This is a genomic window from Streptomyces sp. NPDC087844, assembly GCF_044742785.1.
Taxonomy (GTDB): Bacteria; Actinomycetota; Actinomycetes; order Streptomycetales; family Streptomycetaceae; genus Streptomyces.
Map to the genome: position 1 here is coordinate 571,963 of NZ_JBIUVD010000002.1, position 57,671 is coordinate 629,633.

The window sequence follows — 57,671 nt, forward strand, 5'->3', positions numbered from 1 at the left end:
GCAGGCGGACGTCGATCGGAATCGAACCCAGCACCGGCACGGTCGCCCCGGTGGTGCGGGTCAGCCCGTCGGCCACCGACTGCCCGCCACCCGTACCGAAGATGTCGACCATCTCGTCGCAGTGGGGGCACGGCATGCCCGCCATGTTCTCGACCACACCGACGATCTTCTGGTGGGTCTGCACGGCGATCGACCCGGCCCGCTCGGCGACCTCGGCCGCGGCCTGCTGAGGAGTCGTCACGACCAGGATCTCCGCGTTCGGGACGAGCTGCGCGACCGAGATCGCGATGTCGCCCGTACCCGGCGGGAGGTCCAGGAGCAGGACGTCCAGGTCGCCCCAGTACACGTCCGCGAGGAACTGCTGCAGGGCGCGGTGGAGCATCGGGCCGCGCCACACGACCGGCGCGTTGCCGGGGGTGAACATGCCGATCGAGATGACCTTCACACCGTGCGCCGACGGCGGCATGATCATGTTCTCGACCTGGGTCGGACTGCCCTCGGCGCCGAGCATGCGCGGCACGGAGTGGCCGTAGATGTCGGCGTCCACGACACCGACCTTCAGCCCGTCCGCGGCCATCGCCGCCGCGAGGTTGACCGTCACGGACGACTTGCCGACGCCCCCCTTGCCGGAGGCGACCGCGTACACGCGCGTGAGGGAGCCCGGCTGGGCGAAGGGGACCTCGCGCTCGGCCTTGCCGCCGCGCAGCGCGGACGCCAGGTCCTTGCGCTGCTCGTCGCTCATCACGTCCAGCGTGACGTCGACCCGCGTGACCCCCTCGACCCGCGCGACCGCCTCCTTCACGTTGTTCGTGATGGTCTCGCGCATCGGGCACCCGGAGACAGTCAGGTACACCGCGACCGCGACCGAACCGTCCGCGCCGATCTCCACGGATTTGACCATCCCCAGCTCGGTGATGGGTCGGTGGATCTCGGGGTCGTTCACCGTCGACAGTGCTTCACGCACCGCGTCTTCCGTAGCCATGGGGTCGATGGTACGGCGCCCGGCCCGGGGGCCGGAAAGCCCCGTCACCGGTCGTCTACGTCACGTGCCCGAGGGTGTTCCGCCGGGAATACGCCACGCCGGTCGCCCGGCCCGCCCCCGCTGCCGTCGCGGCGCCGCTCCTCCAGCTCCTTGACCAGGTCCTCCAGCTCGGAGCGGATCCAGTCCCGGGTGGCGACCTCGCCGAGGCCGATGCGCAGCGCGGCGATCTCCCGGGTCAGGTACTCGGTGTCCGCGATCGACCGCTCGTTCTGCTTGCGGTCCTGTTCGAGGTTGACCTTGTCGCGGTCGTCCTGCCGGTTCTGCGCGAGAAGGATCAGGGGCGCGGCGTACGAGGCCTGCAGCGAGAGCATCAGGGTGAGGAAGATGAACGGGTAGTTGTCGAAGCGCAGATCACGCGGCGCGGACACGTTCCACACCACCCACAGGATGATGACGAACGTCATCCAGACGATGAACCGGCCCGTGCCCAGGAACCGCGCGATCCGCTCGGAGAGCCGTCCGAAGGCCTCCGGGTCGTACTCGGGCAGGAATCTGCGCCGCGGCGGCTGCGGCTGGTCGAGCCGCAGCCGGGGCCGCGCGGTGGTGCCCGTCCCGCCGGCGGCCCGCTCGCGGGCCTCACGCTCAGGAGCCATCAGCGGCCTCCTCGGGGGCATCGCGGTCGACGGCACCGCGATCCGCGTCGTGCTCGGTGTCGTGCTCGCTGTCATGGCCGCTGTCATGGCCGGTCTCGTGCTCGCCGACGGCTTCCTCGTCCAGGTGGAACTCCTTCTCCCGCCAGTCCTCGGGCAGCATGTGGTCGAGGACGTCGTCCACGGTGACCGCGCCGAGCAGCGAACCGCTCTCGTCGACGACCGGCGCCGCGACCATGTCGTACGTGGCGAAGAAGCCGGCCACGACGGGCAGCACCGCCTCCGGGTCCAGCGGCCGCAGGTCGTCGTCGATGATCGAGCCCACCAGCGTGTACGGCGGATCGCGAAGGAGCCGCTGGAAGTGCACGGTACCCAGGTACTTGCCGGTCGGGGTCTCGTCCGGGGGACGGCACACGTACACCTGGGCGGCCAGCGCGGGGGAGAGGTCGGCGTTGCGCACCCGGGCGAGCGCGTCCGCGACGGTCGCGTCGGGCCGCAGCACGATCGGCTCGGTCGTCATCAGACCGCCCGCCGTGCGTTCCTCGTACGCCATCAGCCGCCGTACGTCCGCCGCGTCGGCCGGGCGCATCAGCGCGAGCAGCCGCTCCTTGTCCTCTTCCGGCAGCTCACCGAGCAGGTCGGCCGCGTCGTCGGGGTCCATGGCCTCCAGGACGTCCGCGGCGCGCTCCTCCTTGAGCTTGCCGAGGATCTCGATCTGGTCGTCCTCCGGGAGTTCCTCCAGGACGTCGGCGAGCCGGTCGTCGTCCAAGGCCGCGGCGACCTCGGCGCGCCGCTTCGCGGACAGATGGTGCAGGACGTTCGCGAGGTCGGCGGGGCGCAGCTGCTCGAAGGTGGCGAGCAGGTTCTCGGCGCCCTGCCCGTGCTCCTCCAGCGAGAACCCGGTGACGGCCGACCACTCGACGGTCAGGGTCTCGCCCCTGGCCCGCCGGAACGTGCCGCCGGCCCGACCCTTCCGTACGAAGACCCGGTCGATCTCCCAGTCGCGGCGGGCCGGCAGCTGCTGGATGGCGATGTCCAGGACGGTGACCGTCTCGGGTGGTTCGCCGGTCTCCGCGAGGGTGACGCGCCGGTCGAGAAGCTCGCCGAGGACGAGCCGCTCGGTGGGGCGCTGCTCGAAACGGCGGACGTTCAGTACGCCGGTCGTGATGACCTGGCCCGACTCGATGCCCGTCACCCGGGTCATGGGCAGGAAGATGCGGCGCCGGGTGGACAGTTCGACGACGAGGCCGAGCAGTCGTGGGGGCCGTCGTCCGACGCGCAGCATGGCGACGAGGTCGCGTACGCGTCCCACCTGGTCGCCGTTGGGGTCGAAGACGGCGATGCCGGAGAGGTGCGAGACGAAGATCCTGGGGGCGCCTGCCGCCATCCGGGCGCCTCCTTCTTCCTACGGGCTTCGGGTTCGGGCGTTATGGAGTGTCATGTCCGCTCGGGTGGGCTTCAGGCTAGCCCGTCCCGGTCGGATACGCCCTGGTGAGCGGTGCGGACGGACTGACTCCGAGCGGCGTGGCGGGCCCCGGTACGCTGCGGTACGCCGTTGAGGACGACCGCACGAGAGGCAGCGCCACCTGTGACTGCGATTCGCCGGGGACGAACCCGTAAGGCCGCGTTGGCGAGGGCCGTGTGCGCGCTCTTCGTGGCGGGGGCAGGGGTGACGGGGTGCGGCGGCGGTGAGGATCCGGACGCGGGGACGAACGGGGTCGGGAAACTTCCCCCCGCCAAGATCCAGAGCAGAACCCAGTCGGCCGCGGAGGCCGCCGCGACGGTACGGCTGTCCGGGGCCGTGGTCAGCAACAAACGCACCTACAAGCTGGACATGCAGCTCAAGAAGGACGGCGGTACGGGGTCGGTCACCTCGGACGGTGTGACGTTCCGCCTGCTGCGGGTCGACGAGCACCTCTTCATCAAGGCAGACGCGGACTTCTGGAACCACCAGGACGGCAAGAGCGACGACAGTACGTCGGACACGGCCGCGGCGGGCAAGCTGGAGGGTATGTACGTGAAGGTTCCCAAGGGTGACCCCGCGTACCAGCAGCTCAGTGTCTTCACCGACAAGGACGTGCTGCTCGACGGGCTCCTGTCCCTGCAGGGTGGACTGGCCACCGACGGTCACCGTGAGCTGAACGGCGTGCGCACGATCCGCCTCACCGGCGACAAGGGCTCCGGCGGTCGGATCGACGTCTCCCTGGAGGGCAAGCCGTACCCTCTGCTCCTGGTCCGGGCCGGGGACGCGGGCACGATCCGTCTCACGGACTGGGGCCGGGACTTCACTCTGCAGGCCCCGGACAAGGACGACACGGTCGACTACGGCCAACAACTCCCGTCGTCCTGACCCCGCGTCACCCAAGACTCAAAGACAGAAAGAGTGCGCCGTTCCCCGCGCCCCTGGGGGTTGGAAGACCGGGGCGCAGGCCCGTCTTTCAGGGGCGCGTGGAACCGCGCGGCTCACCCCCACCGGCCCGCACCCCGCATCCGGCCGGCAGCCGACCCGCCCCGGCAGCCGACCCGCGAAGGCTTCAGGGACGGCGGCGGCGTTTGAAAAGCAGGCGCGGCAGAGCAGCCGGCACCGGCAACCGCGTAGTCGCCGGCGTAGGCACCGGCGGCGCCGCCAACGACCCCTCCGGCAAGGACGCGGTCACCCCCGTCGGCGCCAGCCGAACAACCCGGCACTCGCGAGCCCACCGCTCCGTCATCGCCTCACCGTCGGGAGCGTTCAACCGCTTCCCCTTCAGCTCGCCGACGGCAACCCCCCACTCCTCGGACCCGGGAGCCAGCTCCACGACGGTCGCGGTCCAGGACACCAACCGCCCGCCCTTGTCCTTGCTGCGGACTGTGACGACCGCCTCGCGGCCGTCCACGAGCCCGGGCAGCGGCTGCTCCCCGGGCCCGTCCCCGACCAGGCACACCGCCCCGTCGTGCCACACGTGCCACAGCGCGCGAGCCGGAGCCCCCTGGTCCGGATCCGCGTCCTGGTCCCGGTCCCGGCCCTGGTCCCGGCCCCGGTCCTGGGGATCCAGCGACGGAACACCGCTTCCCCGCACCCAGATGAGCCCGGACTTCTTCGTGGCCTCCTCGACGAGGGCCTGTTCGGCAAGAGCCTGATCCGTCATGCGGGCCAGCCTAGCGGTGGCCCCGTACGGCTCCTCGGAGCGTTCTCAGAGCCAGCCGTTGCGCTTGAGCGTCCGGTGGATCCCCAGGCAGAGCACCACCGTGATGCCCATGATCGTGGGGTACCCGTACCGCCAGTGCAGCTCCGGCATGTGCTCGAAGTTCATGCCGTACACCCCGCACACCATCGTCGGCACGGCGATGATCGCCGCCCAGGACGTGATCTTGCGCATGTCCTCGTTCTGCGCGACGGACGCCTGTGCGAGGTTGGCCTGGAGGATGGAGTTGAGCAGCTCGTCGAAGGCGACGACCTGCTCGTGCACCCGCGCCAAGTGGTCGGCGACATCCCGGAAGTACTTCTGGATGTCGGGGTCGACCAGCCGCATCGGCCGCTCGCTCAGCAGTTGCATGGGCCGCAGCAGCGGCGACACCGCACGCTTGAACTCCAGTACCTCACGCTTGAGTTGGTAGATCCGGGCCGAGTCGACACCGCGCGACACCCCGCCCCTGCGGCCGGGCGAGAACACCTCGGTCTCGACGTCGTCGATGTCGTCCTGCATGGCGTCCGCGACCGCGATGTAACCGTCCACGACATGGTCGGCGATGGAGTGCAGTACGGCGGAGGGGCCTTTGGCGAGCAGCTCCGGGTCGTCCTGCAGCCGGTGCCGCAGCGCCCGCAGCGAGCCCTGTCCGCCGTGCCGCACGGTGATGAAGAAGTCCCGCCCGGTGAAGCACATCACCTCGCCGGTCTCCACGACCTCGCTGGTGGCGGTGAGTTCGTCGTGCTCGACGTAGTGGATGGTCTTGAAGACGGCGAACAGGGTGTCGTCGTACCGCTCCAGCTTGGGCCGCTGATGGGCGTGGACGGCGTCCTCGACGGCGAGCGGGTGCAGCCCGAACTCCGCGGCCACGCCCGAGAACTCGTCCTCGGTGGGCTCGTGCAGGCCGATCCACGCGAACCCTCCGTCGCGCCGCACCTGACGGATCGCCGTACGCGGCGTGAGGCTGTCGTCGGAGGGGAGGCGGACGCCGTCGCGGTAGACCGCGCAGTCCACGACGGCCGAACTCTCCGCGGCCGACCGGGTGGTGTCGTACGCCCCGCCGTCCTTGCGGAGCGAGGGGCGGACCGCGGCACGCAGGTTGTGGATCATCGACATGGGTGGCTCCTTCGCGAACGAAGGCCGCCGACGACGGTTGGAACTGCCCGGAATGGGGACGTCCTGACTGCGGATGTTTGGCACGTCCACAAAGCGGGGAGCACCGCACCGTCACGGTGGCGGCTTCGCTACTGATACAGATCAGAAAAATTCAGACAGATCAGGGAAAACGAAGTGCTCTTCCGTTGTGTACCGGACCGCCCATGACACGAGCGCGGGAAACGACGCGAGCGCGAGAGGTGGCAGCCGGCAGAGCGTGAGCTCGGGAAGCTGAGAGGAACTCAGCAGCCGGAAGAGCGGGTGGTACTGCCTGGTCGACTTCGATCCATGGAGCCCCACCTCCTCCGGCCGGTCCCCCGTGGGGGAGGTCCATCCCCCGTAGGGGAGTCTCATGCGTCGAGACGTGGGCCGGGACTTGAGAGCGACGCTTCTGCGTGCTGCCCCGGCCAGCGGCCCAGACTATCAGCCGACCGAAGTGTCAAGCCGTCGCTTTGCCCGCTACTGACGAGTTCTATGCTCGGCGCATGGTTGATGTTCTTGCTCTGGTGGAAGCCCGTTTGCGTACCGCGCTGGGCGAACCGGACGCGCGCGCCGCGGTGACCTTCCTCGGTACCGACCGCATCGAGGTGCTGCGTTTCACGGACCCGGACACCTCCGGTACCGCCCCCACCGCCCCCACCGGCATCGTCCGCTACGCGACGCTCGGCATGTCGGCCCGGCCGATGGCGGACCCCACGGCGGTCGTCGCCGACCCGGTCGCGGGCCCGCGCGCCGAGCTGGTCCTGTCGGTACGGGCCGGTGCCGCCGACACCGACAAGGTGCTCCGCCCCCTCGCCGTACTGGCCGCGTCCCCGCAGGTCGAGGGCCTGGTCGTGGCCCCGGGTGCCTCGCTCGACGTGGGAGATCCCCTGTGGCCGGGCGCCCCCTTCACCTCCGTCCTGGTCGCCGAGCCGGGCGGCCTGGTCGAGGATCTGGAACTCGACGCACCCCTGGACCCCGTACGTTTCCTGCCGCTGCTGCCCATGACACCGAACGAGGCCGCGTGGAAGCGGGTCCATGGCGCGGGGGCGCTCCAGGAGCGCTGGCTGGCAGGCGGAACGGACCTGCGCGATCCCGCACGCAAGTCCGTGTCCCTGGACTGACCCTCAGCAGTCGGCCGGGAGCGTCGAGTTGGGAAAGTCACACGCAGGCGGGCCCGTCCTCAGTTCGTGAAGACGGTGACCCCGTCCTCCGCCGCGTGCCGCTCCTCCAGCTCCTCCGCCTCGTGCGTGAGGGCGTCGCGGCGTACGAGGACCACGAGCGCGCCCAGCGCCGCCGTGACCGCCGCGACCACGAACGGGATGTGGATATCGGTCCACTCCTCGATCCTCGGCGCGAAGAAGGGGGCCGCCGCGGCCGCGAACCAGCGGACGAAGTTGTAGCCGGCGCTCGCCACCGGGCGCGGCGCGTCCGACACGCCGAGGGCGAGCTCCGTGTAGACGGTGTTGTTCACGCCGATGAAGGCACCGGAGAGGATCGTGCAGACGACGGCCGTGGTGTGGCTGCCGTAGCCGAGGACGAGCACGTCGGCCGCGAGCAGCACCAGTGAGCCGCCGAGCACCTTCAGCGAGCCGAACCGGGCCTGCATGCGCGGTGCCACGAGCACCGAGAACACCGCGAGCAGCACACCCCAGGCGAAGAAGACCGCGCCCGATGCGTACGGGGTCATGTCCAGTACGAACGGCGTGAAGGCCAGCACGGTGAAGAACGTGTAGTTGTAGAAGAACGCCGAGGCCGCCACCGAGGCGAGGCCGCCGTGGCCGAGGGCCCTGACCGGGTCGAGCAGGCCCGTCCTGCGCGCGGGCTTCGGCTGCTCCTTCAGGAACGCCGTGATGCACAGGAACCCGATCGCCATCAGGAACGCGGTGCCGAAGAACGGGTAGCGCCAGCTGGCGTCACCGAGCAGCGCGCCCAGCAGGGGTCCGCAGGCCATGCCGAGGCCCAGGGCGGACTCGTACAGAAGGATCGCCGCCGCGCTTCCGCCGGCCGCCGCGCCGACGATGACGGCGAGGGCGGTGGAGACGAAGAGGGCGTTGCCGAGGCCCCAGCCGGCCCGGAAGCCGACGAGTTCGCCGACCGAGCCGGAGGTGCCGGAGAGTCCGGCGAAGACCACGACCAGCGCGAGGCCAAGCAGCAGGGTCCTGCGGCCGCCGATACGGCTGGAGACGAAGCCCGTGACCAGCATCGCGAGGGCGGTGATCAGGAAGTACGAGGTGAAGAGCAGGGAGACCTGGCCGGCGGTGGCGTCCAGGCCCTTGGCGATGGACGGCAGGATCGGGTCGACGAGGCCGATGCCCATGAAGGCGACGACGGATGCCCCGGCGGTGGCCCAGACCGCCTTCGGCTGACGCAGGAGGCTCGTGGCCCCCGCGTCGAAGGTGTCCCCTTCGGCGGGGCCTCCCGTGCTGCTGTTCATGCCCGCTCCTTCACGCTGCTCGCGGAGATGGTGGTAGGTGGTTGGCGTATACACATAATAAGTTAGACCGGCTAATAAATGCAAGATACATCTAGTTCCCCGTGGTGGCGGACCGTGGCGAGGAGGTGACAGGCGCGCGGCGGACGGGTGATCGTCCTTGACGCGACGAAGGACGGGGAGGACCGTTGTGCCTCATGAGGGGCGAACCCAGTTGCCCGAAGTGTGGTGGCCGGGTCAGGGCTCCCGGTCTCTTTGCCGACTCCTGGCAGTGCGATGTGCACGGCATCGTGCATCCGCTGCAGCCCGTGATCCCGCCCAGTGTCGAAGCCCTCGATGTGGTCGTGCACCGTGCGCGCGTACCGGTGTGGATGCCGTGGCCGCTGCCCGTCGGCTGGCTCTTCACGGGTGCGGCGTTCGCCGGTGACGACCGCAGCGGTGGTCGCGCGACGGCTGTCGCCTGCTCGGGGCCCGGGCCGCTCGGCGGATTCGGGGAGCTGATGCTCGTCGCCGAGGAGCTGGGCGTGGGTCTGGGCGCGCGGTACGCGGGCATCGAGGGGCTCGACCCGGGCCCGTACATGAACGTCGACAAGCCGCCCCAGGTGAAGGTGCTGGCCGCGGGGCGGCCGACGCCGCTCTGGCACGTCCCGGGGGCGCCCGGCGACCGGGCCGTCTTCGCCGGTGAGGCGCTCGGGCTGTGGCTGTGGGCGGTCGTGTGGCCCGAGCAGTCGGGGATGATGATGTACGACGAGCTGGTACTGACGGATCTGCGGGACGCGGGCGCGGAGGCGGATCTGTTGCCTTGCGGGGCGCTGTCACCGCGGATCCTGGAGCCGTGAGCCGTGAGCCGTGAGCCGTGAGCCGTGAGCCGTGAGCCGTGAGCCGTGAGCCGTGCCGTAGCTCGGCCGGTTCGCGCGGCTGAGGGCTGGGTGTAGGGGGCGACCCCGGGTGGTGGGTGTGACAGGAGCTGTTCCTGATCCCGTTATCCTTGGACGGTCCCCCTTGTCCTGGCCCTGTCTGGAGTCCGTTCGTGCGCATTGACCTGCACTGTCACTCCAAGGCCTCCGACGGTACGGACACCCCCGCCGAGCTGGTACGGAACGCCGCCGCGGCCGGTCTCGACGTCGTCGCGCTGACCGACCACGACACCACCCGCGGATACGCCGAGGCCATCGCGGCCGTGCCCGCCGGGCTGACGCTGGTGACCGGCGCCGAGCTGTCCTGCCGCCTCGACGGTGTCGGCCTGCACATGCTGGCGTACCTCTTCGACCCCGAGGAGCCGGACCTGCTGCGCGAGCGCGAGCTCGTACGCGACGACCGGGTGCCCCGGGCCCAGGCGATGATCGGCAGCCTGCGGGAGTTGGGCGTTCCCATCACCTGGGAGCACGTGGAGCGGATCGCGTCCGGGGGGTCGGTGGGCCGGCCGCACATCGCCACCGCGCTCGTCGAACTGGGCGTGGTGCCGACCGTCTCGGACGCGTTCACGAGCGAGTGGCTCGCCGACGGCGGCCGGGCGCACATCCAGAAGCACGAGTCCGACCCCTTCGAGATGATCCGGCTGGTCAAGGCCGCGGGCGGCGTGACCGTCTTCGCCCATCCCGCCGCCGCCAAGCGGGGCAGGACCGTACCGGAGTCCGTGATCGCCGAGCTGGCCGCGGCCGGGCTCGACGGCATCGAGGTCGACCACATGGACCACGACACGGCCACCCGGGCCAGGCTGCGCGGACTCGCGGGCGAACTGGGGCTCCTGACCACCGGTTCGAGCGACTACCACGGCCACCGCAAGGCGTGCGAACTCGGCGAGTACACGACGGACCCCGAGATCTACGCCGAGATCACCCGCCGAGCGACGGGCGCGTTCCCCGTCCCGGGCACGGGCGGCCCGACAACCGCGTAACACCAACGCCCGCAAGGGGCGCGGGGACTTCGGGGGCGCGGGGAACGGCGCAGTCCTTCGCCCCTGAGGGGCGCGGGGAACGGCGCAATCCTGTGTCTTTCAGGGGCGCGGGGAACGGCGCAATCCTGTGTCTTTCGGGGGCGCGGGGAACGGCGCGACCAGCCACGACGCACCCGCAGCGACCCCACACGCACACCCCACCCCACCCCACCCCACCCCACCCACCTTCAACACCCCAGCAAGGCTCACCTGCTCATGTTCGACCTCGCCATCTTCGGCTCCCTCTTCCTTACGCTCTTCGTCATCATGGATCCCCCCGGGATCACCCCGATCTTCCTGGCGCTGACCTCCGGACGCCCGGCCAAGGTGCAGAAGCGCATGGCCTTCCAGGCCGTCTGCGTCGCCGGCGGCGTCATCACCGTCTTCGGCCTGCTCGGGCACCAGATCCTGAACTACCTGCACGTGTCGGTCCCCGCCCTGATGATCGCCGGCGGCCTGCTGCTCCTGCTCATCGCGCTCGACCTGCTCACGGGCAAGACCGACGAGCCCAAGCAGACCAAGGACGTCAACGTCGCCCTCGTACCCCTGGGCATGCCGCTGCTCGCCGGCCCCGGCGCGATCGTGTCCGTCATCCTCGCCGTGCAGAAGGCCGACAGCGTGGCGACCCAGGTGTCGGTGTGGGCCGCGATCCTCGCCATCCACGTCGTGCTGTGGATCGTGATGCGGTACTCGCTGCTGATCATCCGGGTCATCAAGGACGGCGGAGTCGTGCTCGTGACGCGCCTCGCGGGCATGATGCTCTCCGCGATCGCCGTGCAGCAGATCATCAACGGCGTCACCCAGGTCGTCCGGAGCAGCTGAACGCGGACCCGCTGAACGTGATCCCGCTGAACGCGAAACCCCCGCCCGGCATCGTGCCGGACGGGGGTTTCGAAGACTGTCTCTGAAGACTGTCGGACAACCGCTGTTATGAGGCCGAGGTGTCGGCCGGGCGGATCCACAGGCGCTGCCCGATGGCGGCGGCCTGCTGCACGATCCGGTTGACGGAGGCGGCGTCCACGACGGTGCTGTCCACGGGCGTGCCGTCGACGTCGTCGAGTCGCATGATTTCGAAGCGCAAGGGCTTCTCCCTTCGTCTGGTCATCCTCCTGAAGGAGAACTACTGGTGGGGTGGGTGAGCGGGTCATCTGTGTCCCGCGTTCCCATAGGAGTCAACGGGATGTTTGTTACGAACATTCCCTACGCTAAAGAAAACTTTCGAACGTCTAATTACTTGTGAGTATCGGGACCACCTGTGTACACACAGTAACGTCCTGCGACAATGAGGCGCATATGAATGACGACATCGCGGCAGCCGACGACCCCGACGACTTCTCCGCCCTCGCGGCGCGCATCGACCGCTCGAACGAGCTGCTCCAGCGCATGCTGGCCGAGGTGGCGAAGACGCCGTCGACCCACGCGATCTTCGTCGACGCCGGGTATCTCTACGCCGCCGCGGGCCGGCTCGTGGCGGGCACGGAGGACCGCCGGGCCTTCGAGCTGGACGCCGAAGGGCTCATCGACGCGCTCATCGACCGGGCGCGCACGATCTTCGCGGACAGCAGGCTGCTGCGCGTCTACTGGTACGACGGGGCGCGGCGCCGTATCCACACCGCGGAGCAGCAGTCCATCGCCGAGCTGCCCGACGTCAAGGTCCGGCTCGGCAACCTCAACGCCAACAACCAGCAGAAGGGCGTCGACTCCCTGATCCGTTCCGATCTGGAGTCACTGGCCCGGCACCGGGCCATCAGCGACGCGGCGCTCATCGGCGGCGACGAGGACCTGGTCTCGGCCGTCGAGGCGGCACAGGGGTACGGGGCCCGGGTCCACCTCTGGGGCATCGAGGCCCCGGAGGGCCGCAACCAGGCGGAGCCGCTGCTCTGGGAGGTCGACAGTCAGCGCACCTTCGACCTGGACTTCTTCAAGCCGTACGTGGCCCGGCGCATCACCGCCTCGTACGAGACGTCGGCGGTGGCCCGGCCGAGCCGGGAGGACGTGCGGTTCGTGGGGGCGCAGATCGCCGCGAAGTGGCTGGCCGCCCGGGGGCGGGAAGCGCTGGCGGAGCTGCTTCCCGGGCACCCGTATCTGCCCGGTCCGGTCGACCAGGAGTTGCTCGTGGAGTCCGAGGGACTGTTGCAGTACTCGCTGCGCGGGCAGGCCGATCTGCGGCGGGCGCTGCGGGATGGCTTTTGGGAGCACTTGCAGGGGCAGTACTGAGCGATTCGCTCCGGCGCTCGGCCTTAACGGTCCGTTGTGCGTGCCTGCTGGTGACCTGCGGGCCTGGTGGGGGCCGCCGATGGGGGCTGGACGCGCAGTTCCCCGCGCCCTTTCGGGGCGCCGGATCTAGCCCAGGCCGTCCCAGAACGCGGCCAGCGCCTGCGCCGTTTCCAGGGGGCGGTCCGCGTTGGGGGAGTGCTCGGCTCCGTGGATGATCGTGCGGTGCGCCTCCAGGCGTACGGCCATGTCGTCGAGGAGCGGGACCGGCCAGGTGTCGTCGCTCTCGCCCGACAGGACGTGCACGGGCAGGCGCAGGGCCGCCAGCTCGGCCACGCGGTCGGACTCCTCGCACAGCTGCCGCCCCGCGGCGCCGAGCTGAGCCGGACTGTTGCCGAGCCAGCGCCGTCTGAGGTCCTGCTGGTCGTCCAGGCCGGCGTCCAGCTCGCCCTCGGCGTCCTCCGGCGGGTCCAGCGCCCGGATCGCCTCCCACACCTGCGCCATGTCCATCACGGTCAGCGCGTCCCGCAGCAGCTTCACCCGCTGCTGCTGGCTGGGGGAGATCTCCGCGGGTCCGGAGGACACCAGGGTGAGGGACCGGAAGCGGGCCGGTGCCAGCAGGACGGCCGCGCGGGCGACCTGTCCGCCGAACGAATGACCCAGCAGGTGAAAGCGTTCCACGGAGCGGTCGGAGCGGTTGGAGCCGTCGGAGCCGTCGGAGCCGTCGGAGCCGTCCGAACCGTCGTGGCCGTCGGCGAGCGCGTCGAGCTGCGCGAGCACGTCCAGCGCCAACTCGCCCTGCGCGTAGGGCGTTTCGTCGTCGCGTGGGCCCGGTGACTCGTACTGGCCCCGGCCGTCCACCGCGACGGTCCGGTAGCCGGCCGCCGCCAGTGGCTCGTGCAGCGAGATGAAGTCCTCCTTGCTGCCGGTGAACCCGGGCAGCAGCAGCACCGTTCCCTTCGCGGGACTGCCCGCGTCGATCACGGCGAACTCCCCGCGCGCGGTGCCGAGGTGATACGCGCGGGCCCCGGAGGGCGGGACGAAGGTGAAGGGCCTGCTCATGAGAGTGAGGCTATCCGGGCAACCTGACAGGCGGCATACCGGGCGGTGGCCCCGCGCCTCCGTGGCCGTGTCGGGGAACGCCGACGGCCCGGCCCCCGCGAGGGGAACCGGGCCGTCGGGTGCGGAACTCAGCCCTCTGTGGGCTCGGCGGTCGCGGCGGCCTTGCGCGTACGGCGACGCGGCTTGGCCTCGGGCGCGGCCTCGGCGGACTCCGTGTCCGCGTCAGTGCCCGCGTCAGTGCCCGCGTCCGTGACCGCATCCGTGGCGGTCGCCTTGGCGGCCGTTTTGCGGGTGCGACGCGGCTTGACCGGAGCCTCGGCGGTGTCCGCCGCGGCCTCGGTGGCCTGGGCCGGGATGTCGGCCTCGGCGACCGCGGCCTTACGGGTGCGGCGGCGGGGCTTCGTCTCGGTCGCCTCGGCCGTGTCCACGGCGCTCTCCGCGCCTTCCGCGGGTGCGGCGGCCTTGCGGGTGCGGCGCGGCTTCGTCACCGTGGCCGCCGGTGCCTCGACCGTCGCGCCCTCGGCGGTGTCCACCGCGGTCTCGGCGGCGACAGCGGCCTTGCGCGTACGCCGACGCGGCTTGGCCTCCTCGACGGGCGCCTCCTCCACCGATGCCACCGCAGCCACCGGAGCGGCCGGGGCGACGGGAGCCGCCTCGGCGGTCGCGGCGGCCTTGCGGGTGCGGCGACGCGGCTTGGCCTCGGGCTCCTCGGTCGCCTGCGCCGGGATACCGGCCTCGGCGACGGCGGTGACCTCGGCGGTCTCGGTGTCCACGGCGGCCTTACGGGTCCGAGGACGCGGCTTGGCCTCAGCGGCCTCGGCGGTGTCCAGGGCCGTCTCGGCGGCGGCCGTGGTCGTGGCCTTGCGGGTGCGGCGCGGCTTCGCCTCGACGGCCTCGACCGGGTCGGCGACCGCTTCCACCGCGGTCACGGCTGCCTCGGCTACCGCGGCCTTACGGGTGCGGCGGCGGGGCTTGGTCACCACGGCTTCGGCTGCCTCGGTCACGACGGTCGGCTCGGCCTCGGGGGCCTCCTCGACGACAGCGACCTCGGGCTGTCCGGCCTCCGCCGTACGACGCGGGCGACGGCGGCGCGGCTTGGCCTCGGCGTCCGCCACCGGCTCGGCGACGGGCGCGACGGCCGGTACGGCGAGCGGTGCGACGGCCGGCTCGGGGACCTCGACGGCCGTGCCCTCAGCAGTGCCCTCAGCAGTGCCCTCAGCCGTGGCCACCGCGGTCGCGGCTGCTTCCGACCCGCCTGCGGCACGCGTACGACGACGCCGACGCGCGCTGCGCGACTCCGTCGCCTGGCCGCCCGGCTCGACGCTCTCCGCCACGGTCTCCGGTGCGGACTGTGCTGCCGTCTGCGACGTGCTCTGCGACGTGCTCTGCGGCTCCGCGGCGTCGAGCGCCGTGCCGTTGCGCGTACGACGGCGGCGGCGCGGGGTGCGCTCCGAACGGTCACGATCACGATCACGGTCGCGGTCTCGGTCGCGACCGCGGTCTCGGTCGCGCTCGGCGACCGGGGCCGGACCTGCCACGGGACGGCCACCGCGGCCACCACGTGCGCCACGCCCGCCGGTCTCGCCGAGGTCCTCGACGACCTCGGCCGACAGACCGGCACGAGTGCGCTCGGCACGCGGCAGGACACCCTTGGTGCCCACCGGGATGCTGAGCTCCTCGAACAGGTGCGGGGACGTGGAGTACGTCTCCGGCGGGTTCGGGAAGCCGAGGTCCAGCGCCTTGTTGATCAGCTGCCAGCGCGGGATGTCGTCCCAGTCGACGAGAGTGATCGCGATGCCCTTGGCACCCGCGCGGCCCGTACGGCCGATGCGGTGCAGGTACGTCTTCTCCTCTTCGGGGGACTGGTAGTTGATGACGTGCGTCACGCCCTCGACGTCGATGCCGCGTGCGGCCACGTCGGTACAGACGAGCACGTCCACCTTGCCGTTGCGGAACGCGCGCAGCGCCTGCTCGCGGGCGCCCTGGCCGAGGTCGCCGTGGACCGCGCCGGAGGCGAAGCCGCGCTGCTGCAGCTGGTCGGCGAGGTCGGCCGCCGTGCGCTTCGTACGGCAGAAGACCATCGCGAGACCGCGGCCGTCGGCCTGCAGTATGCGCGAGACCAGCTCGGGCTTGTCCATGTTGTGGGCGCGGTAGATGAACTGCGCGGTGTTCGCGACCGTCGCGCCGACGTCGTCCGGCTCCGAGGCGCGGATATGTGTGGGCTGCGACATGTAGCGGCGGGCGAGGCCGATGACCGCGCCCGGCATGGTCGCCGAGAACAGCATCGTCTGGCGGCGGGCCGGCAGCATGTTCATGATCTTCTCGACGTCGGGCAGGAAGCCCAGGTCGAGCATCTCGTCGGCCTCGTCCAGGACGAGCGCGCGCACGTGGCCCAGGTTCAGCTTCTTCTGGCCCGCGAGGTCCAGCAGCCGGCCCGGGGTGCCGACGACGACGTCGATGCCCTTCTTGAGGGCCTCGACCTGCGGCTCGTACGCCCGGCCGCCGTAAATGGCGAGAACGCGGACGTTACGCACCTTGCCGGCCGTCAGCAGGTCGTTCGTGACCTGGGTGCACAGCTCGCGCGTCGGGACGACGACGAGGGCCTGCGGGGCGTCGGTGAGCTGCTCGGGCTGCGCCCGGCCCGCCTCGACGTCCGCGGGGACGGTCACTCGCTCAAGGAGCGGGAGGCCGAAGCCCAGCGTCTTGCCGGTGCCGGTCTTGGCCTGGCCGATGACGTCGTTGCCCGCGAGGGCGACGGGGAGCGTCATCTCCTGGATGGGAAAGGGACTCGTGATGCCGACGGCCTCAAGGGCCTCGGCAGTCTCGGGAAGAATCCCGAGGTCTCGGAAGGTAGTCAGGGTGCTGCCTCTTCTGTGTACGCGGTGCGAGGCGAGCGCGGGGGTCGTGTCGGGGACCGTGCCGGGGACGTCGGCCGCTATTGACCAGCGGCCGGGGTGGCACGGGACCACTGCCGACGCTCAAGCGTTCGTACCGCTGAGGGTTCCCCCCGGGTGCCGTACGCACTGTGCCGTACAAGCTGAGAGGGCTGTCGGGTCGGAGCCGATCGGGCCACCGACCGGGCATCCTCATTCGTGCGGATCCGCCGGGTTACGTAGATCAACTCAGCGAGCGCATTACCACCATACCCCGGATCCGCGCATATGCGATGGCCGATTTGGTCACGTAGTCGTCGTCACACTGATTGACCAGGGCCTTACGCCGTGCGGTGAGCGGGCTATTGTGCGCTTCATGACGACGCCTGCCAAACCTTCCGACGCCCCCGCCGAACCCACCGGAGTCGCCGCCCAGGGCTGGGCCAAGGCCTCGGTGGACCCCCAGTACCGTGCCGCTGTCGTGGATCTGATCGGGGCGCTCGCCTACGGGGAGCTGGCGGCGTTCGAGCGGCTCGCGGAGGACGCCAAACTGGCGCCGACGCTCGGGGACAAGGCGGAGCTGGCGAAGATGGCCTCGGCCGAATTTCACCACTTCGAGCAGTTGCGGGCCCGGCTGACCGAGATCGGGGCGGAGCCGACGCAGGCGATGGAGCCGTTCGTCGCCGCGCTCGACGGGTTCCACAAGCAGACCGCGCCGTCCGACTGGCTGGAAGGGCTCGTGAAGGCGTACGTCGGCGACTCGATCGCCAGTGACTTCTACCGGGAGGTCGCGGCACGGCTCGACGCCGATACGCGGCAGCTCGTGCTGGCCGTTCTGGACGACACGGGGCACGCGTCGTTCGCCATCGAGAAGGTGCGGGCCGCCATCGACGCGGATCCGCGCGTGGGCGGGCGGCTCGCTCTGTGGGCGCGGCGGTTGATGGGGGAGGCGTTGTCGCAGTCCCAACGGGTGGTCGCCGACCGGGACGCGCTGTCGACGATGCTCGTCGGCGGGGTCGCGGACGGGTTCGATCTCGCGGAGGTGGGGCGGATGTTCTCGCGGATCACCGAGGCGCACACGAAGAGGATGGCTGCGCTGGGGCTGGCCGCCTGAGCCTTTGCCCCCGGGCAGCAGCGGTTGTCGGCAGTCTGCGGGCCGGTGGGGCTTGTTCGTGCAGTTCCCCGCGCCCCGTGGAGCCCCGTGGAAGCCCTGGGGCCTCCTGGTGTTCGTCTGCGGGTTCGGTGGGGGCTTGCCGCGCAGTTCCCGGCGCCCCTTGGCGGGGCCGCTCAGACCGTTGCCGAGTGGTGGTGGCGGAGTCTTCCCGCGGGGCGTAGGAGCAGGGAGACGGAGGCTGCGGCTACGGCTGCCGCGCCGAGCATCACCGGCAGGAAGCCGGCGGATCCCAGTGCGGTGTGGGTCAGAAAGGCTCCGAAGAGGCCGCCCGCGGCGCCCGTCGGGAGGACCAGCCTGCGGACCGGCAGGCGGTGCGGCAGGCGGTGTGCCGCCGCCCAGGCCAGTGCCAGACCGAGGACGGCCGAGCCGAGCGCTTCCAAGAACATGAGAGGGGGTCCCTTCCGCACGGCTGTGTGCACTTCGGTCGTAGCCCGTCATACCCGTGACCTGCGGAATGCAACCCTCCCGTGTGGATGAGTTGTGCTCCGTCTGTGAAACGCGGACACGGAAGCGGACACGGAGCGGAAGCGGACATGGAGCGGAAGCGGACACGCAATTGGAAGGGACACGGAAGCGGACATGGGACCGGCATGGAAAAGGGGCCCGATGGCCAACGGCCTCCGGGCCCCTCTCCCGCGCTCTGCGGCGCCCTGCGTCCTACAGCGCGCTGAAGCCCACCTTGCGGGTCGTGGGCTCGCCGAGCTCCACGTAAGCGAGGCGGTCCGCCGGAACCAGGACCTTGCGGCCGTGGTCGTCCACGAGGCTGAGCAGCTGCGACTTGCCTGCCAGCGCCTCGGACACCGCGCGCTCGACCTCTTCCGGGGTCTGACCGCTCTCCAGAACGATCTCGCGGGGCGCGTGCTGCACGCCGATCTTGACCTCCACGGCTATGTCCCTCCGACGGTCACTGATGTGCGCGTATCTCCGCGCCGTACGCAGCACACATTAGCCCGGTGAGGGGACGTACATGCTCCGCCCGAGAACGCCAGGAGCGAACACCTTGTGGGAACAAAGTGGCGGTCGGCGTCGATGCGCCGAGGCGGGCCGCGGTCAGTGCTGCTCGCTGCCGTGCAGGGGGAAACCCGCGATGCCCCGCCACGCCAGCGACGTCAGCAACTGCACCGCCTGCTCGCGCGGCACGCTGCGGTCGCTGTGCAGCCAGGAGCGGGCCACCACCTGGGCGAGTCCGCCCAGGCCAGAGGCGAGCAGCATGGACTCGGCCTTCGACAGACCGGTGTCCTCCGCGATCACCTCGCAGATCGCCTCAGCGCACTCGAACGTGACCTTGTCGACCCGCTCGCGCACCGCGGGCTCGTTCGTCAGGTCCGACTCGAAGACCAGCCGGAAGGCGCCGCCCTCGTCCTCCACGTACGCGAAGTAGGCGTCCATGGTGGCCCGTACGCGCAGGCTGTTGTCCGAGGTGGACGCCAGCGCGGTCCGTACGGACAGCAGCAGTGACTCGCAGTGCTGGTCGAGCAGTGCCAGGTATAGATCCAGTTTGCCGGGGAAGTGCTGGTAGAGCACCGGCTTGCTGACGCCCGCGCGTTCGGCGATGTCGTCCATCGCGGCCGAGTGATATCCCTGAGCAACGAACACTTCCTGGGCGGCGCCGAGGAGCTGGTTGCGTCGGGCACGGCGCGGCAGGCGTGTGCCCCGCGGGCGTGCCGCCTCTGTCTGCTCGATGGCTGTCACGCCGCCTCCCAAAGTTGTCCACATGCGGTGAGCGCCGCGCGGCCATCGTACTTTTCGGTAACCGTGGTGTGCGCGGTGCGAGCGGAGAATTTCACGGACCGGACGTCGGTGGAACCGCGCAGATCGCGCCATAGGTGGTCATGGCGGGCTCGTGGGGTTCCCGGTGTCGTGCCCGGGAACGGATGCTCGGGTGTCCGGGCACGGCGGTCCGGGCGGTCGTCGGGACCGCCCGGGGCCGGTTCACCGATAGTCGTCCTCGTCGAGTTCCACGACTCTCGCCTGTTCGGCGAGGTCTCCCTCGCTGGCGTTGTCCGGGTCCGCGTCGGTCAGCCGGTCGTCCCGCCGGGGTGCGAGATCCGTCCGCTGCTCGGCGGCGTCGGCCTCGGGTGCCTCCGCGCCGATCTCGGTCGCGCCGGCGTCGTCCGTGTCCTCAAATGCCTCGGGGTCGGTGTGGTCGACAGTCATGAGTCCTCTTCCGAGCGGTGCGAGTGCGCTCTTGCGCTGGTACGAGTGCCCTCGTTCACGAAGCCTATGAGACCTGGGTTCGGGGCGCTACGCGATCGGGTTGGGCCATGGCTTGTCCCTGTGACGGCGAACACACGATCCAGCGCGTGATCGTCTCGTAACATTGCTGCATGTCTTCGACCGAACTGCCGTCAGTGCTGGCCACCTCCGTCGCGCCGAGGGTCAGTTCCGTCAGGGTGGCGGCGGGGGAACGGCTGCGCACGGTCGGGCTCCCCGGGATCACGCTGACGGTCCGTTCGAGGCCGCCGGCCAGAGAGGGACTGCCGCCCGCGCTGTACGTGCACGGGCTGGGAGGTTCCTCGCAGAACTGGTCGGCGCTGATGCCGCTCCTCGAAGGCCTCGTGGACAGCGAGGCCCTCGATCTGCCGGGCTTCGGCGACTCGCCGCCGCCGGACGACGGCGACTATTCGGTGACCGGACACGCCCGCGCGGTCATCCGCTATCTCGACGCGGCCGAGCGCGGGCCCGTGCACCTCTTCGGGAACTCACTGGGCGGCGCCGTCTCGACGCGCGTAGCCGCCGTACGACCTGATCTGGTCCGCACGCTCACGCTCGTCTCACCGGCGCTCCCCGAGGTGCGGGTGCAGCGCAGCGCGGTGCCGACGGCGTTGCTCGCCCTGCCCGGTGTGGCGGCCCTGTTCACCAGTTTGACCAAGGGCTGGACCGCCGAGCAGCGGGTACGGGGGGTCACCGCCCTCTGTTACGGGGATCCCGGCATGGTGACGCCGGAAGGGTTCCGCAACGCGGTCGAGGAGATGGAGCGGCGGCTCGCCCTTCCCTACTTCTGGGACGTCATGGCACGCTCGGCACGCGGCCTCGTGAACGCGTACACACTGGGCGGCCAGCACGGACTGTGGCGCCAGGCCGAGCGGGTGCTCGCGCCTACACTCCTTGTCTACGGAGGCCGCGATCAGCTCGTCTCGTACCGTATGGCACAGCGTGCGGCGCGTGCGTACAGGGACTCGCGGTTGCTGACATTGCCTGACGCGGGGCATGTGGCGATGATGGAGTATCCGGAGACCATGGCCACGGCCTTCCGCGAACTCCTCGCGGACACGGGCGAGTTGACCGACACCGGCGCTACCGGCGCGAGGAGCTGAAGCGGGACGTGGGACGTCACAGCCGGCGCGGGCCCGCCCCCAAGGGCGACACCGCCGATCCTCCCGCTGTTCCGGCTGCCCGGCCGCAGACGGGGACCACCGGAGCGGCGGGGCGCCGACGGCCCCCGGGCGGGCCGCAGTCCGCTACACAGACACAGACACCGACACCGGCGACGGCCACCGGGGCGCCGATGGCGCCAATGGCACCGATGGCGCCGATGGGTGGGGCACCCGCTCGGGGGGTGCCGCGTCTGCCTGAAGGATGGGTTCCGCAAGGGCCCGGGGGGCTGCCCGGTCAGGGGGGTCCGCCCGGACAGGGGGGTCTGCCTGGGCAGGGAGGCTCGCCCGGACCGGGCGTTCCGCGTCCCGGCGGACGGCCGCCCGCGGGCGGAGGCCCCCGGTATGCCGGTGGGGCTCCCGCGTACACGGACCAGTACCGGGGCGGGGCGCAGCCGGGCGGAGGGCCGCGGCTCCCCGACGGCACACCTGCCCACGGTTTCCCGCGCCTGCCCGACGGGACGCCCGCCCACGGGTTCCCCCGGCTGCCGGACGGCACCCCGGCGCACGGGTTCCCGCGTCTCCAGGACGGCACCCCGGCTCATGGCTTTCCCCGGTTGCCCGGTGGCGGTCCGGCGCAGGGCGCGTCGCGCAACGCCGACGGCACCCCGGCCCACGGCATGCCCCGTGTCCGCGGCGGTCACCCCGAGCAGCGTGAGGCGGGCGGCGGCTGGGGCGCGGCGAGGACGGACACCGGGTACGGAGTCGGCGTCGGCGGCGTCGGCGTCGGAGTTGGAGCGCCGCAGGGGTCTCCGCAGGGCTCTCCGCGCGGTCCGGGCCAGGACGCGCCGCGCGACCGGCCGGGGGCGCCGATCCCCGTCCCCGGGCAGCGGTACGCGCGGGGCGCGGCGGAGGCGAGTGGCCCGCGCAAGGCCTACGTCGACGCGTTCGGCGGGGACGGGGGCAATGGTCAGGGTGGCGGCGACGACCAGTTCGCACCGCGCGCCGCCACACCCGCGGCGGCGGCCCTGCGCGCGGACCCCTTTGCCCAGGTCCCCGACCAGGACGCGGAGGTCGAGCACAAGACACCGCCGCCCCGGGGTCCCGAGACGCCGGACACCCGTTCGGAGAAGGCCAAGGGCGGCAAGGGCCGTGCCTTCACCGGCATCGCGGCCGCGGCCGTCACCACCGTGCTGGCCGTCGTCGTGGCGGGCCAGGTCGCCGACGGCGGTGAGGACGACTCCGCGCGCTCGCAGGCGGCCGGCGGCGCCGACCGGGAGGTCAAGGACTCCGCGTCGCGCACCGACAAGCGGCCGGCGCCCTCCACGAAACCGCGCGCGGTGGCGCTGTCGTACGCCCAGCAGATGGCGGCGAAATACCCCCTGGCAGCCAAACTCAAGGGCGGCGGGAAATTCGACGCGATCACCGGCTTCGACAAGGCGCCGGGAACCGGACAGAAATACAGTTACCGCGTCGACGTGGAGAAATCCCTCGGCCTCGACGGAAAGCTCTTCGCGCAGGCCGTGCAGAAAACCCTGAACGACAAGCGGAGTTGGGCGCACGGCGGCGGCCGTACCTTCGAGCGGATTTCCTCCGGAAAGCCCGACTTCGTCATCACGCTCGCCAGTCCCGGCACCACCGCGTTCTGGTGCGCCAAGTCGGGTCTCGACACCACCGAGGACAACGTCTCCTGCGACTCGGCCGCCACCGACCGCGTGATGATCAACGCATACCGCTGGGCTCAGGGCTCCGAGACGTACGGGGACAAGATGTACTCGTACCGGCAGATGCTGATCAACCACGAGGTGGGGCACCGGCTCGGGTACGGGCATGTGAGCTGCAGTGTCGACGGCGGGCTCGCCCCCGTCATGCAGCAGCAGACCAAGTTCCTGAACCACGACGGGATCAAGTGTCTGCCCAACCCGTGGCCGTTCCCGTCGAGTTGAGCGGGCGTGCCGCGGGGGCGGCCGGGGCGGCGGCCGGAGAGCGGTCGAGGGGTGGTCGGGAGACGGACGGCTCACATTGACAGGCGGGGAAAGTTCGTTCATATTTTCTCGCATGTCGCCTCGTCACGTCTCCGCACGCGCAGCCCTTGAGCTGGCGCTGTTCGGCGTGACCGCGCTCTGCGTGGCCGACATTCACTGTCGCTGACCCTCGCCCCTGGCGCGCGTCGGCGTTCTCTCGTCATTTCACCGGCACCGGAATCACGGTGCCGAGTGTTTTCCGGAGTGCTCTCGTACTTTCGTACTCTCGTGCCGGCGTGCCCTCGGGGCGATTCCGCGATCACTTCCTCACGCCGTGCCCTGTTCGCGCGCGGTATTCGCCGAATTCTCCGAGGGGTTTCCTCCCATGCGCCGATCGTCCGTCACAGCGCGCCGTCTGGCCGCCGTATCCGTCAGCCTCGCCGTGGCAGCGGGTGCAGTCGCCTGCGGGCCAAAGGACAACGATGCCAAGGCCACGTCCGGCGGCGCGGACGCGAAGCCGGCCAAGGGCGGCACCCTCACGGTCCTGAACTCCAGCCCGCAGCAGGACTTCGACCCCGCCCGGCTCTACACCTCCGGCGGCGGCAACGTCCCGTCGCTCGTCTTCCGTACGCTCACCACGCGCAACCGCGAGGACGGGGCCGAGGGCGCCGAGGTCGTCCCCGACCTCGCCACGGACACCGGCAGACCCAGCGAGAACGCGACTGTGTGGACGTACACGCTGAAGAAGGGCCTCAAGTACGAGGACGGCAGCGCGATCACCTCGGCCGACATCAAGTACGGCATCGAGCGGTCCTTCGCAGCCGAACTCTCCGGCGGCGCGCCCTACCTGCGGGACTGGCTGATCGGCGGGGCCGACTACCAGGGGCCCTACAAGGACAAGAAGGGCCTCGACTCCATCGAGACTCCCGACGAGCGGACCATCGTCTTCCGCCTGAACAAACCCGAGGGTGAGTTCCCGTACCTCGCCACGCAGACGCAGTTCGCGCCCGTCCCGAAGGCCGAGGACACCGGTACGAAGTACGAGGAGCACCCGGTCTCGTCCGGCCCGTACAAGGTGGTCAGGAACGAGAACGACGGCGAGCGGCTGACCCTGGAGCGCAACACGCACTGGTCCGCGTCGACGGACGCCGAGCGCAAGGCCTACCCCGACAGGATCGACGTACGCTCCGGGCTCGACTCGTCCGTCATCAACCAGCGGCTGTCCTCCTCGCAGGGCGCGGACGCCGCCGCCGTGACCGCCGACACGAACCTCGGACCCGCCGAACTCGCCAAGGTCAGCGGTGACAAGGAGCTGGCCGCGCGGGTCGGCACCGGGCACTTCGGCTACACGAACTACATCGCCTTCAACCCGAAGGTGAAGCCGTTCGACGACCCGAAGGTGCGCCAGGCGATCTCGTACGCCATCGACCGCACCTCCGTGATCAACGCGGCGGGCGGGTCCTCGCTGGCCGAGCCCGCGACGACGTACCTGCCGAACCAGAAGTCCTTCGGTTACACCGCGTACGACCACTTCCCGGCGGGCAAGTCCGGCAACGCGGCCAAGGCCAGGGAACTGCTGAAGGAGGCCGGGCACGCGAAGGGCCTGACCGTGACGCTCACCCATTCCAACGCCAAGGACTTCGAGACCAGCCCCGAGATAGCGACCGCGATCCAGGACGCCCTGAAGAAGGCCGGTATCACCGTCAAGCTCCAGGGCCTGGAGGACAACGACTACAGCGACAAGATCCACAACGCGAAGACCGAGCCCGGCTTCTTCCTCGCGCACTGGGGTGCCGACTGGCCCTCGGGCGGCCCCTTCCTGGCCCCGATCTTCGACGGCCGTCAGATCGTCGAAGACGGCGCCAACTTCAACACCGGCTTCCTCGACGACACGTCGGTCAACGCCGAGATCGACGCGATCAACAAGCTGACCGACCTCGACGAGGCCGCCACCCGCTGGGGCGCGCTCGACAAGAAGATCGGCGAGCAGGCGCTGACCGTGCCGCTGTTCCACCCGGTCTACAAGCGGCTGTACGGCAAGGACGTCAAGAACATCGTGATCAGCGACTGGACCGGGGTGCTGGACATCTCGCAGGTCTCGGTGAAGTAGCGCCGTGAGCGAAGTACTTGTCGCTTCCCGGGCCCCCGGGGGAACGGACCTTTCCGTTCCCCCGGGGGCCTCGGGGGCTCGTCAGTTCTGGCGGCGGCTGCGCGCACAGCGCGCCGCCCTCGTCGCGGCGGCCGTCGTCGTCGCCCTCGTCCTGATCGCGCTCGCCGCGCCGCTGCTCACCGCGATCGAGGGTCAGGATCCGACCACGTACCACCCGGATCTGATCGATTCCGCGCGCGGCGGTGTGCCCGTCGGACCGTTCGGCGGCATCAGCGGCGAACACTGGCTCGGCGTCGAGCCGCAGACCGGCCGCGACCTGTTCGCACGGCTCGTGTACGGAGCCCGCGTCTCGCTGGGTGTCGCGCTGGCGGCGACCGTCGTGCAGATCGTCATCGGGGTGGTGGTCGGTGTCGCGGCCGCGCTCGGGACCCGCTGGGTCGACCAGTTGCTGAGCCGGTTCACCGACATCATCGTCGCCCTGCCGCTGATGATCATGTCGTTGGCGCTGCTCGCGATCGTGCCGTCGGGTTTCCCGCGGCCCGTCCTGGTCGCGGGTGTCATCGGCCTGATCGCCTGGGGCAACATCGCGAAGATCGTGCGCGCGCAGACGCTCACCCTCAAAGGGCTGGACTATGTCTCCGCCGCCCGGCTCAGTGGCTGGGGCACCTGGCGGATCGCCCGGCGCGAACTGCTGCCGGGACTCGCGGCGCCCGTCATCACGTACGCCGCGATCCTCATCCCGTCGAACATCAGCGTCGAGGCGGCCCTGTCCTTCCTCGGCGTCGGTGTGAAGCCGCCGACACCGTCGTGGGGGCAGATGCTCACCGCCGCCGACGTCTGGTACCAGGCCGCACCGCAGTACCTACTGCTGCCGGCGGGCGCGCTCTTCGTGACAGTGGTCGCGCTGACGGTCCTCGGCGACGGGGTCCGTACGGCCCTCGATCCGCGCGCGGCCTCGCGCCTGCGGGTCGGGACGGGGCGCAGGCGGGAGGCCAAGGTGGCTGGGGCAGCTGGGGCAGCTGGGGTGGTCGGGGTGGTTGCGACCTGTGAGGCCATAGAGGCCGCGGAGGTGGCGGAGGTGGCGGAGGTGGCTGAGGCCGCGGATGTGACCGGAAGGTCCGGCGGGTCGGTGCGGGGAGGTGTCTCATGAGTGGGTTCACGGGATTCGTCCTGCGCCGGATCGTCGGCGTCCTGATCACCCTGTTCGCCATTTCGGTGATCATCTACGTCGTCTTCTACGTCACCCCCGGCAACGTCGCCCAGATCACCTGCGGTCCGCGCTGCTCGCCCGCCCAGGTCCAGCAGGTCGCCGACCAACTGCGCCTCGACGACCCGCTGTACGTGCGCTACTGGCACTTCCTGGAAGGGCTCGTCACCGGCCAGGACTACTCGACCGGCACCGCCGTGCAGCACTGTCCGGCGCCCTGCCTCGGGCTGTCGTACCAGAGCGACCAGCAGGTCACCGAGCTGATCCTCACGAAGCTACCGGTCAGTTTGTCGCTGGTGTTCGGGTCGATGGTGGTGTGGCTGATCCTCGGCGTCGGCACCGGCGTGCTCTCGGCGTGGCGGCGGGGGCGGCTTACCGAGCGGGTGCTGACCGGCGTCACGCTTGTGGGCGTGGCCACACCCGTCTTCGTCATCGGCCTGGTTCTGATGATCGTCGTCTGCGGCGAACTGGAGCTGCTGCCGTTCCCGCAGTACGTGAACCTCACCGACGACCCCGAACAATGGGCGTGGAACCTGTTGCTGCCCTGGCTCTCCCTCGCGCTCATCGAGGCCGCCGCGTTCGCCCGGCTGACCAGGTCGTCGATGCTGGAGACACTGGCCGAGGACCACATCCGGACCTTCCGGGCGTACGGCGTCGGCGAGCGCTCGGTCATCTGGCGGCACGCGTTGCGCGGAGCGTTCGCCCCGGTCATCGCGCTGAACGCCAACAACGTCGGTTCGGCCGTCGGCGGCGCGGTCCTCACCGAGACGCTCTTCGGGCTGCCCGGCATCGGAAGGGAACTGGTCCACGCCGTCGATGTCGTCGACCTCCCCGTGGTCGTCGGGATGGTCCTGGTCGTCGGCTTCTTCGTCGTCATCGCCAACGCCCTCGCGGACGTGCTCTACGCGGTGGCCGACCGACGGGTGGTACTGGCATGAGTGCGGTGAATACCGGGAGTGCAGAGAGTGGTGCAGAGAGTGCAGGGGGTAGTGCCGGGAGTGCAGGGGGTACAGGGAGTGCATCGGGTGCCGGCGTGAGTCTGGTCGAAGTGGCCGATCTGACCGTCGGGTTCGGTGCACTGCGGGCCGTGGACGGGCTCTCCTTCCGTCTTGAGCGGGGCGCCGCGCTCGCGCTGGTCGGGGAGTCCGGCTCGGGCAAGTCCACGGTCGCTTCGGCCCTGCTGGGGCTGCACCGGGGCACGGGCGCGTACGTCGGCGGCTCGGTCGAGGTCGCCGGGGTCGACGTACAGCGGGCGTCGGACGACGAACTGCGGCGGCTGCGCGGCGCGCGGGCCGCGATGGTCTTCCAGGACCCGCTGTCGTCCCTCGACCCGTACTACGCGATCGGGGACCAGATCGCCGAGGTGTACCGCGTGCACACGCGTGCGTCGCGGCGGGCGGCACGCGCGCGTGCCGTGGAGGTGCTGGACCGTGTCGGGATTCCGGACGCGGGCCGGCGGTCCCGTTCGCGCCCGCACGAGTTCAGCGGAGGGATGCGTCAGCGTGGGCTGATCGCGATGGCGCTGGCCTGCGAGCCCGACCTGCTGATCGCCGACGAGCCGACCACCGCGCTGGACGTGACCGTCCAGGCCCAGATCCTGGACCTGCTGCACACGCTGCGGGAGGAGACCGGAATGGGTCTCCTGCTCGTCACGCACGACGTGGGCGTCGCCGCCGGAAGCGTCGACGAGATCCTGGTCATGCGGCACGGGCGGGTGGTCGAACACGGCCCTGTCGCCACGGTCCTCGGAGCGCCCGCGCAGCCCTATACGCGTGAACTGCTGGGCGCGGTCCCACGGGTGGACGTGCCGCGCGTGGATGTACCGGGAATGGATGTACAGCGCGTGGATGTACCGGGAATGGACGTACAGCGCGTGGATGCACCGGGAGCGCGCGGGCCGCGCGCGGTGTCCGCCGAGGGTGCGCCGGTCACGGCGACCGGGGGCACGGCCTCCGGCGACACAGCATCCGTGAGCACGGCATCCGGTGCGGCGGCGGGCGAGGTCGTGCTGGAAGCGGTCGGGCTGCGGCGCGAGTTCGGGCGCGGGAAGCGCGCGTTCGCGGCCGTCGACGACGTGTCGCTCACGGTCCGCCGGGGTGAGACGCTCGGCATCGTGGGCGAGAGCGGCAGCGGCAAGACGACGCTGGGCCGCATGCTGGTCGGCCTGCTGGAACCGACGGCGGGACGCATCAGCCCCGGCGGCGGGGTACGCCCCGACGTGCAGATGGTCTTCCAGGACCCCGTCTCCTCCCTCAACCCCCGGCGCAGCGTGGGCGAGTCGATCGCCGACCCTCTTCGGGCGCGGGGCGAGCGAGACGAAGGGGGCATACGGGGGCGCGTACGGGAACTGTTGGAGCGGGTGGGGCTCGAAGGGGCGCACTACGACCGCTACCCGCACGAGTTCAGCGGCGGCCAGCGCCAACGCGTGGGCATCGCGCGGGCCCTGGCCGCCGACCCGCGGGTCATCGTGTGCGACGAACCGGTCTCCGCGCTCGACGTCACCACCCAGGCCCAGGTGGTCGCCCTACTCGGCGAACTGCGGCGGGAACTCGGCCTCGCCCTGGTCTTCGTGGCACACGACCTCGCCGTCGTACGCCAGGTCAGCGACCGCGTAGCGGTGATGCGCAGCGGTCGGATCGTCGAGCACGGCCCCGTCGACGAGGTCTACGAGTCGCCCCGGGACCCGTACACACGGCAGTTGCTCGCCGCCGTCCCCGCGTTGGATCCGGCGGTCGCGGCCGCCCGTCGCGCGACCCGTCGAGCCGCCCGTCAACAACTGGCCGCCGTATGACGAAACGTGTCCGGTTGATCTCCTAGCGCGACGAAACGCGACCCGCACGGGAAAGTTACGACCGTTCACCCCTTCTGGTGGTGCGATGGACAACCGTCCATCGCACCACCGCCATGTCCGCATACGTTCGTCCCGCTGCGAGCCGCCGGGTCAACGGCGGCTCCCCACACGGGAGATCGGGAGTGCGGTCGTGCGCATAGGACTGCTTACGGAGGGTGGCTATCCGTATGTGAGCGGTGAGGCCAGGCTCTGGTGCGACCGGCTCGTGCGCGGGCTCGGACAGCACGAGTTCGACATCTACGCGCTGAGCCGCAGCGAGCAGCAGGAGGACGAGGGCTGGATCCGGCTCCCCTCCCAGGTCAGCCGTGTGCGCACCGCCCCGCTCTGGACGGCGAACGACGACGGCGTCGCCTACGGGCGACGGGCCCGGCGCCGATTCGCCGAGTGCTACGAAGAGTTGGCGGCGGCCCTGTGCGCCGCCGACGCACTCGGCGGTGCCGCGTCCCATGCGGTGTCCGATGCCGCGTCCGGTCCGGCGTCCGATGCGGCGTCCGGGGTTCTCGCCGGAGCCGAGGGGCGGGCTGAGGGGCGGGCCGAGGGGGCCTCGGCCGGTACGGCGGACCGTTTCGGCAGCGCGTTGTACGGGCTCGCCGAACTGGCCCGGGACGAGGGTGGCATGGTCGGCGCCCTTCGCTCCGAGTCCGCGGTGCGCGCCCTCGAACGCGCCTGCCGCGCGCCCGGCGCACTGCGCGCCGCGCGCACCGCCCGCGTGCCGGATCTGCTCACCGTCGCCGCCGAGGTGGAGCGCGCGCTGCGCCCCCTCTCCCTCGACTGGTACGGCGACGACGGGCTCGGCTCGGTCGACCTCTGCCACGCCACGTCCGGCGGCGCCGCGGCCCTGCCGGGACTGCTCGCCCGCCACTTCTCGGGCGTACCGCTGCTGGTGACGGAGTACGGAGTACAACTGCGGGCGCACTATCTGGGCCCGCGGGAGGATCTTCGGGGGCACGCCGCGTCGGCACCGGCACGGGCCCTGCTGGCGGCGTTCCACGGCCGGCTCGCCGCGGAGGCCTACCGGCAGGCCACGGTCATCACGCCCGGCAACACACACGCCCGTCGCTGGCAGGAGCGCTGCGGCGCCGACCGGACCAGGATCCGTACCGTCTATCCCGGCATGGAGGCGTCCCGCTTCTCGGAGGTGGGCGAGAGGGCCGAACACGCCGACCCGTACACCCTGGTGTGGGTCGGGCGCATCGAGCCCGCCAAGGACCTGATCTCGCTGCTGCACGCCTTCGCGTCGATCCGGAAGGAGGAGCCGAAGGCGCGGCTGCGGATCGTCGGCGCGCCCGCCGAAGGACCGGAGGGCGCGACCTATCTGGCGCAGTGCAAGGCCCTGGCCGCCCAACTCTTCCCTGACGAGGCCGCCGGTGTGTACGCCGTCGGCGACAACCCGGTCTCCTTCGAGGAGATCGGCGGACCGGACGTACCGACCCTCCCCGAGGCCTACGCGGCGGGCGCCCTCGTCGTCCTGTCCAGCGTCGTCGAGGGCTTCCCCATCAGCCTCGTCGAAGCGATGTTCTCCGGGCGTGCCACGGTGTCCACGGACGTCGGCGCGGTCGTCGAGGTCATCGGCGGTACGGGGCTCGTGGTCCCGCCGCGCAATCCGCGAGCGCTCGCCGAGGCCTGCGTCGCCCTGCTGCGTGACCCGGAGCGCCGGTCGCGCCTCGGCGCCGCCGCCCGTGCCCGAGCCCTGGAACTGTTCACCGTTGAGCAGAACATCATGGCATTTCACAGCATTTACCTCGATATCATCTCGCGCTGTCCAGTCCGGCGGGTCGGGGTCGACGCGTCGGGCGAACCTCTTCCGTTCGCCATACCCGTCGAGGCGCAGGTGCCGGGCCGGTGGCCGGAACCGGGGACGCGGCCGGTGGCCGGGAGACCGAGCCCGGGCTGGGCGGCAGGACCGCCGGTACGGGGTGTCCCGCTGGGGCTCGCTCCGGGCGAGCCGGTGCCCGTGGGAGAGGGGGCGTGGTGAACGCGCGACGGATCGGAGCAGCCGACCGGACCACCGGCGGCGCCACCGAGGACACGGAGGCCGGGCCGTCGGTAGACCTCGGGGACTCGCGGGCCATGAGCGCCGAGGTGGGCGAGATCAAGGTGGTCGACATCCAGCCCGGCGAGACCCGCGTGGTCGACGTGCAGCTGGGCGAGTCGAGAATCGCGGACGCACGCCCGGGCGAACCGGGGTCGGCGGGCTCGCGGCCCAGCTGGTCGAAGGGCTCGGCCACCCGGCCTGACGAGACACGCGCCGCGCATGGACGGCAGGAGTTCGAGCGGGGATCGCAGCGGGGCTCCCTGCCGGGGCCTCAGCCGGAATCTCGGCAGGGACCGCAGCAGGGACCGCAGCAGGGACCGCAGCAGGAACCGCAGCAGGGGTCCTCGACGGCGACGTATGCCCGGCTGGCGTGGGACGCCGTGACGGTCACGGCGGAGACTTCCCCTTCGGCTGCGGACCGGCAGGTTTCCGACCCACTGCTTCCCGACCAGAAGGCTGCCGACCAGAAAGTTGCCGACCAGCAGGTTCCCGGCCCGCGGGTTCCCGAGGGGCAGGCTGCCGTACAGCAGGCCTTTGACCGGCGGATTTCCGACCGGCGGATTTCCGAACGAGAAATCTCCGACCGGCAGGCTCCTGGTCCGGTGGACACGGCCGTTGTCCCCGGCTCGGTTCACGGCCAGGTCGGCGAACAGCTCAGCGAGCCGGCCGCCGACGACCGCACGCCCTCCGCCCGTCGCGGTGCCGCCGACCCGGTGAAGGCCCTGATGCACCGCCATCGGCAGCTGTGCGAGCGCGCGGTGGACCCACTGGAGATCGCGGCGGCCCTGGAGGCGCACGGCGTGACCGACCGGACCGCCACCCACTTCCGGCACCGGGACGTCTTCTCCCTCGCGGAGGAGATGTACGCGCGAGTACCCCGCGCCGGCGACACCGCACCGCGGCCCGAGACACGCGACATCCCCAGAGCGCATGCCGACTGGGCCGTGCGCACACTGCTGCCGGGCGCCCTCTGCGCGGCGGTCGTGACCGGACTGCGGTACACCGAAGGCCGTCCGCGCCTCGCGGTGACCGTCGTCGGCGTACTGGCCGTGGCCCTCGCGGTGCGCGCGGCCCGCAGCCGCGGCCCCCTGCACGCCACGCGGCCCTGGTCCCCTACACCGTCCACGCGCGCGTGGACCTACTGGCTCGTCGCCTACGCCCTCCTCGGCGACGGCCTGCTCGCCGCCGCCATCGAGGGCGGTCCCGACGGACCGCCCACCGGCAGCCCCGGCAGCTCCTGGCCGATCGCCCTCGCGTCCGTCCTGGCCCTGAGCGTGGCCTGCGCCCCGGCGGCCTGGTGCGCCCACCTCTTCGCCGTACGCGCCCGCCGTCGCCTGGCCACCAGCCGCGCCCTGGAGGATTTCGCATCCTCCGTGAAACCCCTGCTCCTGGGCGTGTTCGTGCTGTTCCTCTGCATCCTCGGCGGCCTGCTCGCCCTGTGCGGAGCGGTACTGGACGAGCGCGTCGCGTACGCCGGGGCCGGCGCCCTCGGCGCACTGCTCCTGCTCGCCCGGCTTCTCACCGTGCACGGATTCAGGCGCGCCCCTGCCGTCATGCTCGCGGCCGCGGGCGTAGCCGAGGCGGTGGCCCTTCTGAGCGTCTTCGGCAGCCGCCTCCCCGGCTGCGAGGCGCTGGCCGTGCCCGTCGAGACCGTGACCGACGCATGGGGAGCGGGCGCCGTCCCGGCTCTCGTGTGCGGGGCCGCGGCGCTCGTCCTCCTGCTCCACGCGACCAGGACCCTCACCCGGGCCTCCACCCATGCGGCACACGGCGACGCACTGTGAACCGCCACCGACTCCCGGCCCCAGGAGGTTCGTGATGGATCTCCGCGCCGGGCACACCCCTTCCCGCGGGGCCGACACCGCGGGCCTTCCGTACGACCCACGGCAACACCCTGAAGGAGAACGCCAGATGATCACCCTCCGCATCGGAGAGTCCGCCCCGGGAGCCGCCCGATGAGGGTGCTGCTGATCGGTGCCAACGGATACCTGGGCCGTTTCGTCGCCGACCGTCTCCTCGCGGACCCGGCCGTGCAGCTCACCGCGCTCGGCCGGGGTGACGACGCGGACGTACGCTTCGACCTCGCCAGCGGCAGCCCGGGGGCGCTCACCCGCTTCCTGGACGCGGTGCACCCCGGGGTCGTCGTCAACTGCGCCGGTGCCACCCGCGGCGGTGCCCGCGAGCTCACCCGGCACAACACCGTCGCCGTCGCCACCGTCTGTGAGGCACTGCGCCGCAGTGGGTGCGGGGCACGCCTCGTACAGATCGGCTGCGGCGCGGAGTACGGGCCCAGCCAGCCCGGCTCCTCCACGGCCGAGGACGCCGTGCCCCGCCCCGGTGGCCCCTACGGCGTGAGCAAGCTCGCCGCCACCGAACTGGTCCTGGGCTCCGGCCTGGACGCCGTCGTCCTGCGGGTGTTCTCGCCGTGCGGACCCGGCACCCCGGCGGGCTCCCCGCTCGGGCGGCTCGCCGAAGCCATGCGCCGCGCCATGCAGTCCGGTGACGGCGACCTCAAACTCGCCGGCCTCGGTGTCCAGCGTGACTTCATCGACGTACGCGACGTCGCCCGTGCCGTCCATGCCGCCTCCCTCTCCGCCGCGCAGGGCGTCATCAACATCGGATCCGGTCGGGCCGTACGTCTGCGCGACGCCGCCTCCGTCCTCGCGCGCGTCGCCGGCTACGGGGGAGCCCTCCACGAGCTCGACGGGATTCCCGGCTCCGCCAGGCCATCCATCGGCCACCCCCGGTCCGAAACAGAGCACACGGCCCCGGCCGCGTACCCCTACCCGGACGGCTGCGGCAGCTGGCAGCAGGCCGACGTGCGCACCGCACGCGACCGGCTCGGCTGGCGCCCCCGGATCAACCTTGAGGAATCCCTCGCCGACATCTGGATGGAGGCCGCATGTCGTATCTGACCAGCACACCGACGGGCACCGCGAGCACGGACCTGAGGATCGGCTTCGGCGTCCCCGGCTATGCGCACCCCCTGGTCGCCCCGGTCGAATGGGGCCGGCTCACCCGCCCAGGGACCCCCTTGGACTGGGTGGTCCTGAACGTCTCCGACGGCCCCGGCGCCCGCCCCGACCCCCACTGTCTGGAAGCCGCCGGACGCCTGCGCAACGCGGGCGTCCGCGTGCTCGGCCACCTGGACGTGACCTACGGCGCACGCGCCTTCGGTGAACTCGTCTCCGAGGCACACCGCTATCTCGACTGGTACCAGGTCGACGGCTTCCTGCTGGACCGCTGTCCCACGGAGCGGACAGCGCTCCCGGAGATCCGGCGCACGGCCGACACCCTGCGGGCGCTCCTCGGCGACGGCCACATCGTCCTCGGCCACGGCACCCACCCGTATCCCGGTTACGCCGAGACCGCCGACCAGCTGGTGACCTTCTCCGGGCCCTGGAGCGACTACCGCTGGTCGCAGGTGGCGGAGTGGACCGCCGAATACCCGCCCGAGCGCTTCTGCCACTTCGTCCACGGCATGCCCCGAGGGCATCTCGACGAGGCTCTGCGCATCGCCCGCTGGCAGGGCGCCTCGACGATCTACTTCACCGACCGCACGGACCGGGGAGGCGCGGCCGACCCCTGGGAGAGTCTGCCCGGCTACTGGGACGAACTCGTCTCGCGGATCGGAACGGGTGTCTCGGAATGAAGAAGGGCGTGGCAGTGTTACCGGGAGAACAACTGTAGTGATTGACCGACCAACGGAGTCCCCGTGTCGCTGCCACCCCTGGTCGAGCCAGCTGCTGAGCTCACCGTAGACGAGGTCCGCAGGTACTCCCGCCACCTGATCATCCCCGACGTGGGCATGGACGGGCAGAAGCGGCTGAAGAACGCCAAGGTGCTCTGTGTGGGCGCCGGCGGCCTGGGCTCGCCGGCGCTGATGTACCTGGCCGCCGCAGGCGTGGGCACGCTCGGCATCGTGGAGTTCGACGAGGTCGACGAGTCGAACCTGCAGCGCCAGATCATCCACAGCCAGGCGGACATCGGCCGCTCCAAGGCGGCATCGGCCCGCGACAGCGTGCTCGGCATCAACCCCTATGTGAACGTGGTCCTGCACGAAGAGCGGCTCGAAGCCGAGAACGTGATGGACATCTTCAGCCAGTACGACCTGATCGTCGACGGCACGGACAACTTCGCGACCCGTTACCTGGTCAACGACGCGTGCGTGCTGCTCAACAAACCGTACGTCTGGGGCTCGATCTACCGCTTCGACGGCCAGGCCTCCGTCTTCTGGTCCGAGCACGGGCCCTGCTACCGCTGCCTCTACCCGGAGCCCCCGCCCCCCGGCATGGTCCCCTCCTGCGCCGAGGGCGGCGTCCTGGGCGTGCTGTGCGCGTCCATCGGCTCCATCCAGGTCAACGAGGCCATCAAGCTCCTCGCGGGCATCGGTGAGCCGCTCCTCGGCCGCCTGATGATCTACGACGCCCTGGAGATGCAGTACCGCCAGGTCAAGGTCCGCAAGGACCCGAACTGCGCGGTCTGCGGCGAGAACCCCACCGTCACCGAGCTCATCGACTACGAGGCCTTCTGCGGCGTCGTCTCCGAAGAGGCCCAGGAGGCGGCCGCCGGCTCGACGATCACTCCCAAGCAGCTCAAGGAGTGGATCGACGACGGCGAGAACATCGAGATCATCGACGTCCGCGAGATCAACGAGTACGAGATCGTCTCGATCCCCGGCGCCAAGCTGATCCCGAAGAACGAGTTCCTCATGGGCACCGCCCTGGCGGCCCTGCCGCAGGACAAGAAGATCGTCCTGCACTGCAAGACGGGCGTCCGCAGCGCGGAGGTCCTCGCGGTCCTCAAGTCGGCCGGATTCTCGGACGCCGTGCACGTGGGCGGCGGCGTGATCGGCTGGGTCAACCAGATCGAGCCGGAGAAGCCGATCTACTAGCCATACCCCGCAAGGACGAACCCTGTACGGAGAGGGGCTCGGCACCGCGTGTGCCGGGCCCCTTCCCGTCATCCGGGCGGGGGCGGCCGGGGCCGCTACGAACCGCAGACCTTGCCGTCGTCCGGTACCGATCCGTCCAATAGATAGTCGTCCACCGTGTTGTCGACGCAGTCGCTCCCGCTCCCGTACGCCCCGTGGCCCTCGCCCTTCCAGGTGAGCTGCACGCCGACGCCCTTGCCCAGCTCGTCCGCCATCTTGCGAGCGCCCTCGTACGGCGTCGCCGGGTCGCCGGTGTTGCCCACCACCAGGACGGGGGCCGCGCCGGGCGCGCTCACCTCCGGCGTCTCGTACTGCCCGGCCACCGGCCAGTCGTGGCACCAGCCGGCCGTGTCCCAGCCCATCGAATCCCCGAACACGGGCGAGATCTTCCGGAACTCGGCCAGCCGCTTCTTCGCCTCCTCGGGCGTCGGCCGCTCCTTGTCGTCCAAGCACGATATGACCCGTTGGGAATGCGTGGTCGTGCCGTAGCGGCCCGAGGCGTCACGGTCGTTGTAGCTGTCGGCCTGCGCGAGCAGTTCCGTACCGTCGCCGTCCTCGGCCGCTTCGAGCGCACTGGTGAGGGCCGGCCAGGACGACTTGCTGTAGAGCGGGTAGACGATGCCGGTGAGGGCGAGCTGCTGTGTCAGGTCACGGCCGCTCGTGGTCGGCAGCGGTTCGGAGTCGATTCGCTTGAGCAGGGCCGCGATCTCCTGAGAGCCCTGCTCGGGGTCCTGGCCAGTGGAATCGAGGTAGTCCTCCAGAGCGCGCTGGAAACCCCTGGCCTGGTTCTCCGCGTGGCCCACTGTGCCGGCGCTCGGGTCGACGACCGCGTCCAGGACCAGCCGACCCGTGTTCTTCGGGAACAAGTGGGCGTACACGCCGCCCAGTTCGGTGCCGTACGAGATGCCGAGATAGTGCATCTTCCGGTCGCCGAGGACATGCCGCATCAGGTCCATGTCCCGGGCCGTGTCGGTCGTCGAGACATGTCCCAGGAGCTTGCCCGCAGACTTCTGGCAGCCCTTGCCGAAGTCCGTGGAGTCCTTGAGGAACGCGGTCTCCTCGGCGGAGGTGTCCGGGGTGGTGTCGACCGCCTCCGCCGCCTGGACCTCCTTGTCGCTGCGGCAGCGCACGCCCTCACTGGCGGCGACACCACGCGGGTCCCAACTGACCAGGTCGTACCGCTCGTGGAGCTTCGCGAACGTCGGCCCGTACGGCGGCAGATAGTCGACGCCCGAGCCGCCGGGTCCGCCGAAGTTGAACAGCAGCGAGCCGATGCGGTCGTCCGAGGATCCGCTCGACTCGCTGCGGATCAGCGCCAGTCCTATGGTCTCGCCCGCCGGCTTCGCCCAGTCCAGCGGCACCCTGAGCGTCGTACACCGCCAGTCCCCGCCCGGCGCGGGGCCGGTCTCGGTGGCCTTGCACCTGCTCCAGTCGAGCTTCTGCGAGGTGAGTGAGGCGGGCAGCCCCGGCATGGCGTCGGAGGAGGACGCAGCGCCCGGCGGCCTGCCCGCGTCGTCGTTCTTGTCGTTCCCTCCGTCGTCCCCGGACGAGCCGCTGCAGCCGGCCACCAGCAACGCGGCGGCGGCCAGTGCCGTCCACCGTGCGATACGCGCCATGAACTTCCCCCCTCTCATCGTCGTCCGCCGATGTCGCGGATGACAGTCAGGCCATAGTAGGCAAATCTCCGCGAGCACAGCTGAGCCCTGTGGATAACCCTCTGACCTGCCACTTCGTGAGTCTGGCCTCAGGAACAGACCGTGCGGGCCGCCGGGACCTCGCCGTTCAGCAGATAGCCGTTCACCGCGCCGCGCACGCACTTGTTCCCGCTGTCGTACGCCCCGTGCCCCTGACCTTTGTACGTCAGCTCGACACCGACCCCCTTGCCCAGTGAATCCACCATCTTCCGGGCTCCCTCGTACGGGGTCGCCGGGTCACCGGTGTTCCCGACCACGAGGATCGGAGCCGCTCCGGGCGCGCTCACATCGGGGTGGTCGGCGTCGCCCGCCACCGCCCAGTCGGTGCAGCCGACCATCCCCCACGCCAGATAGTCGCCGAAGACGGAAGAGGCCTCGCGGAACTCCGGGAGCTTCGCCGTCACGTCGGCGGCGGTGTAACGCGGTTTGTCGTCCGCGCAGTTGATGGAGACGTTGGCGGCGCTGATATTGCTGTACTCGCCGTCCTCATTGCGCCCGTTCATCGAGTCGGACAGCAGCATCAGGACCTTGCCGTCACCGTCGTACGCCTGCTGGAGTCCTTCGGTGAGGTACTCCCAGAATTCTTTGGAGTACAGGGACTGCGCGATGCCGCTCGTGGCGGCGGTCTGGGTGAGCTGACGCGGGAAGATGCCCGGGATCGGTTCGCCGTCGAGGTCCGCCAGCAGCTTGGCGATCCGGTCCTTCACGTCCTGCGCGCTGCCGCCGAGCGGGCATTCCTCCGCCTTGGACGCGCAGTCCTCGGCGAAGTTGTCCAGCGCCAACTGGAAGCCCCTGGCCTGCCCGAGGGACCCCTGTTCGGAGTTCTGCGTCGGGTCCACGACCGCGTCGAAGACGGCCCGCCCGACCTTCTCGGGGAACAGGTGCGCGTACACGCCGCCCAGCTCGGTGCCGTACGAGATACCGAAGTAGTGCAGCTCGTCGTCGCCCAGGACCTGGCGCATCAGGTCCATGTCGCGGGCCGCGTCGGTGGTGCGTACGTGGGGGAGGACTTTCCCGGAGTTCTTCTCGCAGGCCTTGTTGAACTTCTTCGTGCTGTCCAGAAGAGTCCGCTGCTCGGCGTCGTCGTCCGGGGTGGCGTCCTGCTGGAAGTACTCGTCGAGCTGTTCGCTGTCCTCGCACTTCACACCGGCGCTGCGGCCGACCCCGCGCGGGTCGAAACTGACCAGGTCGTAGCGGGTGCGCAGCTCGTCGTAGTCCTTGCCGAACGCGGGGAGCGTGGTGACGCCCGAGCCGCCCGGACCGCCGAAGTTGAAGAGCAGCGAACCGATGCGCCGGCCTTTGGCGCCGCTCGCCCGCGCGCGGATCAGCGCGAGACCGATGGTGTCCCCCTTGGGCTTGTCCCAGTCCAGGGGCGCCTTCAAGGTCGCGCACTGCCAGTTGTCGCCGTCCGGCAGGGGCGACGGAGCGTCCCCGCCGCCCTCGGAGTCGGACGGTTCCGGGCAGTCCTCCCAGCTGAGCTTCTGTACCGACAGGTCCTCGTCCGCGGAGCCGTCGTCGTCGCCGCATCCGGCGAGGGCCGCCAGCAGCAGGAGGGCGGTGGCGGTCAGCGCGGCGGCACGCGGCGGGGAAGGGTTCGGCATGGACCCATCCTGCGGTCGCTCAGGACGGGGCGCTCGGGGCACGGGCCGTGCGGGTGAGCATCCCGCGATCGCCCCTATGGACTGTCGCCGCCTGTCCGGCGATCAACCGGATCGCCGGACAGGTCCTGGAGCCGACCGCACAGGGCGATACACCTAGAGCGCGCCCTTGCGTGTCAGGTGGTTGAAGAACAGCCACCCCGGCAGCACGGGCAGCCACAGCGTGAGAAGGCGGTACAGGAGCACGGCGGGCGCCGCGACCTCCTTGGGAAGTCCGACGGCGATCAGGCCGACCGTCAGGGTGGCCTCGACCGCGCCCACCCCGCCCGGGGTGGGCGCCGCGGAGCCGAGCGCGTTCCCGGCGAGGAAGACGACGGCCACACTGGCGATGCTGATCGCGGGCATGTCCTCGCTGCCGAACGCCCGGATCGACGCGTCGAGGCACATCACGAAGCAGGCCGTCAGCAGAAGCATGCCGCCGATGCCGGTGATCAGCTTCTGCGGCCGCTGGAGGATGTCCAGCATGCGCGGGATGACACCCGCGAAGAGCGACCGCACGCGCGTGACCACGAATTTCCTCAGGAACGGCACCGAGGTCATGACGAGGACGAGGACCGCGACGGTCAGCAGACCCGCGATGACCGTCCGGGACGGCGACAAGGAGGGCGTCTTCTCGGTACCGGTCAGATAACCGAACGACAGCAGCATCAGGATGTGACAGCCGAGCCCGAACAGCTGCGACGCGCCGACGCTCGCCACCGCGAGCCCCGGCCGTACTCCCGCGCGCTGGAGGAACCGCGTGTTGAGCGCGACACCGCCCACTGCCGCGGGCGCCACGATCTTCACGAAGGACCCGGCCACCTGCGCCGCCACCGCCCGCATGAACGGCACCCGCTCGGGCACGAAGCCCAGCAGGCTCATGGCCGCGGCGAAGTAGCTCAGCATCGAGAAGAGCGCCGCCGCGGCGACCCAGCCCCACTGGGCGCTGTCGAAGAGCGTGCCGAACTCGATGTGCGTGAGCTGCGTCAGCAGGAAGTACGCGCCGAACGCGCCCGCGATGAAACTGATCAGCGTGCGCGGACGGATGCGCTCAAGACGGGCGGGCTCGACCGGTGCCTGCGGCCTGATCAGCAGCACCTGGTGCCGGATCTGGGTGAGCAGGTCCTCCTCGCGGGCCTCGTCCAGCGCCTCGTCGATCGCCCGTTTCTCGGCCCGCTGCTCGGCACGTACGGTTTTCTTGTCGGGCTTTTCCAGGACGGGCCTGGTCTCCTGGGACGTGACCTCGTGTTCCTCGGCGCGGGCCAGTTTGGTCTGCCTGGAGGCCTCCAGGACCGCCTCGCGCTCGCGCTCCGAACGCTCCCGGGCCAGTTTGCGCAGGGTGGCGCGGTGCGAGCGGGTGAGCGCGATGGGCTGCAGCATGGGCAGGCAGTCGGCGACCGCGTCCGGGCCGAGCACGCCGACGGCCGAGGCCACCGCGCGTTCCGCGCCGACGCGCAGACCGAGTGTGGTGACCAGCTGGGCGACGTCCATGCGCAGCAGCAGCTCACCGGCCGCGATCTCGCCGTTGCGCAGGTCCGTGAGGATCACCGTGCCGGAACGATCCACCAGAATGGCGTCACCGGCCAGCCTGCGGTGTGCGATGCGCCGCGACTGCAGCGCCTGCACCTGGTGCCAGGTCTCGCGCAGCAGGTCGTCGGTGATGTCCTCGTCCGGCAGCGCGTCGAGGGTGCGCCCGCCGATGTGTTCGTAGACCAGCATCACGGCGTCCGGACCGAGCTCGGAGGTCGCGATCAGCTTCGGCGCGTTGGCTCCGGCCGCGATGGCCGCGTATGCGAGGAGCGCCTCCTGTTCCAGGGCCTGGCGCAGCGACTGGAGGCTGCGGCGCGTGGTGATGCCACGCAGTGTCAGACGGCGCCACACGCGGTAGAAGAAGCCCTGCGCCTGCTGTTCCCGGTCCACCACCGTGACGTCCAGTGGGGCACCGTCCTGGAGCGTCACGAAGTACCGGCGGCCACGGTCGCCGTCCGCGGCCTCCGGGGTCTCGTCCCGCGCCGCGCTCACCGGGTGGAAGCCGACGTGCCGCAGGCCGGCCATCAGGGTCCGGCCCGTGGGCCGTACGTTCGGTGAGCCGACCGCGTACAGCGTCCCGTAGGCCACGCTCCAACCGATCAGCACCGTGAGGATGATCGAGAAGGGGGTCGTGTAGCCGGTGACCAGCATGGAGAACGCGTCGAGCATCAGCACGACCCACAGGACCGCCCGCCAGCGTGGCCGTCGCGACATGCCGACGGCCGTCATATAGGCGATGACCGGCGCGAGGTAACCGTGCACGGGATCGGTCAGTGCGTGGATGTCTGCGGGGGAGGGCTGGGTGAGCGCTTTCTGGATCGAGTCCGGGGCGGCCTTGGCGACCCACAGGTCAGTGGCGAGCGTCACACCGTGGGCGAGGACCGCGGCCAGCACGCCGTCGGCGATCCGCAGCCCGTCCCGCTTGATCAGCCGCTCGATGGCGAAGGCGACCGGCACCAGGAGGATCGCGATGCTCGACGCGAGCCCGGCGATCTTGATGAGCAGGTCGGGCGCCTCGTCGGTGCCCTTGTTGATGTCCTGCGCCAGCCCCGACGTCGTGCCGTGCGCGAACGCGGCGATCGACAGCAGTACGGCGATCGCGAGAACGCCCACCAGCAGGCGCATCAGGTCGGAGGGGCGGTGCACGCGCGCGGGGAGCAGCGGTTCGTCGCCCTCGACCGCTTCGGCCGGGGCGTCGTCGCAGGCCGCGCCGTCGGTCTCCTCGGCTCCGCTCTCCTCGCGCATGTCCTTCTTCTGGGACGTGTCCGGACTGCCGGGCGTCACGCCTGTCTCGGACGCAACGTCTGTCACCGACGTCACGGACGCCTCTGTCATCTCCGGAAGGCTCTCGTCCGTATCGTCGCCGGAATCCGGGCGCGACGAAACCTCAGAGGTGCCCTCCGCGTCTTCGGGGTGCACACCCTGCTGTTTCATCGTCTCTTCTTGGTCTCGTATCACCAGTAACCGCCCGCACGATGGTGGCATGCCCCGCTGACACAGGGGGGCATCAGGGTGCGACGCGGGGGCGCACAGTCTGCCCGAAGCGCTGTTCCGGGGCGAGGGATACGCTCAGTCGCCGCCGCGTCACGTTGTCGGAGGGGTGGTGCAGGATGGACCGGATGAGCGAGCAGAGCCTTCCGGCGGACACCCTGCCGGAGTACGCGGAGCGGGTCCTCGACGTCGCCGAGCAGATTCCGCCCGGGCGCGTCATGACGTACGGAGACGTCGCGGAGTGGCTGGAGGAAGGCGGTCCGCGACAGGTCGGACGCGTGATGGCCCTCTACGGAGGAGCCGTTCCGTGGTGGCGGGTCGTCCGCGCGGACGGCGCGGTGCTCCTGGGCCACGAACTGGAGGCGCTGGAGCACTACCGGGTCGAGGGCACGCCCCTCAAGGCGGCGAACAAGGCCGCCGAAGGGCACGTTCCGCGCATCGACATGAGACAGGCCAGGTGGGACGGCGGTGATCGCACGGAGGGTCACACCCGACAGCTTCCGGCAGGGGACCGCCAGGAGGGGGACAGGTGACCCGTACGGGGGAATGCGGGCACGCCCGGGACATGCCGTACGTTCGTGATGCGGGAGACACCGGTGCCGGGAGGGAACACGTAGAAGCGTCGCTTCCACGGCATCCACCGGCGTAGCGTCGACAGCGCGCGTCCCGTTCATCCCGCGGTCACCGCCCGCCTCGCGGCGCACATTCCCCGCCCGTCGCCCGAGCACGATCCCTCACCGACGGCGTTCCGCGCCGACAGTGACAATCCCCAGCACACCCACCAGGACCGGCGAACCACGTGAGCTCCTCTTCCTCCACCAGGCGCCTGTCGTACCCCCGGGGTCGACAGGGGACCCGTGGCGCTTACCGGCTGGTGCGTACCCCGCCGGCACGGGTGGCTCCCCCTGTGCTGGACGCAGCCCAGCGCGCGGCGGTTGACCACAAGGACGGCCCGCTGCTCGTCCTCGCAGGTCCGGGGACCGGCAAGACGACCACGCTCGTCGAGTCCGTGGCGGCCCGGATCGCCCGAGGCGCGGACCCCGAGCGCATCCTGGTACTGACGTTCAGCCGCAAGGCCGCCGTGGAACTGCGCGACCGCATGGCGCTGCGCATGGGAGCGGCCCGTGCGCCCCAGGCGACGACCTTCCACTCCTTCTGCTACGCCCTCGTCCGGGCCCACCAGGACACCGATCTGTTCGTGGAACCGATGCGGCTGCTCTCCGGCCCCGAACAGGACGTGGCGGTACGGGAACTGCTCGCGGGCCAGCCCATCCTGGAGCGGCTCGGCCTCGCCCATGTGCGCTGGCCGGACGAACTGCGCGCGTGCCTGACGACGCGCGGCTTCGCCGACGAGGTCCGCGCGGTCCTCGCCCGCAGCCGTGAACTGGGCCTCGGCCCCGACGCCCTGCAGACCTTCGCCAGGCGCATCGGCCGCCCCGACTGGCTGGCGGCCTCCGCCTTCCTCGCCGAGTACCTCGACGTGCTCGACATGCAGGGAGTGCTCGACTACGCGGAGCTGGTGCACCGCGCCGTGCTGCTCGCCCGGCGCCCTGGCGTGGCCGAACGGCTCGCAGAGCGGTACGACGCGGTCTTCGTCGACGAGTACCAGGACACCGATCCGGCGCAGCTGCGGCTCCTGGACGCGCTCGCGGGCGGCGGCCGCACCCTGGTGGCCTTCGGCGATCCCGACCAGTCGATCTACGCGTTCCGCGGCGCCGACGTGAACGGCATCCTGGAGTTCCCCGACGTCTTCCCGCGCGTGGACGGCACACCGGCGCCGGTCGAGGTCCTGAGGACGTCCCGCAGGTCGGGCGCGGGCCTGCTGGCGGCCACCCGGCTGCTGACCCAGCGCATGCCTCTGACCCGCCTCCCGGCGGAGAAGGTACGCGCCCACAGGGAACTCGCCCCCGTACGGGACGGCGGCCAGGTGGAGGTCTACACGTACCCGACCCCCGGTACGGAGCTGGACAACATCGCGGACATCCTGCGCCGCGCCCACCTGGAGGACGGCGTTCCGTGGAAGGACATGGCCGTCCTGGTGCGTGCCGGCTCCCGCACCATCCCGACGATCCGCCGCACGCTCACCGCGGCCGGCGTCCCCCTCGACATCGACGGTGACGACCTGCCCCTGCGCCACGAACCGGCGGTGACGCCCTTGCTGACGGCCCTCAAGGCGGTGGCCGTGGCGGAACTGGGGGAGCACCCCTCCCCCGCGACTCCTTCCCCCGTCCCGCAGGAACGGTCGGTCCCGGAGGAGCAGGCCGTCCTGGAGGAGCCGGCCGTCGCGGAGAGGCCGTGGCTCGGCGTCGAGACCGCGCTCACCCTCCTCGCGTCCCCACTGGCCGGTATGGACGCCGCCGACCTGCGCCGGCTGGGCCGTGCCCTGCGCGAGGAGGAGCGCGCCGCGGGCAACCACGTGCCGCCACCCTCCGACGAGTTGCTGGCGCAGGCACTGGCCGAGCCGGAGCGGCTGGTCGCCCACGACCCCTCGTACGCGCGCGGGGCCCAGCGCCTGGGCGCCCTCCTGCGCAAGGCACGGGAACGCCTCGCGGGGGGCGGCACGGCCGAGGAGGCGCTCTGGGAGCTGTGGGACGGCACACCCTGGCCGCAGCGCCTGGAGCGGGCCGCCCGGCGCGGCGGCGCGGCAGGCCGCAACGCGGACCGTGACCTCGACGCCGTGTGCGCGCTGTTCGCGACCGCGGCGCGTGCCGAGGAACGCACCGGCGGCCGTGGCGCCCTCAACTTCCTGGAGGAGGTCGACGCCCAGGACATCGCCGCCGACACGCTCACCCGAAGGGCCGTGCGCCCCGACGCCGTACGTCTGATGACCGCGCACCGCTCCAAGGGCCTGGAGTGGCGTCTGGTCGTCGTCGCGGGCGTCCAGGAGGGTCTGTGGCCCGACCTGCGCCGTCGCGGCTCCCTCCTGGAGGCCGACCGCATCGGACGTGACGGTCTCGCGGAGCCGCTCACCCCCGGAGCGCTCCTCTCCGAAGAGCGCCGCCTGTTCTACGTGGCCGCCACGCGCGCGTGTGAACGGCTCGTCGTCACCGCCGTGAAGGCCCCCGCGGACGACGGCGACCAGCCTTCCCGTTTCCTCACCGAACTCGGCACGGAGCCCAAGGACGTAACGGGCCGACCCCGCCGCCCCCTGTCCGTCGCCGCGCTCGTCGCGGAACTGCGGTCCACCACCGTCGACCCCCGCGTCTCGGCCCCCCTCAGGGAGGCGGCCGCCCGCCGCCTGGGCAGACTCGCCGCGCTCGGCGACGAGGACGGCCGCCCCCTGGTGCCGTCCGCGCACCCCTACCGCTGGTGGGGCATGTACGAACCCACCGAGAGCAAGGTGCCGCTGCGCGACCGCGACCATCCCGTCGTACTCTCCGGCAGCGCCCTCGACCAGCTCGCCAACACCTGCGCCCTGCAGTGGTTCCTGGGCCGCGAAGTGAAGGCGGACGCCCCCGCGACCGCCGCCCAGGGCTTCGGCAACGTGGTGCACGTCCTGGCGGACGAGGTCGCCTCCGGCCGCACGCCCGCCGACCTCGCCGTCCTCATGGAGCGCCTCGACTCCGTGTGGGAGGCGCTCGCCTTCGACGCGCCCTGGAAGTCGGCCCAGGAGAAGGAGCACGCGCGCGTGGCGCTCGAACGCTTCCTGAAGTGGCATGTCATGGACCGCGCCGAACGCACGCCCGTGGCCAGCGAGCACGACTTCGACGTCACCCTCGAAGCGGGCTCCTACGAAGTCCGCATCCGCGGCTCCATGGACCGCGTCGAGCGGGACGCCGAGGGCCGCGCCTACGTGGTCGACTTCAAGACCGGCAAGCAGGCACCGAGCGCCGCCGACGTGGCCCACCACCCGCAGCTCGCCGTCTACCAGCTCGCCGTCAACGAGGGCGCCGTGGACGAGGCCTTCGACGGCGAACGCCCCGAGCCTGGCGGAGCCGAACTCGTCCAGCTCCGCCAGGGCGCCCCCAAGAAGGACGGCGGCGAGACCCTGCCCAAGGTGCAGGCCCAGGAGCCCCTGGAGGGGGAGTGGGTCGGCGACCTCCTCGCCACCGCCGCGGGCAAGGTCCTCGACGAACGGTTCACGCCGACGACCGGCCAGCACTGCACGCACTGCGCCTTCCGGGCCTCGTGCAGCGCCCGCCCGGAGGGACGTCACGTCGTCGAGTGACGGGGCACGGCTCCGGGCAGCCGTCCGCGGGGTGTCCACCGCGGGTCCGCCGCGTGTGCGGCAACGCGGGACGAAGAATGTTCGCCGTGCACGAAGTGACATACAGCACCACGTGTGCTGACCTGCGCATCCTTCGACCCGGCCGTCGAATCGGCACCGACTGTCAGTGGGCGCGGCTAGCCTCTCAGACGTGCCAGCCCGTATCTCCGATCCCGAGCAGCTCAAGGAGCTCCTCGGCATCCCGTTCACCCCGGAGCAGACGGCCTGCATCACCGCCCCGCCCGCCCCGCAGGTGATCGTGGCCGGAGCCGGCTCCGGCAAGACCACGGTGATGGCCGCGCGCGTGGTGTGGCTGGTCGGCACCGGACAGGTGGCCCCCGAGCAGGTCCTGGGCCTGACGTTCACCAACAAGGCGGCGGGCGAGCTCGCCGAGCGCGTACGGAAGGCACTGATCAGGGCCGGAGTCACCGACCCGGACGTGATCGACCCGGACAACCCCCCGGGCGAGCCGGTGATCTCCACCTACCACGCCTTCGCAGGCCGTCTGCTGACCGACCACGGGCTGCGTATCGGACTCGAACCCACCTCGCGCCTCCTCGCCGACGCCACGCGCTACCAGCTCGCCGCCCGCGTCCTGCGCGAAGCACCGGGCCCCTACCCCGCGCTCACCCGCTCCTTCCCCGACCTGGTCAGCGACCTCCTCACCCTCGACTCCGAGCTGGCCGAACACCTCGTACAGCCCGAGGAACTGCGTGCGTACGACGCCCGGCTGCTGCACGACCTGGAGGGCGTCAAACTCACCAACGCCGACCTGCGCAAGGTCCCGGAGACCGCCGCCACCCGGCGTGAACTGACCGAGCTCGTGGACCGCTACAGGAAGGCCAAGCGCGAGCGCGACCTCCTCGACTTCGGCGACCAGATCGCCCTCTCGGCGACCCTCGCCCGCACTCGTTCCGAGGTCGGCGGCATCCTGCGCGACGAGTTCCGGGTGGTCCTCCTCGACGAGTACCAGGACACGTCCGTGGCCCAGCGCATCCTTTTGGCCGGCCTGTTCGGCGGCGGCACGGGCCACCCGGTGACCGCCGTCGGAGACCCCTGCCAGGCCATCTACGGCTGGCGCGGCGCCTCCGTGGCCAACCTCGACGACTTCCCCGAGCACTTCGCGCACGCGGACGGCCGCCCGGCGACCCGCCAGTCGCTCAGTGAGAACCGCCGCAGCGGTGGCCGCCTCCTCGACCTCGCCAACGGCCTCGCGGAACCCCTGCGCGCCATGCACGCGGGCGTGGAGGCCCTCCGCCCGGCCCCCGGCGCCGAGCGCGACGGCATGGTGCGCTGCGCCCTGCTGCGTACGCACGCCGAGGAGATGGACTGGCTCGCCGACTCCATCGCCCATCTCGTACGTACGGGGAAGGCCCCCGGCGAGATCGCCGTCCTGTGCCGTACCGCGACCGACTTCGGCCAGATCCAGGGCGCGCTCGTCGCCCGCGACATCCCGGTGGAGGTCGTCGGGCTCTCCGGGCTGCTGCACCTGCCCGAGGTCGCCGACCTCGTCGCCGTCTGCGAGGTCCTCCAGGACCCCGGGGCCAACGCCTCACTGGTCCGCCTGCTCACCGGACCGCGCTGGCGTATCGGCCCCCGCGACCTCGCCCTCCTGGGCCGCCGGGCCCGGCTGCTCGTGTCCCACGCGCGCGTGGGCGCCGCCGACGACCCCGACCTGCGGCTCGCCGCAGCCGTCGAAGGCGTCGACCCGGCCGAGGTGATCTCCCTCGCGGACGCGCTCGACACCTTCCTTGAGACGCCTTTCGGCGGAGAGGGGGACGACGACGGGCTGCCGTTCTCGGCCGACGCCCGCGTACGGTTCGCGCGGCTCGCCACCGAACTGCGCGATCTGCGCCGCTCGCTCGCCGACCCGCTCATGGACGTCCTGCACCGGGTCCTCGCCACCACCGGCCTTGAGGTGGAACTCTCCGCGTCCCCGCACGCGCTGGCCGCCCGCCGCCGCGAGACCCTGTCCAATTTCCTGGACGTCGCCGCCTCCTTCGCCGCGAACGAGGGCGAGGCGAGCCTGCTCGCCTTCCTCGGCTTCCTGCGCACCGCGGCCCAGTACGAGAAGGGCCTCGACAACGCGCTGCCGGGCGGCGAGAACACCGTCAAGGTGCTCACCGCCCACAAGTCCAAGGGCCTCGAATGGGACGTGGTGGTGGTCCCGGGGCTCGTCACCGGCACGTTCCCCAGCGGCCAGGGCCGCGAGAAATGGACCGCCCAGGGCAAGGTCCTCCCGCACGAACTGCGCGGCGACGCCGACACCCTGCCCGACATCGGCGCCTGGGACTCCCGCAGCATGAAGGCCTTCCATGAGGCCATGAAGGAGCACCAGCACACCGAGGAACTCCGCCTCGGCTACGTCACCTTCACCCGCCCCCGTTCCCTGCTGCTCGGTTCCGGCCACTGGTGGGGCCCCTCGCAGAAGAAGCCCCGCGGCCCCTCCGACTTCCTGCACGCCCTGTACGACCACTGCGCGGCCGGGCACGGCGAGATCGAGGCCTGGGAGGACGAACCCGACGAGGACGAGGAGAACCCCGCGCTGCTGGCGGCCGGCGGCGACCACGCCTGGCCGCTCCCGCTGGACGACCTGGCGATGACCCGCCGCCGTGAGGCCGCACGGACGGTGCTGGCCCACCTGGAGTCCGGCCACTCCCACGAGACGGCTCACCCCTCGGTTCCCGACGACCCGGGCCCGTACGACGACCCCGGCCCGTACGACGACCCGGACTGGCCGCCGCCGGAGGAGGACGAGCCTCCTTATGAAGAGGCCGATTTCACCGACGCGGCCCCGGACGACCGGGACTCGTGGACACCGAACCGCCCGGCGCCCCCCCACCGCCCGACGGTCCCGCACCCCAGCCCCGCCCCGGACGCCCGCCCGCACCCTCCCGAGACCACGCGCCTCACCTCCGAGGAAGCCCGCACCATCGCCTCCTGGGACCGCGACCTGGACGCCCTCACCGGGGAACTCCTGCGCGCCCGTGAGAGCGTCACGGACGTCCCCCTGCCCGCCTCCCTGACCGCGTCCCAGCTGCTGCGTCTGGCCGCGGACCCGGAAGGGTTCGCCCAGGAACTGGCGCGCCCCATGCCGCGCCCGCCTCAGCCCGCCGCCCGCCGGGGCACCCGCTTCCACGCCTGGGTCGAAGCCCGCTTCGAAGAGCTTCGGCTCCCGATGCTGGAGCCGGAGGACCTGCCCGGCAGTGAGGCCGAGATCGCCGACGAACGCGACCTGGAAGCACTCAAGGACGCCTTCGAGCGCACCCCCTACGCCCACCGCACGCCCTACCGGGTCGAGGCCCCCTTCCAACTCGCGATCGCCGGCCGTGTCGTACGGGGCCGGATCGACGCGGTCTACAGGGAAGAGGTCTACAGGGAAGAGGGCGACGAGCACGGAGACGGGCAGGCGACCACGACGTACGAGATCGTCGACTGGAAGACCAGCCGCACCCGCACCGCCGATCCGCTCCAGCTCGCCCTCTACCGGCTGGCCTGGGCCGAGCAGCACGGCATCCCCCTGGAATCCGTACAGGCAGCCTTCCTGTACGTGCGCAGCGGCGAGGTCGTACGCCCCGAGGGTCTGCCGGACCGGGCCGCACTGGAACGCCTTCTCCTGGAAGAACCGCCCGAAGAGGTTCCCGACGAACCGCCTGACCAGCACGCGCGCGTGGACGGATAGGCTCGTGACCATGAGCAAGACTCCGGACAGCGCCGTCCGCGCGTACACCGAGCGGCACCGCGCGGCCTTCCTCGACGACCTCGCCGAGTGGCTGCGCATCCCGTCCGTCTCGGCCCAGCCCGAGCATGCCGCGGACGTACGGCGCAGCGCCGACTGGCTCGCCGCGAAACTGCGGGAGACGGGCTTTCCGACCTGCGAGGTCTGGGCGACCCCCGGCGCACCCGCGGTCTTCGCCGAATGGCCCTCGGACGATCCGCGGGCGCCCACGGTCCTCGTCTACGGCCACCACGACGTACAGCCCGCCGCCCGCGAGGACGGCTGGGACACCGACCCCTTCGAGCCCGTCGTCCGCGGAAACCGACTCCACGCGCGCGGGGCCGCCGACGACAAGGGACAGGTGTTCTTCCACACACTCGGCGTCCGGGCCCACCTCGCCGCCACGGGCCGCACGACTCCCGCGGTCCACCTGAAGCTGCTGATCGAGGGCGAGGAGGAGTCCGGTTCCCCGCACTTCCGTGACCTCGTCGAAGCTCGCAAGGACCGGCTGACCGCCGACGTGGTGATCGTCTCCGACACCGGCATGTGGTCCGAGGACACCCCCACGGTGTGTACCGGCATGCGCGGCCTCGCCGAGTGCGAGATCCAGCTGTACGGGCCGGACCAGGACATCCACTCCGGCTCCTTCGGCGGAGCCGTGCCCAATCCGGCCACCGCTGTCGCCCGCCTCGTCGCCGCCCTGCACGACGAGCACGCGCGCGTGGCGATCCCCGGCTTCTACGAGGGCATCACCGAACTCACCGACCGTGAGCGGGAACTCTTCGCCGAGCTGCCCTTCGACGAGGAGCGCTGGCTGCGCACCGCCCGGTCCACGGCCACCCACGGAGAGAGCGGCCACACCACCCTGGAGCGTGTCTGGGCCCGCCCGACCGCCGAGGTCAACGGCATCGGCGGCGGCTACCAGGGCCCCGGCAACAAGACGATCGTGCCGTCGTCGGCGATGGTCAAACTCTCCTTCCGGCTCGTCGCCGGACAGGACCCCGACCACATCGAGAAAGCCGTCCGCACCTGGGCCGCCGAGCAGCTGCCCGCCGGAATCCGCCACGAGATCACCTTCGGCGCCGCCACGCGCCCGTGCCTGACGCCGCTCGACCATCCCGCACTGCAGTCCGTCGTACGCGCCATGGGCCGCGCCTTCGAGAAGGAGATCCGCTTCACCCGCGAAGGCGGATCGGGGCCCGCCGCGGACCTCCAGGACGTCCTCGCCGCCCCGGTGCTGTTCCTCGGCATCTCGGTCCCGTCCGACGGCTGGCACGCCCCCAACGAGAAGGTCGAACTCGACCTCCTCCTCAAAGGCGTCGAGACCTCCGCCTACCTGTGGGGCGATCTGGCCCGAAACTGGCCAGATGCACACTGAAGAAACCCCGCCGCACACGTCCCGCCGCACACGTTCTGCCGGACATCCGGACATCCGACCGAACAGCCCGTCGAACCGCCCGTTTCACCGGGGGAGTTGGAAGCACCCGTGACCACCTGGACCGACCGCACCGCCGACCGTCCCATCTCGCTCACCGCCACGAGCGGCATCGACCGGGCCGCCCACCACCGGCTCGACGAGGCCTGGCTCGCCGCGGCGTGGAGCCACCCCACCACCCGCGCCTTCGTGGTCTCCGGCGGTCAGGTCCTCATCGACGAGACGCCCGACGGCACCACCGAACTCGTCATGACCCCGTCCTTCGAAGCGCCCCTCACCGAGGCGCACCGCTACTTCCTCGGCACCGACGACGACGGCGTGAGCTACTTCGCCCTCCAGAAGGACACTTTGCCCGGCCGCATGGACCAGTCCGCGCGCGCGGCGGGACTGCGCGAGGCCGGCCTGCTCCTGTCACCCCGCGACGCGGGCCTCATGGTGCACGCGGTCGCCCTGGAGAACTGGCAGCGCCTGCACCGCTTCTGCTCCCGCTGCGGTGAACGCACGGTGATCGCCGCGGCCGGTCACATCCGCCGCTGCCCCGCCTGCGGCGCCGAGCACTACCCCCGCACCGACCCGGCCGTGATCATGGCCGTGACGGACAACGAGGACCGCATCCTGCTCGGCCGGCAGGTGCACTGGCCCGAAGGCCGCTTCTCCACCCTCGCGGGCTTCGTCGAGCCCGGCGAGTCCATCGAGCAGTCGGTCCGCCGCGAGGTGTTCGAGGAGGCCGGCATCACCGTCGGCGAGGTCGAGTACATCGCCAGCCAGCCCTGGCCCTTCCCCTCCAGCCTCATGCTGGGCTTCATGGCCCGCGCGACCTCGGCGGAGATCAATGTCGACGGCGAGGAGATCGAGGAAGCGCGCTGGTTCTCCCGGGAAGACCTGCGGGCCGCCTTCGAGTCCGGGGAGGTCCTGCCTCCGTACGGCATCTCGATTGCGGCCCGCCTGATCGAGCTCTGGTACGGCAAGCCCCTGCCGACGCGCGGAACGGCCACCTGAGGAAACTGCCGCCTGGGACCGGGGACAGGTCCTGGGCGCCGAGGTTCCTGGCTCTCAGGTAGCGAGGGCGGCTTTCACCTGGGCAAGGCTCGGGTTGGTCATGACCGACTCGTTGCCCGAGGAGGCAACGATCAAGACCGTGGGAACTGTCTGGTTTCCGCCGTTCGCCTTCTCCACGAACGCCGCGGACGCCGGGTCGTGCTCGATGTTGATCTCGTCGTACGTGATGCCCTCACGGTCCATCTGGCTCTTCAGCCGACGGCAGTAGCCGCACCACGTGGTGCTGTACATCGTCACAGTGCCCGGCATGTCTCTCATGCTCCTTCGCTGCAGGGAGGTGCGTGTTCGCAGTGAGGGGAACGTACGCGACCGGGCTGCCATTCCCGTGCGCGGGCGGGCAGGGGCGACGGGGGACAGGCGGCGCCTGCCGTATTAGTACGACCGCAAGCGGCTCCCTGTGGACAACCGGCGCATCCGTCCCGGCCGACCTGGCAGCATGGCGGGGTGACAGCAGCATCGCGTTCCACCCTTTTCCCGCAGGGCACCCACGGCTCTCAGTACCCGGCACCGCCGAGTGGGGCCGACGCGGTGCTCGAAGGGCTCGACCCCGAGCAGCGCGAGGTCGCCACCGCCCTGCACGGCCCGGTCTGCGTGCTCGCGGGAGCCGGTACGGGCAAGACCCGTGCCATCACCCACCGCATCGCCTACGGAGTGCGGGCAGGGATCCTCCAGCCCTCCAGCGTGCTCGCCGTCACCTTCACCGCACGTGCCGCGGGCGAGATGCGCGGCCGTCTCCGCCAGCTCGGCGCCTCCGGGGTCCAGGCCCGCACCTTCCACTCCGCCGCCCTGCGTCAGCTCCAGTACTTCTGGCCGAAAGCAGTCGGTGGCAGCCTGCCCCGCATCGTCGACCGCAAGATCCAGCTCGTCGCCGACGCCGCGGCCGCCTCCCGCATCCGTCTCGACCGCGGTGAACTGCGTGACGTCACCGCCGAGATCGAATGGTCCAAGGTCACCCAGACCATCCCCGCCGACTACGCCGCGGCGGCCGTGAAGGCCGGACGCGAGGCCCCCCGCGACCGCGCCGAGATCGCACAGCTCTACGCCGCGTACGAGGACATCAAACGAGGCCGCGGCGTCATCGACTTCGAGGACGTCCTGCTGCTGACCGTCGGCATCCTTCAGGACCAGCACCACATCGCGGAAGCGGTCCGCGCCCAGTACCAGCACTTCGTGGTCGACGAGTACCAGGACGTCAGCCCTCTCCAGCAACGCCTGCTGGAACTGTGGCTCGGCGAGCGCGACAGCCTCTGCGTCGTCGGCGACGCCAGCCAGACCATCTACTCGTTCACCGGCGCGACCCCCGACCACCTCCTCGACTTCCGCACCCGCCACCCCGGCGCCACAGTCGTCAAACTCGTCCGCGACTACCGCTCCACCCCGCAGGTGGTCCACCTCGCCAACGGCCTGCTCGCCCAGGCCCGCGGCCGTGCCGCGGACCACCGGCTGGAGCTGATCTCCCAGCGCGCCGCGGGCCCCGAGCCCGGCTACGCGGAGTACGCCGACGAGCCCGCCGAGGCCGAAGGCGCCGCCCGCCGCATCCGCGACCTCATGGCCTCCGGCACCCCCGCGAGCGAGATCGCGATCCTCTTCCGTACGAACTCGCAGTCCGAGATCTACGAGCAGGCCCTCGCCGATGTCGCCGTTCCCTACCAGCTGCGCGGAGCCGAGCGCTTCTTCGACCGCCCCGAGGTCAAGCGAGCCATCCACGCCCTGCGGGGCGCGGCCCGCTTCGGAGGCAACGACTCACTCCTCGACGGCGCCCCCGACCTGCCCTCACAGGTACGGGCGGTGCTGTCCGGAGACGGCTGGACCCACCAGCCGCCGGCGGGCTCCGGCGCCGTCAGGGAGCGCTGGGAATCCCTCGCCGCCCTCGCGAACCTCGCCCAGGACTTCGCCGCCGCCAGAGCCGACGCCACCCTCGGCGACCTCATGGCCGAACTCGAAGAGCGCGCCGGCGTCCAGCACGCCCCGACCGTCCAGGGCGTCACCCTCGCCTCACTCCACTCCGCCAAGGGCCTGGAATGGGACGTCGTCTTCCTGGTCGGCGTCGCCGAGGGCATGATGCCGATCTCCTACGCCAAGACCGACGAACAGATCGAGGAGGAGCGCCGCCTCCTCTACGTCGGTGTCACCCGCGCCAGACAGCACCTCTGCGTCTCCTGGTCGCAGTCCCGCTCACCCGGCGGCCGCCCCAACCGGCGGCCCAGCCGCTTCCTCGACGGCCTGCGACCCGGCTCCGTCACCACCGCGGGCCGCAGGGGCGCGACCGGCCCCGGCGGGCCCGGCGGCATCGAGCGCGGGGCCCCGGGCAGCGCCCCCGACGCACCCCGGCGGACCAGCCGCACCCCTGCCCGCTGCCGGGTCTGCGGTCGCACCCTCAACGACGCGGGCGAGATGAAGCTGATGCGCTGCGAGGACTGCCCCTCCGACATGGACGAAGGGCTCTACGAACGACTGCGTGACTGGCGAGCGGTCCAGGCCCGGGGGAGCGGGCAGCCGGATTTCTGCGTTTTCACGGACAAGACGCTCATGGCCATCGCGGAAGCGGTGCCGTCCACTCCGGTTGAGCTGGCCCGCATCCCAGGCGTCCGAGCCCGCAAGCTCAACCGCTACGGAACCGACGTACTCGCCATCTGTGCAGGTCAAGAGCCTGATACCGGTGAAGGTGAGGAATGATTCAAACTCGTCGAGAAAATAGTTTGCGCATGCCCCAGCAATCCCCATAAGTTCTAGAGCACGGAGACGGCGGCCTTCTCGAAGGCCCAGGTTTCGTGCTGTACTTAATAACCGACGGACCGGCTCGCCCGGTCCCAGAGACGCCGAGAGGAGGCGATTCCAGTGATCAGCATCATCACCAGCTCCGCCAGCACCGCCAAAATGACCGATCGCTCGGTCGCCTCCACCTGCCTGCTCGGCTTCTCGAACCTGGGCACCGGTCTGTCCGGCATCGCTGCCGTTCGTCCGGCGTCCCCCGTGTCTCTCGCGACACTCCCTGTCCGCGAGCGCAATGAGCGACCGATGAAGGCACTGGAAGCAGTAGAGGCACAGGCGAAGGCCTATGCCTTTGAGGCGGCCGGTGCCGGAGCCGACAAGCAGACGCATCACACGATGTGGGCCTTCCGTGGGCCTGACCCCTGGAGTGATCCAGCCTGATCGACGATCAGGCCGGCGCCTTCAGGGCCGCGGAACCCCACCCGGGATCCGCGGCCCTTCTGTTTGTCCCCGACCGGGGACAGCGGAGCGAAGGGGCCTCGGGACAAGAAAAAACCCCGGTACCAGCCGCCAACCGGCCAACCCGGCCGGCACGACCAGACGAGGAAGACCAACCGTGCAACTCGAAGCGCACGCCCCGTCCGTACCGCCTTCCGAAACGATCACCCCGCCCGGTTCCACGGAGGACTCCACCTTGACCCCGCTCACTGCGCTGACCGCGCTCGACGACGCCATCGAGAACCTCGGCGTGCCCGTCCCCTGCCGTTCGTACGACCCGGAGGTCTTCTTCGCCGAGTCGCCGGCCGATGTCGAGTACGCCAAGTCCCTCTGCCGCACCTGCCCGCTGATCGAGGCCTGCCTCGCCGGCGCCAAGGAGCGGCGTGAGCCCTGGGGCGTCTGGGGCGGCGAGCTCTTCGTCCAGGGTGTCGTTGTCGCCCGGAAGCGGCCGCGTGGCCGCCCGCGCAAGAACCCGGTTGCGGCATGAACATCACAGGAACGATCGATCGCCCCCTGACGCACGACCCCAAGAAACAGGCCCCGATGAAGCCGTCCACCGGCGAGCCCACCGGCTCCGCGATCCCAGACTTCACTGCCACAGGCGCGAACGACTCGCGTCAGAACAGGACCCGAGAGATGCAACTCATTCCAGAAGCCCTCGCGCGTGCGCATATGCACGAGCGAATCCAGGAGGCGGAGAGGGAACGCCGGGCGATGCGCCTGGTGACTGCCCGCCGTATGCAGCGCCGGGCCGAGCGCGCGTCGCTGCGCGCCCGCCGCGCCCTGGCCATGGCGGTCATGCAGTAAGGCGCACCGGCCGAGAGGCCACACGCAACAACCGCTGATCGCGGGGGCCGGTCCGAACGGACCGGCCCCCGCGGTGCGTTGTGCCTCCCGTCGCGTCGCCCCGCGGACACGCGGGAAGGCGGCCTCACGCCCCGGCTGCCGAGTCCTCCTCGTCCAGTTCCGGCTCCGCGTCCGGCAGGAAGCCGGGAAGCCATTCTTCGAGCTCCTGCCGTAGCCGGACCGTCGCTCCCAGCTGGCACAGCACGCCGATCGTGCTCAGGGTCACCCGGTGGATCAGCAGATACGCCGGAGGCAGATTGAGCTGCTTGCCCAGTTGGTGTGCGGGGGAGCGGGGGTCGGCGACCCGGGCCGCCTGGCTCCGCATCCAGCCCCGGCTGAAGGTGAACTCGTCGACCTGGGCCGGCTCGATGATGGGGAGCAGGTAGTCGAGGACGGCGTCCGGGTCCAGTTCTATGGATTCCCTGACGAAGCCTTCCTCGCAGAGCAGTTCGTAGACGGCCTCCGCCTCGCCGTCGAGGGTCATGCGGAGAGATTCGCCGATCGTCGACGGCAGCCCGTCCGGGAGGCGGTCCACCGTGCCGAAGTCCAGGACCCCCAGCCGCCAGCCGCTCCTGTCGGCGGAGCTGCCGGAACTGTCGGCCGGCACGAGGCGGAAGTTCCCCGGGTGCGGGTCGGCGTGCAGCAGGCCGGTGCGGGAGGGGCCCGAGAAGAGGAAGCGGGCGAGGAGCTGACCGGCTCGGTCCCGCTCTTCCGGTGTGCCGTCGGTTATCACCTCGGACAGGGGTATCCCGTCGATCCACTCCGTCACCAACACCTGCTCGCGCTGGTGGACCACGGCCGGCA

Annotated in this window: 46 protein-coding genes (2 of these 46 only partly in view); 28 read left to right on the forward strand and 18 right to left on the reverse strand. The window is 71.0% G+C overall.

Annotated features, from left to right (window positions below):
• The 3 genes in view from ACIOKD_RS06155 to ACIOKD_RS06165 are tightly spaced (at most 44 nt apart) and all read right to left on the reverse strand, a layout consistent with a single transcriptional unit that may run on beyond the window.
• On the reverse strand, positions 1-982 hold the 5' portion of the coding sequence (locus tag ACIOKD_RS06155; protein ID WP_402078837.1) for an Mrp/NBP35 family ATP-binding protein. It extends 152 nt beyond the left edge of the window; 982 of the gene's 1,134 nt are visible here — the first part of the coding sequence; its start codon is at positions 980-982; its stop codon lies beyond the left edge, outside the window.
• Between the two features lie 44 nt (positions 983-1,026).
• Positions 1,027-1,635 carry a DUF1003 domain-containing protein gene (locus ACIOKD_RS06160; RefSeq protein ID WP_402078840.1) on the reverse strand — a complete coding sequence of 203 codons (609 nt, stop codon included), beginning with the start codon at positions 1,633-1,635 and terminating at the stop codon, positions 1,027-1,029.
• Positions 1,625-3,019 (reverse strand): magnesium transporter MgtE N-terminal domain-containing protein, encoded by a 1,395-nt coding sequence (locus tag ACIOKD_RS06165; protein ID WP_402078843.1) that lies wholly within the window; start codon positions 3,017-3,019, stop codon positions 1,625-1,627. The genes ACIOKD_RS06160 and ACIOKD_RS06165 overlap by 11 nt, the downstream gene beginning before the upstream one ends.
• A gap of 201 nt (positions 3,020-3,220) precedes the next feature.
• Between ACIOKD_RS06165 and ACIOKD_RS06170 the strand changes: the two genes are divergently transcribed.
• Complete coding sequence (locus ACIOKD_RS06170) at positions 3,221-3,982, forward strand: hypothetical protein (RefSeq protein ID WP_402078846.1); 762 nt, start codon at positions 3,221-3,223, stop codon at positions 3,980-3,982.
• Positions 3,983-4,166: 184 nt separating this feature from the next.
• Here the strand turns inward: ACIOKD_RS06170 and ACIOKD_RS06175 are convergent, their stop codons facing one another.
• Both ACIOKD_RS06175 and ACIOKD_RS06180 read right to left on the reverse strand, forming a co-directional pair.
• Positions 4,167-4,760, reverse strand: coding sequence for a hypothetical protein (locus ACIOKD_RS06175; protein WP_402078848.1), 594 nt, complete (start codon positions 4,758-4,760; stop codon positions 4,167-4,169).
• Positions 4,761-4,805: 45 nt separating this feature from the next.
• The gene (locus ACIOKD_RS06180) at positions 4,806-5,915 is read right to left on the reverse strand and encodes a magnesium and cobalt transport protein CorA (RefSeq protein ID WP_402078851.1); all 1,110 of its coding nucleotides are present in this window, start codon (positions 5,913-5,915) and stop codon (positions 4,806-4,808) included.
• A gap of 524 nt (positions 5,916-6,439) precedes the next feature.
• On the opposite strand from ACIOKD_RS06180, the gene ACIOKD_RS06185 reads away from it, so the two are divergent.
• Positions 6,440-7,057 (forward strand): suppressor of fused domain protein, encoded by a 618-nt coding sequence (locus ACIOKD_RS06185; protein WP_402078854.1) that lies wholly within the window; start codon positions 6,440-6,442, stop codon positions 7,055-7,057.
• 59 nt (positions 7,058-7,116) lie between these two features.
• Here the strand turns inward: ACIOKD_RS06185 and ACIOKD_RS06190 are convergent, their stop codons facing one another.
• Positions 7,117-8,370: an MFS transporter gene (locus ACIOKD_RS06190; protein WP_402078857.1), complete on the reverse strand. Its 1,254-nt coding sequence runs from the start codon at positions 8,368-8,370 to the stop codon at positions 7,117-7,119.
• A 194-nt stretch (positions 8,371-8,564) separates the two neighbouring features.
• Between ACIOKD_RS06190 and ACIOKD_RS06195 the strand changes: the two genes are divergently transcribed.
• The 3 genes from ACIOKD_RS06195 (at position 8,565) to ACIOKD_RS06205 (ending at position 11,125) form a co-directional block, all read left to right on the forward strand.
• A complete protein-coding gene (locus ACIOKD_RS06195) occupies positions 8,565-9,206 on the forward strand; it encodes a DUF6758 family protein (protein ID WP_402078859.1) in 642 nt (213 codons plus the stop codon).
• 191 nt (positions 9,207-9,397) lie between these two features.
• Complete coding sequence (locus ACIOKD_RS06200; protein ID WP_402078861.1) at positions 9,398-10,264, forward strand: PHP domain-containing protein; 867 nt, start codon at positions 9,398-9,400, stop codon at positions 10,262-10,264.
• A 255-nt stretch (positions 10,265-10,519) separates the two neighbouring features.
• Positions 10,520-11,125: a MarC family protein gene (locus tag ACIOKD_RS06205; RefSeq protein WP_402078863.1), complete on the forward strand. Its 606-nt coding sequence runs from the start codon at positions 10,520-10,522 to the stop codon at positions 11,123-11,125.
• Between the two features lie 106 nt (positions 11,126-11,231).
• On the opposite strand, the gene ACIOKD_RS06210 is transcribed toward ACIOKD_RS06205, so the two are convergent.
• Complete coding sequence (locus ACIOKD_RS06210) at positions 11,232-11,384, reverse strand: hypothetical protein (protein ID WP_007384531.1); 153 nt, start codon at positions 11,382-11,384, stop codon at positions 11,232-11,234.
• Between the two features lie 212 nt (positions 11,385-11,596).
• Here ACIOKD_RS06210 and ACIOKD_RS06215 point away from each other — a divergent pair, with 212 nt between their 5' ends.
• A complete protein-coding gene (locus tag ACIOKD_RS06215; RefSeq protein ID WP_402078866.1) occupies positions 11,597-12,520 on the forward strand; it encodes an NYN domain-containing protein in 924 nt (307 codons plus the stop codon).
• Between the two features lie 126 nt (positions 12,521-12,646).
• Here ACIOKD_RS06215 and ACIOKD_RS06220 read toward each other — a convergent pair whose 3' ends face one another.
• Together ACIOKD_RS06220 and ACIOKD_RS06225 are read right to left on the reverse strand one after the other, a co-directional pair.
• Positions 12,647-13,579 carry an alpha/beta fold hydrolase gene (locus ACIOKD_RS06220; protein ID WP_402078869.1) on the reverse strand — a complete coding sequence of 311 codons (933 nt, stop codon included), beginning with the start codon at positions 13,577-13,579 and terminating at the stop codon, positions 12,647-12,649.
• 128 nt (positions 13,580-13,707) lie between these two features.
• Complete coding sequence (locus tag ACIOKD_RS06225) at positions 13,708-16,347, reverse strand: DEAD/DEAH box helicase (RefSeq protein ID WP_402078871.1); 2,640 nt, start codon at positions 16,345-16,347, stop codon at positions 13,708-13,710.
• Between the two features lie 481 nt (positions 16,348-16,828).
• Between ACIOKD_RS06225 and ACIOKD_RS06230 the strand changes: the two genes are divergently transcribed.
• Positions 16,829-17,566, forward strand: coding sequence for a ferritin-like fold-containing protein (locus tag ACIOKD_RS06230; RefSeq protein WP_402078873.1), 738 nt, complete (start codon positions 16,829-16,831; stop codon positions 17,564-17,566).
• A 173-nt stretch (positions 17,567-17,739) separates the two neighbouring features.
• On the opposite strand, the gene ACIOKD_RS06235 is transcribed toward ACIOKD_RS06230, so the two are convergent.
• The 4 genes from ACIOKD_RS06235 to ACIOKD_RS06250 all read right to left on the reverse strand — a co-directional run bounded on the left by ACIOKD_RS06235 (position 17,740) and on the right by ACIOKD_RS06250 (position 19,783).
• On the reverse strand, positions 17,740-18,012 hold the full coding sequence (locus ACIOKD_RS06235) for a hypothetical protein (protein WP_402078876.1): 273 nt from the start codon (positions 18,010-18,012) through the stop codon (positions 17,740-17,742).
• Positions 18,013-18,283: 271 nt separating this feature from the next.
• Positions 18,284-18,511, reverse strand: a complete 228-nt coding sequence (locus tag ACIOKD_RS06240) for a DUF3107 domain-containing protein (protein WP_055610545.1) — start codon at positions 18,509-18,511, stop codon at positions 18,284-18,286.
• 165 nt (positions 18,512-18,676) lie between these two features.
• Entirely contained in the window at positions 18,677-19,318 is a 642-nt protein-coding gene (locus tag ACIOKD_RS06245; RefSeq protein ID WP_402078880.1) for a TetR/AcrR family transcriptional regulator, read from the reverse strand.
• Between the two features lie 240 nt (positions 19,319-19,558).
• On the reverse strand, positions 19,559-19,783 hold the full coding sequence (locus ACIOKD_RS06250) for a hypothetical protein (RefSeq protein ID WP_402078883.1): 225 nt from the start codon (positions 19,781-19,783) through the stop codon (positions 19,559-19,561).
• Positions 19,784-19,953: 170 nt separating this feature from the next.
• Between ACIOKD_RS06250 and ACIOKD_RS06255 the strand changes: the two genes are divergently transcribed.
• The 12 genes from ACIOKD_RS06255 to moeZ all read left to right on the forward strand — a co-directional run bounded on the left by ACIOKD_RS06255 (position 19,954) and on the right by moeZ (position 36,001).
• Entirely contained in the window at positions 19,954-20,943 is a 990-nt protein-coding gene (locus tag ACIOKD_RS06255; RefSeq protein WP_402078886.1) for an alpha/beta fold hydrolase, read from the forward strand.
• A gap of 542 nt (positions 20,944-21,485) precedes the next feature.
• Positions 21,486-22,886 (forward strand): DUF3152 domain-containing protein, encoded by a 1,401-nt coding sequence (locus ACIOKD_RS06260; protein WP_402079238.1) that lies wholly within the window; start codon positions 21,486-21,488, stop codon positions 22,884-22,886.
• A gap of 112 nt (positions 22,887-22,998) precedes the next feature.
• A complete protein-coding gene (locus tag ACIOKD_RS06265) occupies positions 22,999-23,091 on the forward strand; it encodes an Ms4533A family Cys-rich leader peptide (protein ID WP_402078889.1) in 93 nt (30 codons plus the stop codon).
• Between the two features lie 198 nt (positions 23,092-23,289).
• Positions 23,290-25,014 (forward strand): ABC transporter substrate-binding protein, encoded by a 1,725-nt coding sequence (locus tag ACIOKD_RS06270; protein WP_402078891.1) that lies wholly within the window; start codon positions 23,290-23,292, stop codon positions 25,012-25,014.
• A gap of 4 nt (positions 25,015-25,018) precedes the next feature.
• The gene (locus ACIOKD_RS06275) at positions 25,019-26,164 is read left to right on the forward strand and encodes an ABC transporter permease (protein ID WP_402078893.1); all 1,146 of its coding nucleotides are present in this window, start codon (positions 25,019-25,021) and stop codon (positions 26,162-26,164) included.
• Positions 26,161-27,159, forward strand: coding sequence for an ABC transporter permease (locus tag ACIOKD_RS06280; protein WP_402078896.1), 999 nt, complete (start codon positions 26,161-26,163; stop codon positions 27,157-27,159). The genes ACIOKD_RS06275 and ACIOKD_RS06280 overlap by 4 nt, the downstream gene beginning before the upstream one ends.
• Before the next feature lie 95 nt (positions 27,160-27,254).
• Positions 27,255-29,012, forward strand: coding sequence for a dipeptide ABC transporter ATP-binding protein (locus tag ACIOKD_RS06285; protein WP_402078899.1), 1,758 nt, complete (start codon positions 27,255-27,257; stop codon positions 29,010-29,012).
• Between the two features lie 190 nt (positions 29,013-29,202).
• Positions 29,203-31,047: a DUF3492 domain-containing protein gene (locus ACIOKD_RS06290; protein WP_402078901.1), complete on the forward strand. Its 1,845-nt coding sequence runs from the start codon at positions 29,203-29,205 to the stop codon at positions 31,045-31,047.
• A gap of 662 nt (positions 31,048-31,709) precedes the next feature.
• The gene (locus ACIOKD_RS06295) at positions 31,710-32,891 is read left to right on the forward strand and encodes a hypothetical protein (protein WP_402079241.1); all 1,182 of its coding nucleotides are present in this window, start codon (positions 31,710-31,712) and stop codon (positions 32,889-32,891) included.
• Between the two features lie 171 nt (positions 32,892-33,062).
• Positions 33,063-34,022 (forward strand): NAD-dependent epimerase/dehydratase family protein, encoded by a 960-nt coding sequence (locus tag ACIOKD_RS06300; RefSeq protein ID WP_402078904.1) that lies wholly within the window; start codon positions 33,063-33,065, stop codon positions 34,020-34,022.
• On the forward strand, positions 34,010-34,759 hold the full coding sequence (locus ACIOKD_RS06305) for a spherulation-specific family 4 protein (RefSeq protein WP_402078907.1): 750 nt from the start codon (positions 34,010-34,012) through the stop codon (positions 34,757-34,759). The genes ACIOKD_RS06300 and ACIOKD_RS06305 overlap by 13 nt, the downstream gene beginning before the upstream one ends.
• A gap of 63 nt (positions 34,760-34,822) precedes the next feature.
• Positions 34,823-36,001 (forward strand): adenylyltransferase/sulfurtransferase MoeZ, encoded by a 1,179-nt coding sequence (gene moeZ / locus ACIOKD_RS06310; RefSeq protein WP_402078909.1) that lies wholly within the window; start codon positions 34,823-34,825, stop codon positions 35,999-36,001.
• 95 nt (positions 36,002-36,096) lie between these two features.
• On the opposite strand, the gene ACIOKD_RS06315 is transcribed toward moeZ, so the two are convergent.
• The 3 genes from ACIOKD_RS06315 to ACIOKD_RS06325 form a co-directional block, all read right to left on the reverse strand.
• Complete coding sequence (locus tag ACIOKD_RS06315) at positions 36,097-37,656, reverse strand: alpha/beta hydrolase (RefSeq protein WP_402078911.1); 1,560 nt, start codon at positions 37,654-37,656, stop codon at positions 36,097-36,099.
• A gap of 128 nt (positions 37,657-37,784) precedes the next feature.
• Positions 37,785-39,335, reverse strand: coding sequence for an alpha/beta hydrolase (locus tag ACIOKD_RS06320; protein WP_402078913.1), 1,551 nt, complete (start codon positions 39,333-39,335; stop codon positions 37,785-37,787).
• A 153-nt stretch (positions 39,336-39,488) separates the two neighbouring features.
• A complete protein-coding gene (locus ACIOKD_RS06325) occupies positions 39,489-42,335 on the reverse strand; it encodes a YbhN family protein (RefSeq protein ID WP_402078916.1) in 2,847 nt (948 codons plus the stop codon).
• 185 nt (positions 42,336-42,520) lie between these two features.
• On the opposite strand from ACIOKD_RS06325, the gene ACIOKD_RS06330 reads away from it, so the two are divergent.
• The 5 genes from ACIOKD_RS06330 (at position 42,521) to nudC (ending at position 52,751) form a co-directional block, all read left to right on the forward strand.
• Positions 42,521-42,925 carry an MGMT family protein gene (locus ACIOKD_RS06330; RefSeq protein ID WP_402078919.1) on the forward strand — a complete coding sequence of 135 codons (405 nt, stop codon included), beginning with the start codon at positions 42,521-42,523 and terminating at the stop codon, positions 42,923-42,925.
• A gap of 266 nt (positions 42,926-43,191) precedes the next feature.
• The gene (locus ACIOKD_RS06335) at positions 43,192-46,560 is read left to right on the forward strand and encodes an ATP-dependent helicase (RefSeq protein WP_402078922.1); all 3,369 of its coding nucleotides are present in this window, start codon (positions 43,192-43,194) and stop codon (positions 46,558-46,560) included.
• Between the two features lie 190 nt (positions 46,561-46,750).
• Positions 46,751-50,281 carry a UvrD-helicase domain-containing protein gene (locus tag ACIOKD_RS06340; protein WP_402078925.1) on the forward strand — a complete coding sequence of 1,177 codons (3,531 nt, stop codon included), beginning with the start codon at positions 46,751-46,753 and terminating at the stop codon, positions 50,279-50,281.
• A gap of 10 nt (positions 50,282-50,291) precedes the next feature.
• A complete protein-coding gene (locus ACIOKD_RS06345; protein WP_402078927.1) occupies positions 50,292-51,695 on the forward strand; it encodes a dipeptidase in 1,404 nt (467 codons plus the stop codon).
• Positions 51,696-51,803: 108 nt separating this feature from the next.
• The gene (gene nudC / locus ACIOKD_RS06350; protein ID WP_402078930.1) at positions 51,804-52,751 is read left to right on the forward strand and encodes an NAD(+) diphosphatase; all 948 of its coding nucleotides are present in this window, start codon (positions 51,804-51,806) and stop codon (positions 52,749-52,751) included.
• A 54-nt stretch (positions 52,752-52,805) separates the two neighbouring features.
• On the opposite strand, the gene ACIOKD_RS06355 is transcribed toward nudC, so the two are convergent.
• Entirely contained in the window at positions 52,806-53,060 is a 255-nt protein-coding gene (locus ACIOKD_RS06355; RefSeq protein ID WP_402078933.1) for a mycoredoxin, read from the reverse strand.
• 195 nt (positions 53,061-53,255) lie between these two features.
• Here ACIOKD_RS06355 and ACIOKD_RS06360 point away from each other — a divergent pair, with 195 nt between their 5' ends.
• The 4 genes from ACIOKD_RS06360 to ACIOKD_RS06375 all read left to right on the forward strand — a co-directional run bounded on the left by ACIOKD_RS06360 (position 53,256) and on the right by ACIOKD_RS06375 (position 56,828).
• Positions 53,256-55,487 (forward strand): ATP-dependent DNA helicase UvrD2, encoded by a 2,232-nt coding sequence (locus ACIOKD_RS06360; RefSeq protein ID WP_402078936.1) that lies wholly within the window; start codon positions 53,256-53,258, stop codon positions 55,485-55,487.
• Between the two features lie 162 nt (positions 55,488-55,649).
• A complete protein-coding gene (locus tag ACIOKD_RS06365) occupies positions 55,650-55,964 on the forward strand; it encodes a hypothetical protein (RefSeq protein WP_402078939.1) in 315 nt (104 codons plus the stop codon).
• A gap of 175 nt (positions 55,965-56,139) precedes the next feature.
• Complete coding sequence (locus ACIOKD_RS06370) at positions 56,140-56,508, forward strand: WhiB family transcriptional regulator (RefSeq protein WP_107020143.1); 369 nt, start codon at positions 56,140-56,142, stop codon at positions 56,506-56,508.
• On the forward strand, positions 56,505-56,828 hold the full coding sequence (locus tag ACIOKD_RS06375) for a hypothetical protein (RefSeq protein ID WP_398286814.1): 324 nt from the start codon (positions 56,505-56,507) through the stop codon (positions 56,826-56,828). The genes ACIOKD_RS06370 and ACIOKD_RS06375 overlap by 4 nt, the downstream gene beginning before the upstream one ends.
• 124 nt (positions 56,829-56,952) lie before the next feature.
• Here the strand turns inward: ACIOKD_RS06375 and ACIOKD_RS06380 are convergent, their stop codons facing one another.
• On the reverse strand, positions 56,953-57,671 hold the 3' portion of the coding sequence (locus tag ACIOKD_RS06380) for an ABC1 kinase family protein (RefSeq protein ID WP_402078942.1). It continues 670 nt past the right edge of the window; the window shows 719 of its 1,389 coding nt (coding positions 671-1,389); its start codon lies beyond the right edge, outside the window; its stop codon occupies positions 56,953-56,955.

Excerpts from the sequence above, each read along its gene's own strand:
- ACIOKD_RS06160 (WP_402078840.1), bottom strand. The coding sequence starts at position 1,635 with ATGGCTCCTGAGCGTGAGGCCCGCGAGCGGGCCGCCGGCGGGACGGGC.
- ACIOKD_RS06165 (WP_402078843.1), bottom strand. The coding sequence starts at position 3,019 with ATGGCGGCAGGCGCCCCCAGGATCTTCGTCTCGCACCTCTCCGGCATC.
- ACIOKD_RS06175 (WP_402078848.1), bottom strand. The coding sequence starts at position 4,760 with ATGACGGATCAGGCTCTTGCCGAACAGGCCCTCGTCGAGGAGGCCACG.
- ACIOKD_RS06180 (WP_402078851.1), bottom strand. The coding sequence starts at position 5,915 with ATGTCGATGATCCACAACCTGCGTGCCGCGGTCCGCCCCTCGCTCCGC.
- ACIOKD_RS06185 (WP_402078854.1), top strand. The coding sequence starts at position 6,440 with ATGGTTGATGTTCTTGCTCTGGTGGAAGCCCGTTTGCGTACCGCGCTG.
- ACIOKD_RS06190 (WP_402078857.1), bottom strand. The coding sequence starts at position 8,370 with ATGAACAGCAGCACGGGAGGCCCCGCCGAAGGGGACACCTTCGACGCG.
- ACIOKD_RS06195 (WP_402078859.1), top strand. The coding sequence starts at position 8,565 with ATGAGGGGCGAACCCAGTTGCCCGAAGTGTGGTGGCCGGGTCAGGGCT.
- ACIOKD_RS06205 (WP_402078863.1), top strand. The coding sequence starts at position 10,520 with ATGTTCGACCTCGCCATCTTCGGCTCCCTCTTCCTTACGCTCTTCGTC.
- ACIOKD_RS06215 (WP_402078866.1), top strand. The coding sequence starts at position 11,597 with ATGAATGACGACATCGCGGCAGCCGACGACCCCGACGACTTCTCCGCC.
- ACIOKD_RS06220 (WP_402078869.1), bottom strand. The coding sequence starts at position 13,579 with ATGAGCAGGCCCTTCACCTTCGTCCCGCCCTCCGGGGCCCGCGCGTAT.
- ACIOKD_RS06225 (WP_402078871.1), bottom strand. The coding sequence starts at position 16,347 with ATGACGCTCCCCGTCGCCCTCGCGGGCAACGACGTCATCGGCCAGGCC.
- ACIOKD_RS06230 (WP_402078873.1), top strand. The coding sequence starts at position 16,829 with ATGACGACGCCTGCCAAACCTTCCGACGCCCCCGCCGAACCCACCGGA.
- ACIOKD_RS06235 (WP_402078876.1), bottom strand. The coding sequence starts at position 18,012 with ATGTTCTTGGAAGCGCTCGGCTCGGCCGTCCTCGGTCTGGCACTGGCC.
- ACIOKD_RS06250 (WP_402078883.1), bottom strand. The coding sequence starts at position 19,783 with ATGACTGTCGACCACACCGACCCCGAGGCATTTGAGGACACGGACGAC.
- ACIOKD_RS06255 (WP_402078886.1), top strand. The coding sequence starts at position 19,954 with ATGTCTTCGACCGAACTGCCGTCAGTGCTGGCCACCTCCGTCGCGCCG.
- ACIOKD_RS06265 (WP_402078889.1), top strand. The coding sequence starts at position 22,999 with ATGTCGCCTCGTCACGTCTCCGCACGCGCAGCCCTTGAGCTGGCGCTG.
- ACIOKD_RS06270 (WP_402078891.1), top strand. The coding sequence starts at position 23,290 with ATGCGCCGATCGTCCGTCACAGCGCGCCGTCTGGCCGCCGTATCCGTC.
- ACIOKD_RS06280 (WP_402078896.1), top strand. The coding sequence starts at position 26,161 with ATGAGTGGGTTCACGGGATTCGTCCTGCGCCGGATCGTCGGCGTCCTG.
- ACIOKD_RS06300 (WP_402078904.1), top strand. The coding sequence starts at position 33,063 with ATGAGGGTGCTGCTGATCGGTGCCAACGGATACCTGGGCCGTTTCGTC.
- ACIOKD_RS06305 (WP_402078907.1), top strand. The coding sequence starts at position 34,010 with ATGTCGTATCTGACCAGCACACCGACGGGCACCGCGAGCACGGACCTG.
- ACIOKD_RS06315 (WP_402078911.1), bottom strand. The coding sequence starts at position 37,656 with ATGGCGCGTATCGCACGGTGGACGGCACTGGCCGCCGCCGCGTTGCTG.
- ACIOKD_RS06320 (WP_402078913.1), bottom strand. The coding sequence starts at position 39,335 with ATGCCGAACCCTTCCCCGCCGCGTGCCGCCGCGCTGACCGCCACCGCC.
- ACIOKD_RS06325 (WP_402078916.1), bottom strand. The coding sequence starts at position 42,335 with ATGAAACAGCAGGGTGTGCACCCCGAAGACGCGGAGGGCACCTCTGAG.
- ACIOKD_RS06330 (WP_402078919.1), top strand. The coding sequence starts at position 42,521 with ATGAGCGAGCAGAGCCTTCCGGCGGACACCCTGCCGGAGTACGCGGAG.
- ACIOKD_RS06345 (WP_402078927.1), top strand. The coding sequence starts at position 50,292 with ATGAGCAAGACTCCGGACAGCGCCGTCCGCGCGTACACCGAGCGGCAC.
- ACIOKD_RS06355 (WP_402078933.1), bottom strand. The coding sequence starts at position 53,060 with ATGCCGGGCACTGTGACGATGTACAGCACCACGTGGTGCGGCTACTGC.
- ACIOKD_RS06375 (WP_398286814.1), top strand. The coding sequence starts at position 56,505 with ATGAACATCACAGGAACGATCGATCGCCCCCTGACGCACGACCCCAAG.